Genomic DNA, 40,836 nt, shown 5'->3' with positions numbered 1-40,836 from the left:
TCCGTCATCGGAACCTCCTGTCATCAGATTGAGAAGGTCCCAATCGTCAGACAGGTGCGCCTATCCACCAAATCTACCGTTTCAGCCTGAGCTAATCACACGCCACAAGCGCCAATACCGCGAGAGCGGTTTCGTCCTCGTCCGCATAGCTGACATCCGTCGCAGACAGCTCCCGAAGATATCTTCGGGAGCTGCTTTTAGACATGGCGTCACGCCTACAATGCATTCGGCCCGACGCTGCCCCATTTATGGCAAAGGGCTGGCGTGTCTTGCGGCCCTTTCGTCTATTCTGCGGCGTCGGTCGTGTCCTTGCTGACGGACCGGTCCCCTGTCGGGCGGCTGTCGGTATTGTCCGGATTGGGCCCCTCGGGGGCGTCCCTTTCAGGTTCCGGCAGGGCGGGCGGTTCGGGATCGCGCTCGAGCAGCGGCATGCCGTCCTCGTCCCAGATCAGCTCGGGGTTCCTGACCTTGCGGGCCGCGCGGGTTCGGGCCAGTTCGGCGCGCAGGCGTTTGCCTTCCCTGGTCCAGCTGCCGGCACGCACCGCCAGCACGGTGCCATAGGCGCCGCGCACCATCCACACCCGCAGCGCCAGCATGGCGGGGGTAAAGACCAGGGTCAGGACAGTGGCGATGCCCAGGCCAAAGACCACCGCTGTGGCCAGCTGTTTCCACCACAGCGCGGTCGGGCTGTTGATCGAATAGCCACCGTTGAAGAAATCCAGGCTAAGGCCGAACATCATCGGGGCCAGACCCGCCATGGTGGTGATCGTGGTCAGCAGCACCGGACGGATGCGGGCCTCGGCGGTTCGGGTGATCGCCTCCAGCGAGGGCATGTAACGCGCATAATCCTGATAGGTGTCGATCAGCACGATATTGTTGTTCACGACGATGCCTGCCAGCGCCACGATCCCGGTGCCGGTCATGATGATCGAAAACGGCTGGCCCATGACCAGCATGCCGATCAGAACGCCTGCGGTAGACAGCACCACCGCAAGCAGCACCAATACCGAGTTGTAAAACGAGTTGAATTGCGCGAGCAGGATGATGAACATCAGAAACAGCGCCCCGACAAAGGCCTGACCCAGGAAGGCCATGCTTTCCGATTGTTCCTCGCGATCGCCGGTCCATTCGTAGTCCACTCCGACCGGGAGGACACCAGTTTGCAGCCATGCCTCAAGCGTGTCGATGCGCTCGTTGGCTGTCACCGGAACCTGGGTAAGGCGGCTGTCCTCGGCCATGCGGCGTTCGGCCTCTTCAGCCGATACGATCTCTTCTTCCCCGGTGTCGGAAACCAGCTTGACCAGCCCCTCTGTCACCCCCGCCTTCACGTCGTGGAAACGGGTCTGGCCGGTGCGGTCGATCTGGGCCAGCGACGGCACGGGTTTGCGGGTGACGAAGTTCGACAGCGGCACCAGCCCCTCGGCCGTGCGCAGTTTCAGCGTGTCGAGCGTCGACAGTACGCGGTCCTTTTCGGGCAGGCGCACGCGGATCTCGATTTCCTCGTCCGAGCTGTCCACCCGCATCGTGTCCAGCAGGAGCCCGGTGGTGACAAGCTGCACCATGCCGCCCACGGTCATGACGTCGGTGCCGTAGCGCCCGGCCATTTCGACGTCGACGTCGAGCTCCCAGTCGATGCCGGGCAGGGGCAGCGTGTTTTCGATACTGGTCAGGCCGGAGGTGCGGCGGAACTCGTCCTCGACCAGGCGGGTGGCCTCGCGCAGGGGGCCGAAGTCATCGGATTTCAGACGCAGGTGCACCGGTTTCGAAGAGGCCGGACCGCCCTCCAGCGCCAGCACCTCGTAACGCATGGCGGGGATTTCCGACAGGCGGCGTTTCAGTTCCTCGATCACATAGTCGCCGCCGTAGGCGGGATCGATCTGCGTGCGTTCGAAGGGGATCACGCCCAGCAATGGCGCGTCATAGGTCACACGCGGACGGTCGCGCCAGGGCACCAGTTCGATCTGCAACTGGCCGATCGTATCGCGCGGCGCGGTGGCCCCGCCGGTGTTCTGGTTCAGCCCGCCGTTGCCGGCGAAGGCAAAGACCGACCGGATCGCGGGCATGCCGTCGGCGACCTCTTCGGCCTGTTTCAGGATCGCGTCCTTTTCGGCCAGGCTCAGGTTGCCGCGCGCCAGAACGTAGATGATCGCCTGCTCGGGTTCGCTGTCGGTGAAGAACTCGACCCCTTTGTTGTTGGCGCCGTAATAGCCGAAGGTCGACACGACGAAGAACAGCACCGCGCCAATTGTTACAAGCGGCATCACCGGGTTGCCCGAGACGATGTAGATCACCCAGCCGAAGGGCGAACGGTGGTAGCCCGCACGGATGCGCCTGGGTTTGCGTTCGATCCTGGCCGCGTCCAGCGTCACGGTCAGGGCGATACAGCCAGCAAGGAACAGGAGCGCGCCGGGCAGAATGGCCAGGCTGCCCTCAAGCGGCACGCTGAACAGGTAGCCGGGGTTCAGCATCTGAAGCGCCGAGACATAGACAAGGGAGCCCGCCGGCAGCACCAGCGCCGCACGCAACAGCCAGGGCAGGGGGCGCAGGCTTTCCGCGAGGACGTGGAAAAGGCGGCTGATACGGCCCGAGACCCCCCCCATCACCGGCAGGTAGATCAGCGCCACCAGAAGCGACGAGGACAGCACGAAGATCAGCGTTCTGGGCAGCCAGCCCATGAATTCGCCCGGAATGCCCGGCCAGAACAGCATCGGCAGGAAAGCGCAGAGCGTCGTGGCGGTCGAGCTGACGATCGGCCAGAACATGCGCTTGGCTGCCATGGTGAAGGCGTGCATCGGGCCGACGCCTTCCTTCATCTTCTTGTCAGCGTATTCCACCACCACGATGGCGCCGTCGACCAGCATGCCCACGGCCAGGATCAGGCCGAACATGACGATGTTCGAAACGGTCACGCCAAGCGCCCCGAACAGGGCGAAGGTCAGCAGGAAGGAGGTCGGGATCGCGAAACCCACCAGCAGGGCTGAACGCACGCCAAGGCTTGCCAGCACCACGATCATCACCAGCGCGATGGCGGTGATGACCGAGCCCTCAAGCTGTTTGACCATGCTGTCGACGATGTAGCTCTGGTCGTTCGAGGTGCCGACACGCACCGCCTGCCGCAACTCTGCAGGCCATTCCTCGCGGGCGTCGGCCACGGTCTCGCGCACCAGGGCGGCGGTGTCGATCAGGTTGAACCCCTTGCGCTTGACCACCTGCAGGGCAACGGTGTTCTCGCCATTGAAACGGGCGGTGCCGGTGCGGTCCTCGAAGGTCAGGCGAATGCGCGCGAGATCGCCAAGGGTCACGACGCTGTCGCCGTTCACTTTCACGGGCAGGTTGTATATGTCGGTCACATCGTCGAAAGAGGCCGGGATCTTTACCGCATTTGCCCCCTGCTCGGTGCGCACCTCTCCAGCCGCGATCAACTGGTTGTTGTTCTGCACCACCGAGATCAACTCGCCCGCAGTGACGTTATAGGCTTCGAGTTTCAGGGGGTCGATCACCACCTCGAGCATCTCGTCGCGGTGCCCGGCCAGCTCCGCCTTCAGCACCGCGTCGATGCTTTCCAGCCGGTCCTGCAGGTCATTGGCCAGCCGTACCAGCGTGCGTTCGGGCACCGGGCCGGTGAGGTTGACGATGACAATCGGGAATTCCGAGAAATTGATCTCGGTCACAGTGTAACCGTCGGCCCCGGTGGGGAAATTCGCCTCGGCCGTGTTCATCGCGTCGCGCACGTCGGCGATCACGGCGGACTTGTCCCAGCCAAAGTCGAATTCCAGCAGCACGCCGGCGTAGTTTTCCGCCGCCGTACCGGTCATGCCGTCCAGCCCGTCCAGATCGGCGAGCTCGGTCTCCATCGTGCGCACCAGCAGGCGCTCGCTGTCCTGGGCCGAGATGCCGGGGAACTGCACGCTGACGAACAGGGCGGGGATATCGATATCCGGCTCGCCTTCTTTCGGCAGGCCGACATAGGCCACGATCCCGGCCGTTACGGACAGGATGATGAAGGCGACGACCATGCGGGCACGGTCGCCGGCCCAATCGACGATCCCTCTCATGCGTCGGGCTCCTGCCATGTCACCGACAGCGGCACGCCCGCGGATACGAAATCCTGTCCGCGCACGATAATGCCGACCTCGTCGGGCAAGCCGCCGACCCAGACGCCGTCCACCGTATCGCGCAGGAGCTCGACCGTGGCAAAGGCGGTGATGTCGCCGCCGTCTTTGGACTTTTCGACGATGCGCACGCCCAGGGCGCCCTCGTCATTCAGTGTCAGGGCCGATTGCGGAATCAGGTGAGCCACGCGGCCCTCGGCGGCGATTACGATCTCGGCGGTCTGGCCGTCGCGCAGGGCAAGCTCCGGGTTGGGTACTTCGACTTCAACCCGGAAGGTGCGGGTCAGCGGATCGGCCGAGCGCGACAGGAAGGTGACGCGGCCGACGACCTCCTGCCCATTGGCAAGGCGCGCGCCGGCCAGGACGCCCGGTTCGACCTTGTCCACGTCCAGCTCCGAGACGAAGCCCACCAGCTTCAGCGGGTCGAGCTGCACGATGGTGGCGCAAAGCGCGCCGGGCTGCATCAGGCTGCCCAATTCGGCGGTGTCGCTTTCCAGATGGCCCGCGAAGGGGGCGGTGACCTCCAGCCGCCCGATCTCGCGTGTGGCGGCGGCCACGGCGGCTTGCGCGGACTGGATCGCGGCCGCGCTGCTGGCCTCGCCGCTTTCGGCGGCCACCAGACCGGCGCGGGCGGCTTCGACGGCGGCCTTGGCACTGGCGACACGGGTTTCCGACGCAAAGCCGCCTGCCGACAGCTTGTCGGCGGCATTGAGGTTGATCAGCGCTTCATCAAGCCGCGCCTGCGCTTCAATGACCCGGGCGGCGTTCTGCGGCGCGGAGGCTTCGGCCTCTGCCAGGCGGGCGCGGGCTTCGGCCAACGATGCCTCGCGGGTGCCCGGGTCCAGACGGCACATGATCTGACCTGCCTCGACATAAGCCCCCTTGCGCAGCGGTTCGGAGATAACCAGGCCCGAGGTTTCGGCCATCAGTTCGACCTGACGCGCGGCCTCGGTGCGGCCGCGCAGCAGGACAGCGCTGTCGATCTCGCGCGCGGTGGATCGCAGGGCAATGACGGAGACGCCCGTGGCAGGGTTGGATGTTGACGCTACGTCAGCCGTTCCGGAGGTCTCTTCGGGCTCGGTTTCAGGGTCTCCGGCCGCGACCTGCGCCGTATCGCCGCCAGCGAAATCCAGGAGTTTGTCACGCTGGAATACCAGTAAAAACAAGGCAGTAACCACGGCCAGCGCGGTCAAAATGGGGACAATGCGCATGGTTCCTCCCGGGCGCAACTTGGAAACAAGTGTTTTGCACTCCGAAATAGGGCCTTGTGAAGCCCAGCACAAGTCGGGCGTCCGAATGTGCCGACAGGGGATGACAGCATTGCACCGGGCCTTGGCACCCCCGTTCAATCGGGGTAGAGAAGGGCAAACCATTTGGGAGTAACTCCGCGTGAGCAATCCGGAAAGTTTCATCAACGAAGTGACCGAAGAGGTCCGCCGCGACAAACTCTATGCCCTGATGCGCCGCTATGGCTGGATCGGAGTCGTGGCCGTGGTCGCGATTGTCGGGGGCGCTGCCTTCAATGAGTGGCGCAAGATCACGACCCGGACAGCGGCCGAGGCCCTGGGCGACGCCGTCCTTTCGGCTATTTCGGTCGAGGCCGCCGCAGCGCGCGCCGAAGCGATTGCCGGTGTCGCGGCCGAAGGGGACGCGGCGGCCGTTCTGAAGCTGTTGTCTGCGGCCGAGGCCGAAGGCGAGGCAGGCCGGCCCGTGTTGGAATCGGTGGCTGCGGATGCCAGCCTGTCGCGCATCTATCGCGACCTGGCCACTCTGAAACTGGTGCTGATGCCCGGGGCAGGGGATGCCGATGCGCGTATCGCCGTTCTGGAGCCGCTGGTCACGGCCGGCGCGCCCTATCGCCTTCTGGCCGAAGAACAGCTGGCGCTGGCCTATCTGGACAAGGGTGAAACGCAGGAAGCTCTGGACAGGTTGCAACAGATTTGGCTGGATGAGCAGGGTACTACCGCGCTGCGCCGTCGTGCCGGTGAGTTGATTGTAGCCCTCGGGGGCACGCCGGACGGAGCCTGACGGTCCGGCGGCGAAGAAAGAATTATAAGGGGGGCACGGGCCGTGAAGCTGAACGGAACAGTTGCGACGATCATTCTGCTGGGACTGCTGGTGGCCGGCTGCGGCGAAAGGGAAGAGATCCTGCAAGGCAAGCGCGAGGACCTGCGCAGCCCGAACCCCGGGGCGGTGGCCGAGGCAGCCGCCGAAGCGCCCGCAACCGAAGAGGATGGCGCCGGAGCGGACGAACCGGTCAATCAGGCCTTGCCGATCGAGCTGCCGACCCCGGTCAACCTCGCCAGTTGGACCCACATGGGCGGCAACGCCCGACATGCAGCCGGCCACCCGGTCCTGTCGGCCTCTCCGCGGGTGGTCTGGAGCGCCAATATCGGCGCCGGCAACAGCCGTCGAAACCGCATGACCTCCGAACCTGTGGTGCAGGACGGGCGCGTCTATACCCTGGACAGCCGCTCGACCGTGGCTGCGACTTCCGCCGAAACCGGCGCAATCCTCTGGCAGGCCACCCTGGCGCCATCGATCGAAGGGCGTGACGATGCCTCGGGGGGCGGATTGGCCATCGGCTCGGGCATCCTGGCCGTGACCACCGGGTTTGGCGAACTCAGCGCGCTGAACCCCGAGACCGGCGCCGTGCTGTGGCAACAGAAGCTGGAAGCCCCGGTGAGCGGCGCCCCGGCGGTCGCCGATGGCATGGTCTATGTCGGTGGGCGCGACAGCCGTGCCTGGGCGGTGGATGCGACCAATGGCCGGGTGAAATGGCAACTGTCGAATACCCCGGAACTCACCGGTTTTCTGGGCGCGGGCAGCCCGGTCCTGAGCGACCGTCTGGCGTTGTTCCCCTTTGCCTCGGGCGAGGTCATGGCCGCATTGCGCCAGTCCGGCGTGCGGGTCTGGACAAGCCTGGTCAGCGGCGAACGCCCCGGGCGCGCCTATACCGGCGTGCGCGATTTCTCGGGCAGTCCCGTGATCGTGGATAACGTGGTCTACGCGGGCACCTCCGCGGGTCGGCTGAGCGCGATGACGAGCGGAGGCGAGCGGATCTGGACCGCGCGCGAAGGTGCCGCCGATGCGGTCAGTGTGGCCGGTGACTCGGTTTTCGTCGTGTCGGATCAGGCGGAGCTTCTGCGGTTGGACGCAGAGACCGGCGAACGGATCTGGGGTGTGCCGCTGCCCTATTACACCAAGGAACGCATACGCCGTCGAAAGGCGATCTTTGCCAATTACGGCCCGGTTCTGGCCGGGGGGCGGCTCTGGGTCGGCTCGTCGGATGGCACCCTGCGCGGCTTCGATCCGGTTGATGGCAGCGAGGTGGCCCGTGTGGCGATCCCCGGCGGTGCGGCGTCGCGCCTTGCGGTGGTGAACGGCACGGCATACCTGCTTTCCGGCAAGGGGCAACTTCTGGCTTTGCGTTGACCTCAAACCCGTGTATGCGGGGCGCTTGATGTGACCCGGAGCCTGTCATGAGCTTTACTCTCGCCATCGTGGGGCGCCCGAATGTGGGCAAATCCACCCTGTTCAACCGCCTCGTGGGCAAACGCCTGGCCCTGGTCGACGACCAGCCGGGGGTGACGCGCGACCTGCGCGAAGGCGAGGCGAAGCTGGGCGACCTGCGTTTTACCGTGATCGATACGGCCGGGCTGGAGGAGGCGACGGACTAAAGCCTGCAGGGACGCATGCGCCGGCTGACCGAACGCGCGGTGGACATGGCTGATGCCTGCCTGTTCATGATGGACGCGCGGGCCGGCCTGTTGCCGGCCGACGAGGTCTTCGCCGACATCCTGCGCCGCAAGAATGCCCATGTGATCCTGGCTGCCAACAAATCCGAGGGCAAGGCGGGCGATGCTGGCTATTACGATGCCTATTCGCTGGGCCTGGGGGAACCGATCCGCCTGTCCGCCGAACATGGCGAGGGCCTGGGCGAGCTGATGACAGCCCTGGAACCCATCGCCGAGGAATTCGAAGCCCGCGCGGCCGAAACCGCACCCGAGACCGATGTTGATATTGTCGAGGGCGAGGATGGCGAGCTTGAAGAAGCCCGCGTGCCCACCGCCGAAAAGCCGCTCCAGGTGGCCGTGATCGGCCGTCCGAACGCCGGTAAGTCGACCCTGATCAACAAGCTGATCGGCGAAGACCGGCTGCTGACCGGGCCCGAGGCCGGGATCACCCGCGATTCGATCTCTCTGCGATTCGACTGGGGCGATGTGCCAACCCGGATCTTCGACACGGCGGGCATGCGCAAGAAGGCCAAGGTGCAGGAAAAGGTCGAGAAGCTTTCGGTTGCCGACGGTCTGCGCGCGGTCAAGTTTGCCGAGGTCGTGGTGGTGTTGCTGGACGCGGCCATTCCCTTTGAACAGCAGGACCTGCGTATCGCGGACCTGGCTGAACGCGAAGGGCGGGCCGTGGTGATCGCGGTGAACAAATGGGATGTCGAGCCTGAGAAACAGGCCAAGCTGGCGGGGCTGAAGGAGGCGTTCAACCGGCTTCTGCCACAGCTGCGCGGCGCGCCTCTGGTAACGATCTCGGCCAAGACGGGCAAGGGCATGGACCGGCTGCAGGCCGCTGTCATGCGGGCGCATGAGACCTGGAACCGCCGCGTCAGCACGGCACGCCTGAACCGCTGGCTGACCGAGATGCTGCAACAGCATCCGCCCCCCGCACCGGGCGGCCGCCGGATCAAGCTGCGTTATATGACCCAGGTCAAGACGCGCCCGCCCGCATTTGTCGTCATGTGTTCGCACCCGGACAAACTGCCTGACAGCTATTCGCGTTACCTGATCAACGGGCTGCGCGAGGATTTCGACATGCCCGGCACGCCCATTCGCCTGACCATGCGCGGTCAGGGCGACAAGAACCCCTACAAGAACCGCAAGAAATCCACGCCAAGCCGCCTGCGCAAGCACCTCGGCAAGGGCCGTGCGGACGAGAAGTGATGCTTATGAAAGGAGGCGGCCCCATTCGGATCCGCCTCTTTTCATCTTTCCAAAAATATCCTGGGGTTTGGGGGTGAAACCCCCAATCGCACCCCCCAAACGCTCCGTCAGTTCAGATAGGGCAACGGGTCGACCGACGTCGTGCCTTCGCGCACCTGGAAATGCAGGAAGGCGGGCGACCCCGCGCGCACTTCGGCCAGCTTGTCGCCGCGCTTGACCCGGTCTCCCTTTTCGACCGCGATACCGTCGATATTGGCATAGACCGTCAGCACGTTGTTCGGATGGCGCACGACCAGGATCGGCACCTGATCCGTGTCGCGGGTGATCGCGGCCACGGTGCCATTGGCGGCCGCGCGCACGGAGCTGCCAGCGCTGGCGGCGATGTCTATCCCGTCCGTGCGACCCTTTTCGAACGGGCGGGTGATGCGCCCGTCCACCGGCATGGCCATCCGCGCGGCAGAGGCGCTGGTCCGGCTCTCGCCCAGCTCCGGGCTGTCCGGCGCGGAGGTGTCGGCGGCGGCGGCCGGGCTTTCATCCGGCAGCGGCGCCGCGGCCGAGGGAGGCGTCGGTGTCGGGCTGCCTTCGCCGGGCTCGGTCACACGGGCCTCGCGCCTGGGGGCCTCGGAGACCGGCGGGATCAGCAGGTACTGGCCTTCGCGCACGGTCAGCGCCGCATCCAGGCCGTTCCAGTCTGCCAGGGCGCGGACCGAAACACCGTTGAGCCTGGCAATGGAATAGGCGGTCTCGCCACGGGCAACCTGATGACGTAACGGCTCCTCGCCGGTCGGACCGTCGTTGCGCCGCGCCGTGCCGTCGGTGCCGGCACGGTCGATTGCGTCGCCCGCCAGGGTGGTGATGTCGATCTCGTCCGCCGGGCGAATGACGCCGCTTGACGGTTCGGCCACGCGGCGGGGCAAGGCGACCAGCTCGCCATCGCGCAGCGGGGCATCGCCAGGCAGCCCGTTGAACCGGGCCAGTTCCGCGGCGGGCAGGCCGATGCGGCTGGCCAGGGTCGATACCGTGTCGCCACGGCGCGCCACCGCGACCTGGTAATTCGGGTATGAGATAATCCCGCGCCCATCGGGTTCGGGCCGCGGCGGGGTGGCGGCCCGCGCCGCGCTTGACGTGTCGAACCCGCCGCCAAACCGGCGCAGGTCCATGTCGAAATTCGTTTCGCAGGCGGTCAGCAGTATCAGGCTGCCGCCCATCAGAACGGTTTTCAGGGAAGGTTTCGGCAGGGTTGCCATTGCTCGGTCCTCATGATCTCGCCCCTTGTTATGGTGTTTTGCGGGGCTCTCGTACTTCGTAATATTGCCGGTTACTCCTGCCCCAACCCTTCCAGAAGGGGCACGAACCGCACCGGCAGCAGTTCTTCGTAGTCGTATCCCGTGTCGCGGCGCGTGACCTTGATGAGGCTCTGCACCGCGTCCGACTGACCCACCGGCACCACCATGATACCGCCAATGGCCAACTGGGCCAAGAGGGGGCCGGGCGGGTCTTCGGCCGCCGCAGTGACCATGATCTTGTCGAAAGGCGCCTGTTCCGGCAACCCGCGCGTGCCGTCCGAGGTCATCGCGGTGATATTGTGCAGGTCCAGGGCCTCGAAATGTTCGCGTGCCTCATGCACCAGGCGGCGGTGACGGTCCACCGTGTAGACCCGGCGCGCAAGTTTCGCGAGGATCGCGGCCTGGTAGCCCGAGCCGGTGCCGACCTCCAGCACCTTGTCGCGCGGCTGAATTTTCAGTGCCTGGGTCATGATCCCCACGACCGAGGGCTGGCTGATCGTCTGCCCGCAGGCGATCGGCAGCGGCATGTCCTCGTAGGCGCGTTCGGCGAAGAGACCCCTGATGAAGGGCGCGCGGTCGACCTCTTCCATTGCGCTCAGGACACGCGGGTCTGTGACCCCGTGCGAGCGCAGCGCAAAGAGAAACTGCATCTTGCGTTCCGCATCTGCCCCCGGATCACCATCGCGCGTGGTCATTCGAACAGATCCCCCAGCCTGGAGACAACGTCATGAGCGGTCAGATCCGCGCGCATCGGCGTGACCGAGGCGTAGCCGTCGAGGTTCGCGGTGGCATCCGTGTCCGGCGTGCAGGTGCCATGCTGCGGGCCGCCCTTGATCCAGAGGAACTTGCGCCCCGAGGGCGAGCTGTGCGGATCGACCGAAAAGAAGGTGCCCTCGCGCCGCCCCTGGGCCACCAGGCGCGTGCCCATGACCCTTGCGGCGGGAAGCGGCGGGAAATTCACGTTGTAAAACAGCCGGTAATCGGCGCCGTGGTCCCAGGGGGCCCGGTCCAGCAACCGGCGCACGATTGCCGCTCCATGCGTGGCGGCGGCCTCGAACGAGTTGTCCAGGGACAGGTTTTCGGGCCCGTAGTACTGCGAAAGCGCAACCGCCGGTACGTCCTGCAGCGCGGCCTCCATCGCGGCGCCGATCGTCCCGGAATAAAGCGTGTTTTCCGCCGCGTTATTGCCCCGGTTCACGCCCGAGATTACCAGGTCCGGGCGTTCCGGCATGACGTCATAGAGCGCGGCCAGAACACAGTCCGCCGGGCTGCCCTCGGCGGCGAAACGGCGCTCGCCCAGTTGGGCGACCATGAACGGATGGGTATAGCTGATACAGTGTGCGACGCCGGATTGCTCGAAGGCCGGGGCGACGGTCCAGATCTCACCGTCGGGGCCGGCGATCTCCTCGGCGATGGTCTGGGCGACCTTCAGCCCCGGGGCGTTGATGCCGTCGTCATTGGTGATGAGAATGCGCATGGGCCGACCCCGTTCTGTCTCTCTGCTCGTCTACCTCAATAGGCGAGCAGGGGGCGGGCGGCAAGCGTTGCGACAAGGGGGCAATGTGACCATTGGCCTCTGGGGATCGGGCGCCTTGGCGACCTGTGTGCGGCAGGGGCGTTTGCCGGCCTCAGATGAGCCCGGCTTCCTTCAGAATGCGCGCGGCCTCGGCGTCCGCGCTGGCCAGCTGGCCGCGGTCTTCGCCCGGGAAGAATCGGGTGCGCATGACGGTGGCCAGCGGCCTGGGCTCGGCCACGATGACACGCGGGCCGATCCTGGCGTTCTCGGCGGCCCAGCTCTTGACCATTGCGACCTGCGCAGCCTTGGTCGCGCCGTAGCCCGCAAAGAACTTCTCTCCGGCCTGGTCATCGGCAAAGAACAACGCTGTGGAGCCGTCGTCCATCAGCGCGTTGACCATCAGGATCAGGTTTCGGGTGGCCTCGACATTGGTGTTCCAGGCCTGGTTCCAGCCCTTGTCGTCCAGGTCCGTCGTCGGCATCAGCGCGGGGCCGTAGATCGCCGTGTGGGCCCAGATCGATACGCCGCCCCAGCGGTCGTGCACCGAGCGGCACAGATGCGCCATCGCCCCCTTGTCGGTCACGTCCATCGGGGCCAGGGTGGCTTGTCCGCCCGCCGCCTGGATCCGGTCGTCCAGCTCTTCAAGCGCGCCGGTGGTGCGGCCCACGGCGATGATGTGATGGGTCGGGGCCAGGGCCAGCGCAAGGGCGGCGCCCAGGCCGCGCGAGGCCCCGGTGATGAGGGCGGGTTTGCGGGTGTCGTCGGTCATGAGGCGGGTTTGGGGCAGAAGCGCCGGGGCGTCAAGCGCGAAGGTGCCGCGCCACGGCCGGGCGCGACTTGACCGTGCCCGCCGGGGGTGGTCCTGTGGCCCGCGAAAGGAGGTCCGATGCCCGGCCAAAAGATTGATGAACGCGCCTGCATGACCCGCCGCCCGCAGCTTGTCGCCGAACTGGCTTCGGGGCAAATGCCCACCGAGGACAGTTTTGCGCTGATCGAGCCGCGCCGCGAAACCCCGCAGGGGCCTGTGGGGCAGGTTCTTCTGTTCGCGGCACGCAACGTGACCTGGCATGCCCGCTCGGGGCGGCTGGACCTGCCTGACGGGAGCCTGGCGGCCAGCCTGTCGGGGCAGGGTGGCCGGCGCGACCGCCCCGGGCCGCGTCTGCGGCTGAAACGGGCGAGCCTTTGGCTTACGCCCGGAGCGCGGGCCAATTACGGCCATTTCCTGTTTGACGGGATGACCGGGCTGAATGTCCTTGAGGCGACTGGTATAGCGGAGCATTTTCAACCGTTTACCCCGCGTCTTTCACGCTGGCAGCGCGACCTTCTGACCCTAGGGGGGCTGCGGGCGGGGCCGGGTTTTCGGTCGGCGACGGTTGAGGTCGAGGAACTGGTCTGGCTGTCCTCCATGAACCACTACCTGCACCGCAATGACGGCCTGCTGCGTGACGTAGTGGCCCGGCTGCCGCGCGCCGAGGCACCCGGCGAGGAGGTTCTGTATCTCTCGCGGCGCGGCTTTACCGGTCGGATCATGACCAACGAACCGGCGCTGGAGCGGGCGCTGCAAGCGCGGGGAGTGCGCATCCTGCATCCGCAGCGCCTGTCGGTGGCCGAACAGGTGTCCGCGATGGCCCGGGCGCGCATGGTAATTGGACCGGCGGGTGCCGCGCTTGCCAACCTCGTGTTCCTGGCCCCCGGGGCCCGGGTGGTCGAACTGCGCCCGGAACCGGTGAACGGTCCGTGGATCGAGATCGCCTGTGCCAACCTGGGCCTGCGCCACCACCTGATCGACGCCCCCGAGACGCAGGATATGCGACTGTCCGGCCATCTGGCCCAATTGCCGCGCAGGCTGACCGGCCGCTACAACGTTGCCTATGAGGTGAATATCGTCGCGGTGTTGGACCGGCTTGGGTCCGGCTGAAGCGGAAAGGCTCAGCCCTCCGGCAGTTTCATCTCCTGCACCTGGCTGCCCTTGGCCAGCAACAGCCGCCCGACCTCGATCGCCTGGATCCTGCCGCCCTCCAGCCGATCCCCGACAGTCAGGCTTCGTACCCGCCCGCCGGCCATGCGCACCAGGGCACGCATCTGCCCCCGTGACCCCGCCGTGCCGATCAGGATCGCACGTGCATGGGGCAATGCGGATTTCTGCGTGGCTTCGTCCTGGACGATCTGTGGAGTTTCATTCGTGCTCATCCAAGGCTCCAATCCCGGTGCTGCAACGGTGCATCTGGGGATCGGGTGGGCGAAAGAAAAGCCGGGCGCGAGGGCCCGGCTGTCTTTGAGCGGATTTTCGCCGCATCGCAGCGTCAGATGGGTCTTTATTCCGCCGCCGCCATCTTGAAGCCCTTGTCCAGCATGTCGGACGGGGCCACCGGGTATTCACCCGAGAAACAGGCGTCGCAATATTGCGGGCATTTGGCGTCGCGGCCCTGGGCCTCGCCCACGGCGCGGTAGAGCCCGTCGAGCGAGATGAACTTGAGACTGTCGACCGCGAGGTGATCGCGCATCTCGTCCTCGGTCATGGTGGCGGCCAGCAGTTTCTCGCGCTGGGGCGTATCGACGCCGTAGAAACAGGGCCAGGCGGTGGGCGGGGAGGCGATGCGGAAATGCACCTCCCTGGCGCCCGCGTCCAGGATCATGTCCTTGATTTTGCGGCTGGTCGTGCCACGCACCACCGAGTCATCCACCAGAATCACCCGCTTGCCCTTGATCAGCGCGCGGTTCACGTTCAGCTTCAGGCGCACGCCCATGTTGCGAATATGCTCGGTCGGCTCGATGAAGGTACGGCCCATGTATTGGTTGCGGATGATGCCCATGGCGTAGGGAATGCCGCTTTCCTGGGAAAAACCGATGGCCGCCGGGGTGCCGCTGTCGGGTACCGGGCAGACCAGGTCGGCATCGACCGGGTTTTCACGAGCCAGTTCCACGCCGATCTGGCGGCGGGTTTCATAGACGCTGCGCCCGCCGATGATCGAGTCGGGGCGCGAGAAATAGACATGTTCGAAGATGCAGAAGCGTGACGGGGTGGGGCGGAACGGGTGGTGGCTTTCGACCCCCTTGTCGGTGATCACGACCATTTCACCCGGTTCGATCTCGCGCACGTATTTCGCGCCGATGATGTCCAGCCCGCAGGTTTCGGACGACAGCACCCAGCCTTCGCCGAGCTGGCCCAGCACCAGCGGGCGTACGCCCAGCGGGTCGCGCACACCGATCAGCTTGGTTCGGGTCATGGCGACGACAGAAAAAGCCCCTTCGACCCGGCGCAAGGCGTCTTCCATGCGTTCGGGGATATTGCGTTGCAGCGAGCGCGCCATCAGGTGGATGATGCATTCGCTGTCCGAGGAGGATTGGAAAATCGAGCCGCGCTCGATCAGCTCCTTGCGCAGGGCTTCGGCGTTGGTGATGTTGCCGTTGTGGGCAATCGCCGCGCCGCCCATCGAGAACTCGCCGAAGAAGGGTTGTACATCGCGGATGGCGGCGCCCTTGGACCCGGCGGTGGAATAGCGCACGTGGCCGATGGCCAGAGGCCCCGGCAGGGTCTTCATCAGGCTTTCAGAGGTGAAATTGTCGCGCACGTAGCCGAATCGGCGGGCGTGGTTGAACCCGGCCTCGGGATCATGGGCGACGATCCCGCCGGCCTCCTGGCCGCGGTGTTGCAACGCGTGCAACCCGAGGGCCACGAAGTTTGCGGCATCGGCCAGGCCGATAACGCCGAAAACGCCGCACTCCTCTTTCAGTTTGTCATCATCGAAAGGGTGCGCGGGGGGCATGGCAGGCAGCATGGGCAGCGGCTCCGAATCCGTGGTCGTGGATGCCCCCCTCTTAGAGGGTCGCGGCCCGGCTGTCACCAATCATCGGCGTGAATGTGAAGGCTTTGTGACACGACAGGCGGACGCCAGCGCAGGAAGTCGCGACCACGCGCCTGTCCCCGGGGCAGACTGGCTGCCCCGGCTCCGTGCAGGGTTCAGGACGGGCGTTCGCACACCTTGGCCCGATGGGTGCCCGGGCCGCGCTGTCAATTGCGTCCCGGAACGCCCTGAAGCGGTTCGGGGCAAGGGGGGATGCTCAGTATTCGCAGGTGGCAACCAGGGTGTTGAAGCGCTCGACGATCCAGCCCGGAGCATCGGCGGGGATCTGGTCGTTGATCCTGTCCTGCATCCGCGAAAAGACTTCGGCAGAGCGGCTGTTGTCGACCACGTCGATCGTGTCGGCAATCACCACGCGATCATAGATCACCAGGGCAATCGCCACCAGAAGCACACCGCGCAGCACCCCGAAGACAAAGCCCAATCCCTGGTCGAGCCCGCCAAGCGCCGAACGCTGGATGACCGAGGAAAACAGCGGGGTGAACAGCGAAACCACGACCAGCGACAGGGCGAAAACGCCCGCAAAGGCCACCAGCAGGGTCAATTCGCAACTGTCGGCGAAGAATTCGTTGACCACCGGGATTTCCCTGACCAGAGGCGCTGCGGCCGGGGCAAAGATGTAGGCCAGCACGGCCGCGGCGATCCAGCCGGCGATCGACATGCCCTCGCGCACGAACCCGCGCGAATAGGCCAGGACGGCCGAGATCAGGATGACACCGGCTACGACGCCGTCGATAATCGTGAACGCTTCCATGTATCTTTCCCTCGGGCCTCTCCCGTTGCGGACCGGGTCAACCAGCCCCGAAAATCTCGCCTACGAAACCAGCTAAATCCGGCATTTTTTGGACCGTCAGGCCCGGTTTGTCCCCGATCTTGCTGCGCGCGGGCGCCATGGCAGAGGAGAAACCAAGTTTTTGCGCCTCTTTCAAGCGGTTTTCCGTCTGGCCAACCGGACGTAGCGCGCCGGACAGGCTTATTTCCCCGAAAACAACCGTGTCCTTGGGCAGGGCCGCGTCCTCGCGCGCCGACAGAAGGGCGGCGGCGACGGCCAGGTCCGCGGCAGGTTCCGAGATCTTCAGCCCCCCGGCCACGTTCAGGTAAACGTCGAGCCCGGTAAAGGGGATGCCGCAGCGCGCTTCCAGCACAGCCAGGATCATCGCCAGGCGTCCGCTGTCCCAGCCCAGCACCGACCGGCGTGGCTGGCTGTGGGGCGAGGGGGCGACCAGTGCCTGCAGTTCGACCAGCACGGGGCGCGTCCCCTCGATGCCCGCAAAGACCACCGACCCGGGGGCTGGTTCCTCGCGGTCTGAAAGGAACAGGGCCGAGGGGTTGGCGACTTCGGACAGACCCCGGCCGGTCATTTCGAACACGCCGATCTCGTCAGCCGGGCCGAAACGGTTCTTGACCGCGCGCAGGATGCGGAACTGATGGCCGCGCTCGCCTTCGAAATAGAGCACCGTGTCCACCATGTGTTCGACCACGCGGGGACCGGCGATCTGGCCGTCCTTTGTGACATGGCCCACCATGATCACCGCAATGCCCTTGCGCTTGGCGAAGGTGGTCAGTTCATGGGCGGCGGAGCGCACCTGGCTCACGCTACCGGGGGCCGAGTCCACATTGTCCGCCCACATGGTCTGGATCGAATCGATGATCACCAGGTCGGGGTTCTCGGCCTCCAACGTGGTCAGGATGTCGCGCAGGTTGGTCTCGCAGGCCAGTTGCACCGGTGCCTGTTGCAGGCCCAGTCGCTGCGCGCGCATGCGCACCTGAGCGGTGGCTTCCTCGCCGGAGATGTAGAACGTTTTCAACCCCTTGTGGGCAAATTGCGCGGCGGCTTGCAGCAGAAGCGTCGATTTGCCGATGCCCGGATCGCCGCCCACCAGGACGGCGGAAGACGGCACCAGCCCGCCACCCAGAACCCGGTCCAGCTCATCCACGCCCGCCATGGTGCGGGGCGGCGGGGTTTCTTCGGTGGCCAGGTCCGTCAGCGCCAATCTCGATCCGCGCTTGTTGCCCAGGGATTTCGACGAGGGACCGGCGGATAGAGGCGCCTCCTCGATGATGGAATTCCATTCGCCACAGGCGTCGCAGCGCCCGGACCACTTGGAATGGGAGGCGCCACAGGCGCTGCAGGTGAAGGAATTGCTTTTTGCCATGAGGGCGTTTGTGCCCTACGTGCGCCTTGCGGTCAAATGGCTCAGTACCAGCGAGACAAGAATGCAGCCGGTAAAGACATAAAGCCCCCAGGCGGTCTCGATCCGGGCCATGCCCACGCCCTTTGCGATGACGATATAAAGCGCGATCAGAAAGACATCCGCCATCGCCAGCTTTCCCAGCCAGTTCAGCACCGGCAGCACCTTGCGGCGCATCAGCCCGAACTGGATCAAGGCCACGCCCAGCACTTTCAGGATCGGTGCGAAAATGGCGAAGAATGTAACCAGCAGCGCCAGCAGAACATCCGTGTCCCACAGCGCCTGCAGGCCCGAGATCACACTGATTTCCTCAAGGCCGAACAGCGGCAGGTTGATGCCCGCCCGCATGAGCGGCGCGGCCCAGGAGATGGGGAAGGCGATCAGCAGGGCGAGGTTGAGGTAGCGGATCAGGGACATGGGATTTCCATAGCAGAAGCGTCACGGGTTGTCTGGGGCGGGCCTTGGCCCACTGCAAACGGAAGCTGCGTGCCTACCGCACCGCTTCAATCGGTCCTTCCGCCCTTCCGTGGATGAACTGGTCCACGTAAGGGTCTGGGCTTGCGTCCATTTCCGCCACTGGACCTGTCCACTGAATGATCCCGTCATGTAACATCGCCACCTTGTCGGCAATCGCGCGCACGCTGGACATGTCGTGGGTAATGGTCATCGCTGTGGCACCCATTTCAACCACGATCTCGCGGATGAGTTCGTTGATCACGCCCGCCATGATCGGGTCGAGGCCCGTGGTGGGCTCGTCGAAGAAGATGATCTCGGGTTCGGCGGCGATGGCGCGGGCCAGGCCCACGCGTTTCTGCATGCCGCCCGACAACTCGGCCGGATAAAGGTCCGCCACGTCCGGTTTCAGGCCGACACGGCGCAGTTTTTCGATCGCGATCTCGCGGGCCTCAAGCTTCGGACGCGCAAGCGAGCCGCGCAGCAGGCGGAAGGCGACGTTCTGCCAGACCGGCAGGCTGTCAAACAGCGCCGCGCCCTGAAACAGCATGCCGAAACGCGCGAGAAAGGCGTCACGCTCGGCGCGGGCCACGTCCTGGCCGTCCAGAAGGATCGTGCCTGCATCCGGTGTCATCAGCCCCAGGATGCATTTCAGAAGCACGGATTTGCCCGTGCCCGAGCCACCGATCACCACCATGCTCTCGCCCTTGGGGATGGTCAGGTTCACCCCGTGCAGGACCGTCTTGGGGCCAAAGTGCTTATGGACGTCGTTGAGCTCGATCATGAGGTGAAGAACAGGTTGGTGAGCAGGAAGTTGGCGGCGAGGATCAGAACGGCGGCGGCAGCGACCGAGGTCTTGGTGGCCCGGCCCACCCCCTGCGCGCCGCGGCCCGACTGCATGCCGTGGTAGCAGCCCATCACCGTGGCAATACCGCCGAAGGCTGCGCCCTTCACGAGGGACGAGACGACGTCGGCCATTTCAAGAAAGTCCCAGGTGTTCTTGATATAGGTGCCCGGGGCAAAGCCCAGCTGCCCTGTTCCGACGAGGAAACCGCCCCAGATGCCGATGACATCGCCGACGCCGACCAGAACGGGCACGGTGATCAGGCCCGCCAGCACACGCGGCGCGGTCAGGTATTTCATCGGGTGGGTCGAGAGGGTGACGAGGGCGTCGATCTGCTCGGTCACTTTCATCGTGGCGATCTCGGCGGCGATGGAGGAGGTCACGCGGGCGGCGACCATCAGGCCGACCAGCACCGGGCCCAGCTCGCGCACCATGCCGATGGCGACGATCTGGGGCACCACGGCCTCGGCCGAGAAACGCTGACCACCGGCGTAGATCTGAAGCGCCAGGGCACCGCCGGTAAAGATCGCGGTCAGCCCCACCACCGGCAGCGAGAACCAGCCGATATTCATCAGCGCGTTCAGAAATTCGCGCGGGTAGAAGGGCGGGCGCAGGATGTGGCTGAGCGCGTCGAGCGCGAACAGCGTCACCCGCCCGACCGAGGCGAGCGCGGCCAGAACCCAGCGACCAAGCGCCGCAAGAGGGGCGGTCAGGATCATTGGCGGCCCCGTGCATAGCGGCGGGTGTAACGGGCGCCAAGCTGGGTCAGTATCTCGTAGCCGATGGTGCCGGCCACATCCGCCAGGTCATCCACGCTCTGGTGCGGGCCGAGGATGCTGAGCGCCTTGGGCGTTTCGGTCAGGTGGGTGACGTCCACGCCGATCAGGTCCATAGAAACGCGCCCGACGATCGGGCAGGGCTCGTCGCCGTGAAACAGCACCGCCTGGTTCGAGATATGGCGCTGCAGCCCATCTGCGTAACCGCCCGAGACGGTCGCGATGCGGGTTGGGCGCTCGGCCTCCCAGGTGTTGGAATATCCCACGGTTTCACCCGGGGCGAGGTCGCGGATCTGCACCACGGGCAGGTCGAGGAAGGCGACCATCTCGGCCTCCTCGAAAGGTTGCCCGCCGTAAAGACCAATGCCAGGGCGGGTCAGGTCGAAATGATAGTCAGGGCCCAGCAGGATGCCCCCCGTGGCGGCCAGCGAGCGGGGTACGTCAATCCCGTCGGTCATCTCGTGAAAGGCGGCGAGTTGCCGGGCGTTCATGCCCTGGTCGGGCTCATCCGCGCAGGCGAGGTGGCTCATCACCAGGGTCGGACCCTGCGCCAGCGCTATGGGGGCAATGGCGGCCCATTCGCCGGGTTCCATGCCCAGACGGTTCATCCCGGTGTCGAGCTGGATGCCGAACGGGTGGCCCGGCAGGGCCTCCAAATGGCGGGTAAGCTGGTCCATCGAATTCAGCATGGGCACAAGGTTCAGGTCATGGATCATGTCCGTGTCGCCGGACATGTGACCGGAAAAGACGCTGATTTCCGGCCCCGGTCCAAGCGCTTCGCGCAGGGCGGAGCCTTCCTCGGCGGCGGCCACGAAAAAGCGCCGTGCACCGGCGGCAGCAAGGGCCCGGCCGACCTTGGCCACGCCCAGCCCGTAGGCATCGGCTTTCACCACGGCGGCGGTCTGGACCGTCTCGCCACTCATACCGTCCAGCGCGCGCCAGTTGGCGGCGATGGCATCGAGGTCAATCGTCAAACGTCCTGTGCTCATGCAGGGGTTTTTGACAGGGCTGTGGCCAAGGTCAAGGGGCGAGCCGTTTTCTTCGAAGAGTGAGGCGCAAAAAAGCCGCCCTGCTCGGGGATCGACCCCAGTACACGCCGTATTTTGCGAAAACTCCGATGCGCTCACAGCATGGTCGTCTCGATCCGGCTGGAGGCCTCCAGTGTCTTGTGCACCGGGCATTTGTCGGCGATTTCCAACAGTTTCGCCCGTTGATCGGCATCCAGCGGGCCGGTTATCTCGATTTCGCGCCGGAAGGTGTCGATCTTTTCGGACGTGCCGGTCGAGGCGTCCTGGGCGTGGACCTTGTCATGGGTCACGTCCACGCGGATGCCTGTCACAGGCCAACCCTTGCGCCGCGCATACATGCGCATCGTCATCGACGTGCAGGCGCCAAGGCCCGAAGCCAGGAAGCCATAGGGGGACATGCCCCGGTTGGTGCCGCCATAGGCCAGCGGTTCATCGGCCAGCGCGTGATGTGACGGGCCCGAGGTCACGTCCTGCAGAAAGCCGTCCGGGTCCGCCTCGACCACGCGCACAACGCCTTCGGGTGCGCCAACCGGCGGCGCCGGAGGCGTGAGTGTCAGGTAGCGCTGCGCCCAGGCCGCGATCACGTCGGCGGCGTATTCCGCATCCGCGCCGCGCGACAGCAGGTGATCGGCATCGTCCAGGGTGACGAAGCTTTTGGGATGTTTGGCGGCGATGAAGATCTGCTGTGCGTTTTCGATCCCGACCACCTTGTCGCGCGGCGCGTGCAGCACCAGAAGGGCCGCGCCAAGGGAGCGGATGGCCGATTGCAGGCTGGCCTCGGCGATGTCGTCCAGGAATCCCCTGCCGATGCGCACCGGACGTCCGCCCAGGTTGACCTCGGCCACACCGTCGCGGGCGATCCTGTCGACCGTGTCCTTGAAGTTGTGCACCACGTGGTCGGGCGCTGCCGGGGCACCGATTGTGACCACCGCCCCGGCCCCGATCTCGGGCGCGGCCTTCAGCACGGCGGCCCCGCCCAGGCTGTGGCCAATCAGCAGGCTCGGCTTCATGCCGCGGGCGGTCAGGGCCAGGGCGGCGCGGGTCAGGTCGGTGACGTTCGAGGTGAACGAGGTGTTCTCGAACTCGCCGCCCGAATGGCCCAGACCGGTGAAATCGAAACGCAGGACCGCGATCCCGGCGGCGGTCAGCCGGGCCGCGATGCGGCGGGCGGCGAGGATGTCCTTGCCGCAGGTGAAACAGTGGGCAAACAGCGCGGTCGCCAGGTGCGGGCCGTCCGGCAAATCCAGCCGCGCCGCCAGTTCGGCGCCGTCATGGCCGGGGAAGGTGAATTTCTCGGTCCTCATGGAGGCCTCCATATCCGTGTTGGCCTCCAGTTAGGGATGCGGGGGTTTCACACACAAGGCCACGTGCCCGTGTTTCACGCAAGGGTGAAGGCAAGGTGAACAGGTGCGTGACAAGGTCCGGGCCCGCAAGGGGGCGGGCCCGGCCTAAGTGGCGCCTATTGCTGGATGCTCTCCAGGTAATAAACCAGGGACAGAATCCGACCGCGTACCTTCCAGACGCTGCTCAGGTCGCCCTCCATGGTGTCCGGCAGATCAGCGGTGAACCGATCACCCCACACAGGCATCTCGGAGCCATGCGCCATGACGCCTGAACGCCCGTCAACCATGTGAACCACTTCCAGGAACGGGAATTTCCCGTCATTGCGTTGGGCTATGGTGGTCAGGTCCGGGATTGCGACCGACATGAACTCGGCCACTTGCCCCCCTCCCATGGCATCCGTGCCATGGCAACTGGCACAATAGGTCATGAACTCGCGTTTCCCGGGTTCATCCGCCGAAGCGCTGCTGCTGGCAAAAGCCACCAGCGCCGCCGCAACACCCATCGTTCGCAGAATGGTCGTCAACATGACATTTCCTCCCATACGTTCGCGCGGTGCCGGTCATCGGCTATGGGCGGGTCGGGTTTCGACCCAAGTTATTATACCATTGGTGGGGGAGAGATGCCTTGATTCAGCGCAACCGTGCCACGCGCGGAAACGCGGCACGGTCCTTGCGTGAGCGGTTTTCTTCAGGCGTTGCCCATCAGCACCGGATCGAACGGATAGGTGGTCAGGTTCTCGAACCCGTCCTCCGTCACCAGCACCTGATCCTCGAGCTTGATCGAGAAGGCGCCGCCGTCCTCGCCGACCAGAGCTTCGACGCAGAGTACCATGCCCGGCTCCAGCGCATAGTCATAGGCGCCGTCCACATGCTTGTCGGGATAGGCCACCAGGGGCCATTCATCGCACAGGCCCACGCCATGCATCAGGCAGCCGTATTTCTGGTTCCAGAACTTGTCGTCCAGCCGGTGCGAGTTCGCCACCAGCTCGGGGATGGTCACGCCGGGTTTCAGCATCTCCATATTGGTCATGATGTGCTCATGCGCGTGCTGCATGGCGTAGATCATTGAATTGGTGGGTTTTTCGTCACCGATCCACCAGGTGCGCGAAATGTCCACGCAAATGCCATAGGCTCCGATCAGATCGGTATCGAAGGCAATGATCTCGTTTGGCTGGGTGATGCGCGGCCCGCATTCCTGAAACCACGGGTTGGTGCGCTGGCCCGAGGTTAGTAGCCGCGTTTCGATCCATTCGCCGCCCCGCTTGATGTTCTCGGCATGCAGCACCGCCCAGATGTCATCCTCGGAGGTCTGGCCGCGCGGCACCATATCGCGGGCAAAGCGTTCCATTTCGGCCACCGACAACTCGCAGGCGTGGCTGGCGCAGCGCATCGCCAGAATCTCGTCCGGCCCCTTCACGGCGCGGGATTTTTCGGTGACTTCCTCGCCTTCCATGATCTCGAAACCCTGGGCTTCGAGGGCGCGCAGACCGTGCAGCATGATCTTGTCCACGGCCAGGCGCTTGTTGGCGCCGGCATGTTCCTCGATCAGTAGGCGCACCTCGTTCGAGAACACATCAGCGGCCACGTCGATCTTGTCGCCCCGGTCGAAATAGAACAGGTCGGCGCCGGAGCGCTGTTCGCGCACCAAGGGGTTGAAGGTGCTGAGGAAGGGCGAGTTCTTGTAGTCCCAGATCACCATGTAGCCATCCGCGCAGAGCAGCACCGCGCGGAACGGGTTGTGGGTGTTCCACAACTGCATGTTGGTCGAGTCGGTGGCGTAACGGATGTTCAGCGGGTCGAACATCAACAGCCCGCCATAGCCACGATCGGCGATATGTTGCGTCAGCCGTTTCCAGCGGTGCCGGCGCATGCGGTCGAGGTTGGGCAGCTCCAGCCCCGCCGCCTCCCATTCGCGAAAGGCCAGCTGGGTCGGGCCGATTTCGATCCGGTTGTTGTCATTGGGTGTGCCGTCGCCCAGATGATCGCCCCGGGTCGGGTCGATCTTGCGAATGTCGCGGTAGTGCTGATCCATGGCTGTCCTCCCTAGCTGGCAATGACGCTAGGGCGCGGCGGGGGGCTTGCTTTCCCGTTTGCGCCGCCTCAATGTCGGGAACGGACCGGCGAGGGAAACAAGGCGAGATGGCCGAAATCTGTCAAAAAGCGCTGCCCGTGAAACCGTGGCGTGAGGAACGGACCCGCCGGTTGCCGGGGATCAGCCCGGTTGCGCCGGGCGAATGGTTGGTGGTCGATGACGCCTATGCGGCGCAGATAGCCCATAAGGCGCGGCTGGTGGCAGCGCAGGGTGACAAGGTGTTGCGTCTGGAGCCAAGCGCACGCCCGGCCGCCGGGGAACTGCTGGAGCGTATCCTTGATGAACTGGGGGCGATCCCGGGTTTTGCCGTGGGTGCCCGAAAGGTGCGCTGTCCGGACGGGCGGGTGGTGACAGTGGATCGAAACCACCCGCTGGAGACCTGTTCGAAACTGGTGCAGGAGGATCTGATCCTTCTGCAAAAGCCCGAGGGTGCCGATGAACATGTCCTGACCGGCGCGCTGCTGGGATTTCCGGCCAGTTGGATGCTGGCGGAGAAGTACCTCAAGCCGCTGACCATGATCCACACGCCGGTGCCGGAATACGCGGGCGATATTGCCCGGCGGGTCCAGCGGCTGTTCGACGGGATCCAGCCGGACCGACCGATGTGGCGGGCAAACTTCCTGACCTATGGCGATCCGGAGCTGCACCAGCCGCGTACGGAAGCGGACAAGCGGCCCGTACATGGGGATGGGCTGCGCTGGATGCGGGTGGAGCGTCAGTGCCTGTTGCGGCTGCCGAGGACGCGGGCGGTGGTGTTCTCGATCCATACATTCGTGGTGCCCTGGGCGCGGCTGGATAGCGAGGATCGGGATCTGTTGCAGGAGTTGTGCGCCTGATCTCAGGCGGCGGCCGGGCCGAAATCTGCGCCGATATTCCGGTCTGTCGTCGGGCGCAGGCCCTCGCTGGGCTCTGGGCGGATATGCAGCAGATCCTGCGCGGCAGGGATCAGGTCGACCCGGTTTCTTTCGGGCGCATGGGCCAAACGGTAGCTGTGTCCTGCGTGGTGGAAGCTTTGCGCCCGGACCAGTTCCGGGCTCTGGCGGGCGGCGGCCAGGAAGGCAAACGCTGCGCTGCGCACAACCTCTCGCGGCAGGGCACCCAGGCGGGCGTGCAGGTCCTGGCCGATCCAGATCGGCGCGCCATCGAAGGCAAGCGAGGGCACACGGCGCGGGCCGGTCAACTCGTCGCGCGCCGAGACGAACAGGGTCAACGGCTCCGCATCGGATGCCAGCGCGTCGAGCGCGGCGCGCTGCATCAGAAGGCCAGTTGGCGTCCAGAGAATGGCCAAGGGGGGATGGTGCCGGACCAGGGCCTGGCTTGCCATGAGTGCCAGGCGCAGGGCCTTGCGGCGGGTTGCGGCCTGCCCGTCGGGCAGATCCACCGTCAGTGTCAGATGTGCGCCGTGACCGCTGATGATGCCCATGAGGGCCGCGCGGTTGCTGGGCGTGGAGTCCGGCGCAATGGTCCCGCAAAAGGCCTCGCCCCCCAGCGGGCCGTCCTGGGCCGCGAGCCGCAGGTCAAGGGCAGGCGCCGCGTCCGCCGACACGCAGTCCTTCCGCAGGTCCGCCTCGAGCGCCGTGACGCGGGCCGGGGGCAGGGTGGGAAAAAGATGGGTGACGACAAGCGCGGACATGACGCGGCCCTTCTGTTCAGGCGAACACAGGGGTCGGGACGAAGCGCCCGTTCTGCCAGTGGCGGATGTGCCTGACCCGGCCCACGGCCTCGCGCGGAGCCAGGGCGTTGTGCGACAGCCCGTCGGCGCGGAAGGATTTCACCAGCCGCTCTTCGGCCATCTGCGCCTGCAGCCGGAACAACGGGGTCTGACGGATGTTCGTATAGGTACTCACTGTTACGGCCTCCTACGAAATTCGGTTCTGTGTCCCCAACAGTCGCACGGGTTTGCGGTGCGGTTGGGGAGGCAGTGGGGCAGGATTGTGCCGAAATTGGTGGTTTCCGGAGTTCGGGAGCAGCCGCACAACTGCGTGCAAGACGGGCATCCCCGTTTGAGCTTGCCGCGCCGCACGCGGCTCCCAACCCAAAAGGGCGCCCCGAAGGACGCCCTTTCAAATACCGTGATCAGAGGATCAGCAGCTGTAGTACAGCTGGTATTCCACCGGGTGGGGGGTGTGCTCGTAGGCGTAGACCTCTTCCCACTTCAGCTCCAGGAAGCCTTCGATCTGGTCCTTGGTAAACACGTCACCGGCCAGCAGGAAGTCGTTGTCTTCTTCCAGCGCTTCCAGGGCTTCACGCAGCGAGGCGCAGACGGTCGGGATGCCTTCCAGCTCTTCGGCCGGCAGGTCGTACAGGTTCTTGTCCTGCGCGGGGCCCGGATCGATCTTGTTCTTGATGCCGTCGAGCCCGGCCATCAACAGCGCCGCGAAGCACAGGTAGGGGTTCGCCGAGGGATCGGGGAAGCGGGCTTCCACACGCTTGGCCTTCGGGCTTTCGGTCCACGGGATACGCACGCAGCCCGAACGGTTGCGGGCCGAGTAGGCGCGCAGCACGGGCGCTTCGAAACCCGGGATCAGACGCTTGTAGGAGTTGGTCGACGGGTTGGTGAAGGCGTTCAGGGTCTTGGCATGTTTCAGGACGCCGCCGATGAAGTACAGGGCCTCCTGGCTCAGGTCGGCGTATTTGTCGCCGGCGAAGAGCGGCTTGCCGTCTTTCCAGATCGACATGTTCACGTGCATGCCGGTGCCGTTGTCGCCCGCGATCGGCTTCGGCATGAAGGTTGCCGATTTGCCATAGGCGTGGGCCACGTTGTGGATCACGTATTTGTATTTCTGCAGCTCGTCGGCCTGTTTGGTCAGGCTGTCGAAGATCAGGCCCAGCTCGTGCTGACAGGACGCCACCTCGTGGTGGTGCTTGTCGGTCTTCATGCCGATCTGCTTCATCGTGGTCAGCATTTCCGAACGCAGGTCCTGCGCATCGTCGATCGGGTTGACCGGGAAGTAGCCGCCCTTGACGCCGGGACGGTGGCCGGTGTTGCCCATCTCGTATTCGCTGTCGGTGTTCCAGGAGGCGTCGACCGCATCCACTTCGAAGGACACCTTGTTCATGGTGTTCGAGAAACGCACGTCGTCGAACAGGAAAAACTCGGCTTCCGGACCCATGTAGGCGACGTCACCGATGCCCGAGGACTTCAGGTAGGCTTCGGCCTTCTGGGCGGTGCCACGCGGGTCACGCTCGTAGTGCTCGCCGGTGTCGGGTTCGGCGATTGAACAGTGCAGGCAGAGGGTTTTCTCGGCGTAGAAGGGGTCGATGTAGGCCGAGGCGGCATCGGGCATCAGTTTCATGTCGGACGCTTCGATCGACTTCCAGCCGGCGATCGACGAGCCGTCGAACATGAAGCCTTCTTCCAGAAAATCTTCGTCGACCAGGTCCACGTCTACGGTCACGTGCTGCAGCTTGCCACGCACATCGGTGAAACGGATGTCGACATAGGAGACGTCTTCATCCTTGATCATTTTCAGGAGGTCTTGGTTGTTCATCTGAAACTGTTCCTCTGGGTTGGAATTCGGATTCTGTTACAGCGCGTCCTCACCGGATTCACCGGTGCGGATGCGAATGGCCTGTTCGACGGAGGATACGAAGATCTTGCCGTCACCGATCTTGTCGGTCTTGGCCGCGTCCACGATTGCCTCGATCGCCGCGTCGGTCTGGTCGGCGGGCAGCACGATCTCGATTTTCACCTTGGGCAGGAAGTCCACGACATATTCGGCGCCGCGGTAGAGTTCGGTATGGCCCTTCTGGCGGCCGAAGCCCTTGACCTCGATCACCGACAGGCCCTGCACGCCAATGTCCTGCAGCGCTTCCTTGACTTCATCCAGCTTGAACGGCTTGATGATTGCCTCGATCTTTTTCATGTCGTCTCCCCCCGCAAAAGGTTTGGTGGATTCTGCGTCTAAACTGAAAGACCACTTTCACGCGGGCGCCACAATTGGCTAGGCTGAGCGCAGGTTGACGCAGGGCCTGATTTGCGGGCGTTTGCACAAAAAATAGGCAGATTGCCCCATGTGTGGGCGGTTTGTGAATTTCCTGTCGATTTCGGAGGCAGAATTCATGGCAGAACTCCTTACCGCCGCCCAAATGCGCGCCATCGAACAGGCGGCGATCGAGTCGGGCGACGTGACCGGGCTGGAGCTGATGGAACGCGCCGGGCGTGGTGTGGTCAAGGCCATCTATGACGAGTGGCCGGAACTGGCAGAGGGAGCTGGGGGGGCAGCCCCCCAGACCTCAGGCAAAGCTGGGGGGGCAGCCCCCCAGACCTCAGGCAAAGCTGGGGGGCCAGCCCCCCAGACCCCCCGGGATATTTCCGGAAAGATGAAAAGAAGGGCCGTGGTGCTCTGCGGGCCGGGCAACAACGGTGGCGACGGGTTCGTGGTGGCACGGTTGTTGAAGGAGCGGGGTTGGGAGGTGGAGGTGTTTCTTTATGGCGATGCCGAGAAGCTGCCGCCGGACGCGCGGGTGAACCATGAGCGGTGGTTGGGGATGGGGAGCTGTAATGATTGGGACGGAGCGCCCGGGGCGATCGAGCGTTCCCCTGACCTTGTTATTGACGCCGTGTTTGGCACGGGGCTGACGCGCCCGCTCGGCGTCGACGTACAGAACATCCTGGCGGCCCTTTCCGGGCAGGTCGTGGTTTCCGTTGATCTGCCCAGCGGCACGGATGCGGATTCCGGGCGCCTGCTGATATCGCCCGGAGCGCGTCCTGAGCGACTGGCTCCTGCGATGTCTGTTGTATTTCACAGAGAGAAGATCGGGTGCCGCCTTGCGGACGGAGCAGGTCAGTCGGGCAAGGTGATCGTGGCGGACATTGGCCTTGGGGACAGCGGCCATCCGCCAGGTGATCTGGTCAGGTTGCGAAATGCGCCGATTGGGCTTGGAAAGCGGGGTCGCCAGCATAAGTTCTCCCACGGCCATGGCCTGATCCTTTCCGGTGGGGTCGGCAAAGGCGGGGCAGGACGGCTGGCCGCGCGCGGGGCGTTGCGCATTGGGGCGGGGCTGGTGACGGTGGGGCCGACGCCGGGGGCATTGCAGGAAAGCGCGGCGCGGTTGGATGCGGTGATGCTGGCGCCGATCAAGGACGCGGACACGCTGCGCGTGGTGTTGCAGGACGAGCGGGTCAATGCGCTGTGTCTCGGGCCGGGGCTGGGGATTGACCGCGCGCGGGAGTTGGTGCCGGTGGCGCTGGAGGCGAGACGTGCGACGGTTCTGGATGCCGATGCTCTGACGGCGTTTGCGGAGCGACCGCAGGTTTTTTTCGACATGCTGCATGGGAACTGCGTGTTGACGCCTCACGCAGGGGAGTTTGCCCGGCTGTTCCCCGATCTTGCCGGGAGGCTGAACGCGGAACCGACCAGAGGCCCGGCCTATTCCAAGGTGGATGCCACCCGCGAGGCCGCCGCGCGGGCGGGATGCGTGGTGCTGTTCAAGGGGGCCGATACGGTGATCGCCGCGCCGGACGGGCGCTGTGCAATCAACTCTGCCGCTTACGACCGCGCCGCGCCGTGGTTGGCGACGGCCGGAGCAGGGGACGTGCTGGCAGGGTTTATCACGGGGCTGCAGGCGCGCGGATTGGGGCCGATGACAGCCGCGGAAACAGGCGCCTGGCTCCATGTCGAATGCGCCCTGGAGTTTGGCCCCGGGCTGATCGCCGAGGACCTGCCGGAGCAGCTGCCAAGGGTGTTTCGCAAACTCGGGCTCTGAAGCGTTTCGCGCCAGACCCGGGATGTGGTCTGGCGCGACTTGCGTGGCGCCGTTTGGAATGAGGGGGAGGGACGAGCCCTGTGGCGCCACTTATGGAAATCGAAATGCTTCAGGCGGCACGCGCCGTGGTCAGCTCCAGACCGTCAGCGTAGATGATGTGTTCAGCGTCGAAGCAGAGACGGTACAGAAGGGTCTGTTCCACCGCATCGCGCAGGACGCCGGCCAGGTGGCGGGCCGCAATCAGACTGGTGCGTTCGCCCCGGATCATCACCGGCTGGTTCGTGCTGACGCGCAGCTCGCGCTCGGGCCGGTTCCTGCCGAAGGCCCCTGCGGCGATGGTTGTCGTGTCGGCGAAATGCTGCGTCACGCCACGCAGAGTCTGGGCGCCTTTGTCACGGGTGATCACCCGGTCGCCTCCGCGGAGGTTTTCGACAGGCACCTCACCGCGCAGGGTCAGCACGATCGTTCCCGGCGCAAGACCGGTGCGGGCGGTGGTTTCGGGCGCGGTGGATCGCGTCGTTCCCGCCTGGATTGTGGGCGTCATCATGGTCATGGCAGCATCACTCCTTCGGTCCCTTGTGAAGAAGTTATGCCGGATTGTGGCGCAAATGAGGCGCGGATGGGACAAGTTAGCGACCGGTTGCCGCCTGCCGGTCCGGCCGAGCGCGCCGTTTCAGGCCTTTGAGCGGGGTCGACGTCATGTCGAGCCCGCCCGCGCGGATCAGGTGCTTTTCGTCGAAATGAAGCTGGAAGAGCATGGTCTGTCCGCCACAGGTTTCGCGCCGCAAATACGCGCCGTCCAGCAACCGTGCGGCGGGCACCAGCAGGCGGGTACGCCCAAACATTGCCCTGGCCCGCCAATCGCACAGCAGCAACGGCTGCTCAGCCGCGATCCAGTAATCTGGGTCGCCGGCGGCCGGATTCAGCGCGCGGGGGGAAACCCGGACCAGATCGTTGCGATACACAGGCCGCGCGGTAAGCGCACGCAGCCGGACCATGCCGCGATCCGGGGTGACGATCCGGTCGCCGGCATGCAGAAATTCCACCGGCAGTTCGCCATCCAGGGTCGTGACGGGGGCGCCGGACGCGAGGCCGGACATGAAGATATGACGGGGCGGGCGGGTCCTGTGCCCACCTGTCAGCCCCCGGTTTTGCTGTACCATGGGTGCCTGTTCTTTCTGACTGCTCTTTTTTTGGCGACAATAGCCGAAGATAGGGTTAAGCGTCACGCCTTTTCGCCGCTTTTTCCTCTCGCATCCCCCACCCGACTTTGCTAGAAGGGCGCGAAATTCAGGCGGCTCTGAACGGGCTGCCTGTCGGTTTTCGCGGGTGTGGCGGAATTGGTAGACGCACCAGATTTAGGTTCTGGCGCCGCGAGGCGTGGGGGTTCGAGTCCCTTCACCCGCACCAGAGAAGAGAAAAGGACGAAACAATGCAGGTCACTGAGACCCTGAATGAAGGCTTGAAACGTGGCTACAAGATCGTGGTTCCGGCCACCGATCTGGACACCAAGGTCAACGAAAAGCTGGAAGAGGCCCGGCCCGAAGTCGAACTGAAGGGCTTCCGCAAGGGCAAGGTGCCGATGGCCCTGCTGAAGAAGCAATTCGGTCCGCGCCTGATGGGCGAAGCCATGCAGGAAGCCGTCGACGGCGCCATGGCCGAGCATTTCGAGGCAACGGGCGACCGTCCCGCCCTGCAGCCCAACGTCACCATGACCAACCAGGAAGACTGGAAGGAAGGCGACGACGTCGAGGTCGAGATGACCTACGAAGCCCTGCCGGAAATCCCGGATGTGGACCTGAAGGGCATCAAGCTGGAAAAGCTGGTCGTGAAAGCCGCCGAAGCCGACGTGGACGAAGCCCTGGCCAACCTGGCGGAAACCGCGCAGGACTTCGACGATCGCCGCAAAGGCTCGAAAGCCAAGGACGGTGATCAGGTCGTGATCGACTTCCTGGGCAAGATCGACGGCGAAGCCTTCGACGGCGGCGCGGCGGACGACTTCCCGCTGGTGCTGGGCTCGGGCAGCTTCATCCCCGGTTTCGAAGAGCAGCTGGTCGGTGCCAAGGCTGACGAAGAGGTCGAGGTGAAAGTCTCGTTCCCCGAGGATTACCAGGCCGAAAACCTGGCCGGCAAGGAAGCCGTGTTCGAATGCACGGTGAAAGCCGTCAAGGCGCCGAAAGCGGCCGAGATCAACGACGAACTGGCCACCAAGTTCGGCGCGGAAGACCTGGGTGCGCTGAAAACCCAGATCGGCGAGCGTCTGGAAGCCGAATACAACGGTGCCGCCCGCGCGGTGATGAAACGGGCCCTGCTGGACGAGCTGGACAAGGCCGTGTCCTTCGACCTGCCGCCGTCGCTGCTGGACGCCGAGGCCAAGCAGATCGCCCACCAGCTGTGGCACGAGGAAAACCCCGAGGTTGAAGGCCACGACCACGGCGAGGTCGAGCCGACCGAGGAGCACAACTCCCTGGCTGCCCGCCGCGTGCGCCTGGGCCTGCTGCTGGCCGAGCTGGGTCAGAAGAACGAGATCGAGGTTTCGGATGCCGAGTTCACCCAGGCGATCATGAACCAGGCGCGCCAGTACCCCGGTCAGGAGCGTCAGTTCTTCGAATTCGTGCAGCAGAACCCGCAGATGCGCCAGCAGATCCAGGCGCCGCTGTTCGAGGACAAGGTCGTGGACTACGTGTTCGAGCTGGCGGAGGTGGCCGAGAAGGAAGTCTCGAAGGACGACCTGCAGAAAGCTGTCGAGGCGCTGGACGACGAATAAGTCGCGGCCCTCTGGGATCCGCTGACAAGGAAAGGGCCGCCCGGTTGGGCGGCCCTTTTCGGTTGTCGGGGCAGGCGGCGCGGGCCGGCTTCAGCGGTAGAAGGTTTCCAGCGTCAGGGTCGCGTCGCAGACCGAGCCGTCATGAGTGCCGACCCAGATGTCCATCCAGCCGTTCGACGGGCGCGTCAATGTGATCTTGGCATCGTAATTGCCGTTGTCGTCATCGTCGTAATACCAATTCGCCGCGCCGGTATTGATCAGCAGGATGCTGTCGCATTGGCTGCGCACGGAGAAAGAGATCGAATAGCGTTGCATGCCGGACAGGCGAATCGAGAAATCCGGCGCCTCGGTCACATAGCCGCGGCCACGGTCGGATCCGAAGCGAATGCCGCAACCGGTAATCGAGCGGTTTCCGCCCGCCTGCAGGCTGACCGATTGCGGGTTGTAGAGGTCGGCGCCGTTTAGCTCGTAGGTGTCACCGTACAGGTTGTAGTTCGGGCAGGCGCTCGCGGCTCCGGCAATCATCGCCAACCCGATGCTCAAAATGGCTGAACGAATAATCATAATCGGTTCCCTCCTTATATTCCTTATATTTCATTCAAACCTAGACCCTGCACGGAGCCTCACAAAGGAAGAAAACAAAAAAACCGCGCCCCGAGGGGCGCGGTGTGTTCTTGCAGCATTTCGAAGAGGTTACTCTTCGTCTGCGGTCTCTTCGGCCGGGGCTTCGTCGCCAGCCACAAGGTCGTCGTCTTCCGAGGCGGCCGAGCCGATGTCGTCGAACAGTTCGGCGATCTCGAATTCGGCTTCGGCTTCGGCTTCGGCGGCCAGTTCCTGGATCGATTTGCCCGAGGCTTGCAGCTCGGCTTCCTCGTCCGAACGGGCCACGTTCAGCTGGATGGTCACTTCGACTTCCGGGTGCAGCTTGACGGCGACGTCATGCAGGCCCAGATCCTTGATCGGGGAGATCAGGGCGACCTGTTTCTTGTCCAGCGAGAAGCCGGCTTCGGTGGCGACATCAGCGGCGTCACGCGGCGTGACCGAACCGTAGAGGGCGCCGGCATCCGAGGCCGAACGAATCACGATGAACTGCTGACCACCGAGCTTCTCGGACAGAGCCTCGGCTTCTTTTTTGGTCTCCAGGTTGCGGGCTTCCAGCTGGGCTTTCTGGGCCTCGAAGGACGCCACGTTGGCGTCCGACGCGGTCAGGGCCTTGCCTTGCGGCAGCAGGAAGTTGCGGGCGTAACCGGGCTTGACGTCGACGACGTCGCCCATCTGGCCCAGCTTGGCCACGCGTTCGAGCAGGATAACTTGCATTGTGCTTTCTCCTTACTTCACGGCGTAGGGCAGCAGCGCCAGGAAACGGGCACGCTTGATGGCGCGGGCCAGTTCACGCTGTTTCTTGGCGGACACGGCGGTGATGCGCGAGGGCACGATCTTGCCACGCTCCGAGATGTAGCGCTGCAGCAGGCGGGTGTCCTTGTAGTCGATCTTGGGCGCGTTCTCACCGGAGAACGGGCAGACCTTGCGACGGCGGAAAAACGGTTTGCTTGCCATTGTTTAGGTCTCCTTCGACTTAGCGGTCACGGCCACGGCGGTCGCCGCGCTCGTCACGTTTCTGCATTTGGATCGAGGGGCCTTCGGCGTGATCGTCCACCTTGATCGTCAGAACGCGCATGACGTCGTCATGCAGGCGCATCAGGCGTTCCATTTCCTGCACGGCACCCGAGGGGGCGTCCGACTTCAGGAAGGCGTAGTGCCCCTTGCGGTTCTTGTTGATCTTGTAGGCCATCGTCTTGACACCCCAATACTCGCTGTCCACGAGCTTGCCGCCGTTGTCCGACAGCACGGTGCCAAAATGTTCGATGAGGTTCTCGGCCTGGGTGTTCGACAGGTCCTGGCGCGAGATGAAGACATGCTCATACAAAGGCATGTTTGCTCCACTTCTGTTTTCAAGCGCGCTTCAAAGGATGGGGCCAGCTGTGTCCTTCCACGGCCCACCCACGAGAGGCAACGCAAATCACGGTTTGCGAAAGGACGCGCCCTTATACACGCAGGGGGGGCGATTACAAGGGAGGATTGCAGGAGAGAAGGTCGCGAATTCGCGGACGCGTCGAATCCGGGGGGCATGGAAAGATCGCAGCCTTGCCTTATTTGTGCCGCCTTTGCTCATGAAACCTTAACCAAGTGGGGCGAAAGAAACAGAGGATGGCGCGATGACCGCACAGCTTGGAACCTTCCAGCAGGGCGTGACGCGTGTGAGTGATGTGGCCCGGGGGCCGCGCGTATTGCAGACCCACTGGGGTTACACAGTGATCGAGAGCGACCGGGCGCGAGCCCGGGGCATGGCCCTGGAAAGGGGGGGGAAGCTCCTGGGGGCTGTCTGTATGCTGACCGCATTCGGGTTTTGGGTTCTTCCGGGCACCGTCGTCGGGAACGACACCCTGACAATGAAGCTGGCGTTGAGCGTCAGCCTTCTGTTTTCGGGACTCCTGCTGATCTGGAGCGCGAGATCGGGGTACAACAACGAGGTCCAGATCGACCTGGCCCGCAAGGAAATGCGGATCGGTCTGCGCAACATCGCAGGTGACTATCAGGTGAGCGCCGCGCTTGACTTCGCGCAAATCGGTTCGGTTTACCTGATGCGATCGAAGAAACCGGGCGAACCTGCCCGGCTGTTTCTGCGGGTCGGCAACTCCGATCGGGCGGTGGAAGTGGCCGACGGCAGGGTCGAGATGCTGGAACCGCTGCGCGAGCGGCTGGCGCATGATATCTCTCATGCAATACGTGGGGAAATGTTGCGCAAGAAGCTGCGTCGCAGACCGGACGGAGAGATCAGACAGGCCGAATTCGCCTGACGTCTTTTGTAATGCTGGATTTGAAACCGTGCCCTGTGGCGCGGTTTCGTTGGTTTTGGGAAGGGATTCGCCAAGCGGCAATTGCACCCGGCCCGCCCGCGCGCTATCCCGGTGCAACAGAGCGAGACAGCGAACGATAAGGAGGCCCCATGAGCCGCGCATTCGTATTCCCGGGGCAGGGCGCCCAATCGATCGGTATGGGCAAGGCCCTGGCCGAGGCCTATCCGGCTGCAAAGGCCGTGTTCGACGAGGTGGACGAGGCCCTGGGCGAGAAGCTTTCCACCCTGATCTGGGAAGGGGAGCAGGATGAGCTGACCCTGACCCAGAACGCCCAACCCGCGCTGATGGCCACCTCGCTGGCGGCAATGCGCGCGCTGGAAGCCGAAGGGGTCGAGATCACTGCGGCCAGCTACGTGGCCGGCCATTCGCTGGGTGAATATTCGGCGCTGGCCGCCGCCGGTGCCCTGTCGGTCGCGGACACTGCCCGCCTGCTGCGCACCCGCGGCGAGGCGATGCAGAAGGCCGTGCCTGTGGGCGTCGGCGCGATGGCCGCGCTGCTGGGGCTGGATTTCGAGACCGCGGCCGAAGTGGCCGCCGAAGCTGCCTATGACCAGGTCTGCCAGGCCGCCAACGACAATGACCCGGCACAGGTGGTCGTGTCCGGCCACAAGGAGGCGGTGGAACGCGCGATCGAGATCGCCAAGGACAAGGGCGCGCGCCGCGCGGTTCTGCTTCCGGTCAGCGCTCCGTTCCATTGCGCGCTGATGAAGCCCGCTGCCGAGGCGATGGCCGAGGCCCTGTCCCATGTCGAGTTGAACACGCCGAAAGTGCCCCTGGTGCCAAATGTGCTGGCCCATGCGGAAACCGATCCGACGCTGCTGCGCTCGCTGCTGGTCGATCAGGTGACAGGGTCCGTGCGCTGGCGTGAAAGCGTGGCCTGGATGGCGGATCAGGGCGTGACCGAGATCTGGGAGATCGGCGCGGGCAAAGCGCTGTCGGGCATGATCCGCCGTATCGCGAAACAAGTGACCTGCCGCGCGGTGGGCACACCGGAAGATGTCAAAGCCGCCGTGGACGCGCTGAACGGCTGAGCGGGTCAAAGAATTCTCGAAAATTCTTGCCAATTCTTTACGAAGAGAATTGCGCCTGCCGAAGGATAAGGAAGGACTTATAAATGTTTGATCTGACTGGAAAGAACGCGCTGATAACCGGCGCCTCGGGCGGCATCGGTGGCGCCATTGCCAAGGCGCTGCACGGCGCGGGCGCGACCGTGGCCCTGTCGGGCACGCGGGTCGAGCCGCTGGAGGCTTTGGCCGGTGAACTTGGCGAGCGTGCCCATGTGCTGCCCTGCAACCTGTCCGATGGCGCCGCTGTCGACGCCCTGCCAAAAGAGGCCGCCGCCGCGATGGGGGCGGTCGATATCCTGGTCAACAACGCGGGCATTACCCGCGATCAGCTTTTCATGCGCATGTCCGACGAGGACTGGGCCAGTGTGCTGGAGGTGAACCTGACCTCGACCATGCGCCTGTGCCGCGGCGTGATGCGCGGCATGATGAAGTCGCGCTGGGGCCGTATCGTCAACATCAGCTCGGTCGTGGGCGCCACCGGCAATCCGGGCCAGGCGAACTATGCCGCGTCCAAGGCCGGCATGGTCGGCATGTCGAAATCCATCGCCTATGAGGTCGCCAGCCGCGGCATCACCGTGAACTGTGTCGCCCCCGGTTTCATCGCTACCGCGATGACCGACAAGCTGACCGAGGATCAGAAGGACAAGATCAACGTGCAGATCCCGGCGGGGCGCATGGGTTCGGCCGAGGAAATTGCCGCCTCGGTCCTCTATCTGTCCAGCGACCAGGCGGGCTATACCACCGGCACCACGCTGCATGTGAACGGCGGCATGGCAATGATCTGAGCGATGATCTGATCGCCATCAGCCCCTTGCGGGTTGAAAGCGTTTGCCTAAATGCAACGATATGCTATAGGCGGCGCAGGTTTTGCCCCGGCGCGTTTGTGGCGCGGGGGTATCTCGGCTTAACGCGCGGGAAACTGAGCGGCTCGACAGGGCCAGACGAAAAGAGGCCAAGAGCCTGATAACTGTGAGGAAATAACATGAGCGACGTCGCAGATCGCGTGAAGAAAATCGTTGTTGAGCACCTGGGTGTGGAAGAGGACAAGGTTACGGAATCGGCCTCGTTCATCGACGACCTGGGCGCCGACAGCCTCGACACCGTCGAACTGGTGATGGCTTTCGAAGAAGAGTTCGGCATCGAGATTCCGGACGACGCCGCCGAGACCATCCAGACCTTCGGCGATGCGGTCAAGTTCATCTCGCAAGCCGCCTGATCGCTTTCGATACGACTTACGGAAAACGGCGTCCTGCGGGGCGCCGTTTTCATTTGCACCTGTTCCAAGGTGCTTCGCTATTTGGGACAGATTTCCAGAGCGGACTCCGTTAGGATTGGGCGTTTTCAGAAAGAAGGAACGAAAGATGGGTCAGGCTGCTGAAATCGTGATTGAAACCGTTCAACCCGGTGAGGTCGAAGAATGGTTGGAAACCGGTGAAGTCCTGCTTGTTGATGTGCGTGAAACCAAGGAGTACGAGGTCGAACATATCGCTGGCGCGCTACTTTTGCCCTTGTCGAGCTTTGATCCGGAGTTCTTCCCCGAAATCGGAGATAAGCGACTGGTCTTGCATTGCGCGGTAGGAAAGCGCTCGGAAGCGGCAGCGAAGATGCTGGTCAAGGAGGGCCACAAGGACGTACGGCACATGGAAGGCGGAATGAAAGCCTGGAAAGCGGCTGGTTTGCCCATCGAAGTGCAAATTGAACCGCCTGCGAAGGAGGAAGCCCCCAGGTTCCTTTGCCCGACACCGGGCGAGGTGCTGCGCGCCGAGTTCATGGAGCCATTGGGCGTCGATCTGGCCCGTCTGTCCTTGCGGCTCGGTATCCCGCCTGCGCGCGTGCGACAGGTGCTGGAGGGTGAGGTTGCGGTGGATGTGGAGTTGTCGATGCGACTTGCGCGCTATTTCTCGACGGCATCGGATTTCTGGGTTCACCTGCAATTGGAACACGATCTGGAGCGTGCACGTCATGCTATCGGTGACAAGATTCGCACTGAAGTGAAGCCGCGCAACCTGCAAGTAAGCTGAGAGCGGTCAACCGCCCACCTTCAAGGTCTTTCACTCTTGCCCCTGCCCCCCGGGCCAAGGTATCAAACGCGGAGTGTTTGAGAACCTTGGAAAGGGCAGCAGCATGCGTCGAGTGGTCATCACGGGTCTGGGCATGGTCTCTCCGCTGGCAAGCGGGGTCGAGGAAACCTGGGAGCGTATCCTGGCGGGCAAGTCGGGCGCTGGCCCGATTACCAAGTTCGATGCGTCGGACGTTACCACCAAATACGCCTGCGAAGTGCCCTATGGCGACGGGTCGGACGGGACATTCAATCCCGATGACTTCATGGCCCCCAAGGAAGCGCGCAAGGTGGATGAATTCATCCTGTTCGGCATGGCCGCCGCACAGATGGCGGTGGAAGACAGCGGCTGGATGCCCGAGGACGAAGAGGATCTTCTGCGCACCGGCGTGATGATCGGCTCGGGTATCGGGGGTCTGAATTCGATAGCCAACACCGCGGTTCTGATCAAGGAACGTGGCCCCCGCCGGGTGTCTCCCTTCTTCATTCCAGGTGCGCTGATCAACCTGATCTCGGGCCAGGTGTCGATCAAATACGGGTTCAAGGGTCCGAACCACGCGGTTGTAACCGCCTGTTCGACTGGCGCCCATGCGATCGGGGATGCTAGCCGCCTGATTCAGTATGGTGATGCGGATGTCATGGTGGCCGGCGGCGCCGAAGCCGCGATTTGCGAGATCGGAATCGCGGGCTTCAACGCCTGCAAGGCGCTGTCGACCAAGCGCAGCGATGCGCCGGAAACCGCCAGCCGCCCCTATGACGACGATCGCGACGGTTTCGTCATGGGCGAAGGCGCCGGCGTCGTGGTGCTGGAGGAATACGAACACGCCAAGGCGCGCGGCGCGAAGATCTATGCCGAGGTGCTGGGCTATGGCCTGTCGGGCGATGCCTATCACATCACCGCCCCGGCCGAAGATGGCGACGGCGGCTACCGCGCTATGCAGGCAGCTTTGAAACACGCGGGGCTGGAGCCGAGCGCGGTGGATTATATCAACGCGCACGGCACCTCGACCATGGCCGACACGGTCGAGCTGGGGGCGGTCGAACGTCTGCTGGGTGACGCCGCGGAAAAGGCCACCATGTCCTCGACCAAGTCGTCGATCGGGCACCTGCTGGGGGCTGCCGGCGCGGTCGAAGCGGTGTTCTGCACACTCGCCATCCGCGACCAGGTCGCGCCGCCGACCATCAACCTGGACAACCCGGCGATCGAGCCGAAACTGTCGCTGGCCGCCAACGCCAAGGAAGAGCGTGAGATCAATGTCACCCTGTCCAACAGCTTCGGCTTCGGCGGCACGAACGCCTGTCTGGTGCTGGGCAAGGTCACGGACTGATGTGGCGCAATATCGCGTCCAACGCGCTGACGCTTTTCGTCGTGATCCTGATCGCGGCAGGGGCGGTTGTGGCCTGGGGCAAGAAGCAATACCGCACCCAGGGGCCGCTGGAGGCGGCGATCTGCCTGCGGGTTGCGGGCGGGTCCAGTTTCGCGCGTGTGAGCCGCGAGCTGGTCGCGCAAGGTGCGATCACCAACGGGTCGATCTTCCGCGTCGGGGTCGATTACAGCGGGAAGGCGAGCCAGCTGAAAGCGGGCGCGTTCCTGGTGCCGGAAGGTGCCTCGATGGAAGAGATCGTGGACATTGTTACCCGAGGCGGGGCATCGACCTGCGGCACCGAGGTGGTCTATCGCATCGGCATCCTGTCGCGCGCAGTCCAGGTGCGCGAGCTGGATCCGGCCACGCAGCGCTTCGTCACAAAGGCCGAATTCGCGCCGGAAAACGAGGCACCGGCGGATTACCTCCGTGTGCGGGAGCAGGGCGATACACGTTACCGTATTGCTCTGGCCGAGGGCGCAACCAGCTGGCAGA

At 64.5% G+C, this 40,836-nt stretch carries 40 protein-coding genes, 1 tRNA gene and 1 pseudogene (1 of these 42 only partly in view); 15 read left to right on the top strand and 27 right to left on the bottom strand.

Features of this window, described 5'->3' with window-relative positions:
• Nucleotides 1–284: 284 nt before the first annotated feature.
• Together Q1V43_RS09145 and Q1V43_RS09140 are read right to left on the bottom strand one after the other, a co-directional pair.
• On the bottom strand, nt 285–4,055 hold the full coding sequence (locus tag Q1V43_RS09145; protein ID WP_300516814.1) for an efflux RND transporter permease subunit: 3,771 nt from the start codon (nt 4,053–4,055) through the stop codon (nt 285–287).
• Complete coding sequence (locus Q1V43_RS09140) at nt 4,052–5,323, bottom strand: efflux RND transporter periplasmic adaptor subunit (RefSeq protein ID WP_300516811.1); 1,272 nt, start codon at nt 5,321–5,323, stop codon at nt 4,052–4,054. The genes Q1V43_RS09145 and Q1V43_RS09140 overlap by 4 nt, the downstream gene beginning before the upstream one ends.
• A 178-nt stretch (nt 5,324–5,501) precedes the next feature.
• Between Q1V43_RS09140 and Q1V43_RS09135 the strand changes: the two genes are divergently transcribed.
• From Q1V43_RS09135 to der, 3 genes and pseudogenes are all read left to right on the top strand, one after another.
• On the top strand, nt 5,502–6,140 hold the full coding sequence (locus tag Q1V43_RS09135) for a hypothetical protein (RefSeq protein WP_300516808.1): 639 nt from the start codon (nt 5,502–5,504) through the stop codon (nt 6,138–6,140).
• A gap of 42 nt (nt 6,141–6,182) precedes the next feature.
• Nucleotides 6,183–7,547 carry a PQQ-like beta-propeller repeat protein gene (locus tag Q1V43_RS09130; RefSeq protein ID WP_300516805.1) on the top strand — a complete coding sequence of 455 codons (1,365 nt, stop codon included), beginning with the start codon at nt 6,183–6,185 and terminating at the stop codon, nt 7,545–7,547.
• Nucleotides 7,548–7,594: 47 nt separating this feature from the next.
• Nucleotides 7,595–9,064: pseudogene (der, locus tag Q1V43_RS09125) on the top strand (ribosome biogenesis GTPase Der).
• Between the two features lie 107 nt (nt 9,065–9,171).
• On the opposite strand, the gene Q1V43_RS09120 reads toward der, so the two are convergent.
• The 4 genes from Q1V43_RS09120 to Q1V43_RS09105 form a co-directional block, all read right to left on the bottom strand.
• Nucleotides 9,172–10,311 carry a peptidoglycan DD-metalloendopeptidase family protein gene (locus tag Q1V43_RS09120; protein ID WP_300516802.1) on the bottom strand — a complete coding sequence of 380 codons (1,140 nt, stop codon included), beginning with the start codon at nt 10,309–10,311 and terminating at the stop codon, nt 9,172–9,174.
• Nucleotides 10,312–10,382: 71 nt separating this feature from the next.
• A complete protein-coding gene (locus Q1V43_RS09115) occupies nt 10,383–11,045 on the bottom strand; it encodes a protein-L-isoaspartate(D-aspartate) O-methyltransferase (protein WP_300516800.1) in 663 nt (220 codons plus the stop codon).
• A complete protein-coding gene (gene surE, locus Q1V43_RS09110) occupies nt 11,042–11,827 on the bottom strand; it encodes a 5'/3'-nucleotidase SurE (protein WP_300516798.1) in 786 nt (261 codons plus the stop codon). Before surE ends, Q1V43_RS09115 begins: the two co-directional genes overlap by 4 nt.
• Nucleotides 11,828–11,978: 151 nt before the next feature.
• Complete coding sequence (locus Q1V43_RS09105; protein WP_300516795.1) at nt 11,979–12,635, bottom strand: SDR family oxidoreductase; 657 nt, start codon at nt 12,633–12,635, stop codon at nt 11,979–11,981.
• A gap of 117 nt (nt 12,636–12,752) precedes the next feature.
• On the opposite strand from Q1V43_RS09105, the gene Q1V43_RS09100 reads away from it, so the two are divergent.
• Entirely contained in the window at nt 12,753–13,784 is a 1,032-nt protein-coding gene (locus tag Q1V43_RS09100) for a glycosyltransferase 61 family protein (RefSeq protein WP_300516792.1), read from the top strand.
• Between the two features lie 11 nt (nt 13,785–13,795).
• Here the strand turns inward: Q1V43_RS09100 and Q1V43_RS09095 are convergent, their stop codons facing one another.
• The 11 genes from Q1V43_RS09095 to dddP form a co-directional block, all read right to left on the bottom strand.
• A complete protein-coding gene (locus Q1V43_RS09095) occupies nt 13,796–14,056 on the bottom strand; it encodes a hypothetical protein (RefSeq protein WP_300516789.1) in 261 nt (86 codons plus the stop codon).
• Between the two features lie 125 nt (nt 14,057–14,181).
• Nucleotides 14,182–15,633 (bottom strand): amidophosphoribosyltransferase, encoded by a 1,452-nt coding sequence (gene purF, locus Q1V43_RS09090; RefSeq protein WP_300516823.1) that lies wholly within the window; start codon nt 15,631–15,633, stop codon nt 14,182–14,184.
• Nucleotides 15,634–15,928: 295 nt separating this feature from the next.
• Nucleotides 15,929–16,483: a CvpA family protein gene (locus Q1V43_RS09085; RefSeq protein ID WP_300516786.1), complete on the bottom strand. Its 555-nt coding sequence runs from the start codon at nt 16,481–16,483 to the stop codon at nt 15,929–15,931.
• 37 nt (nt 16,484–16,520) lie between these two features.
• The gene (gene radA / locus Q1V43_RS09080) at nt 16,521–17,885 is read right to left on the bottom strand and encodes a DNA repair protein RadA (protein ID WP_300516783.1); all 1,365 of its coding nucleotides are present in this window, start codon (nt 17,883–17,885) and stop codon (nt 16,521–16,523) included.
• Between the two features lie 15 nt (nt 17,886–17,900).
• The gene (locus Q1V43_RS09075) at nt 17,901–18,338 is read right to left on the bottom strand and encodes a paraquat-inducible protein A (RefSeq protein WP_300516781.1); all 438 of its coding nucleotides are present in this window, start codon (nt 18,336–18,338) and stop codon (nt 17,901–17,903) included.
• 73 nt (nt 18,339–18,411) lie between these two features.
• Nucleotides 18,412–19,158 carry an ABC transporter ATP-binding protein gene (locus Q1V43_RS09070; RefSeq protein ID WP_300516779.1) on the bottom strand — a complete coding sequence of 249 codons (747 nt, stop codon included), beginning with the start codon at nt 19,156–19,158 and terminating at the stop codon, nt 18,412–18,414.
• Nucleotides 19,155–19,937 (bottom strand): ABC transporter permease, encoded by a 783-nt coding sequence (locus tag Q1V43_RS09065; RefSeq protein ID WP_300516777.1) that lies wholly within the window; start codon nt 19,935–19,937, stop codon nt 19,155–19,157. The genes Q1V43_RS09070 and Q1V43_RS09065 overlap by 4 nt, the downstream gene beginning before the upstream one ends.
• Entirely contained in the window at nt 19,934–20,983 is a 1,050-nt protein-coding gene (gene alr / locus Q1V43_RS09060) for an alanine racemase (RefSeq protein ID WP_300516774.1), read from the bottom strand. Before alr ends, Q1V43_RS09065 begins: the two co-directional genes overlap by 4 nt.
• Nucleotides 20,984–21,117: 134 nt before the next feature.
• The gene (locus tag Q1V43_RS09055) at nt 21,118–22,326 is read right to left on the bottom strand and encodes a bifunctional alpha/beta hydrolase/OsmC family protein (RefSeq protein WP_300516771.1); all 1,209 of its coding nucleotides are present in this window, start codon (nt 22,324–22,326) and stop codon (nt 21,118–21,120) included.
• Nucleotides 22,327–22,481: 155 nt separating this feature from the next.
• A complete protein-coding gene (locus Q1V43_RS09050; protein ID WP_300516768.1) occupies nt 22,482–22,892 on the bottom strand; it encodes a cytochrome c in 411 nt (136 codons plus the stop codon).
• 161 nt (nt 22,893–23,053) lie between these two features.
• Entirely contained in the window at nt 23,054–24,397 is a 1,344-nt protein-coding gene (gene dddP / locus Q1V43_RS09045) for a dimethylsulfonioproprionate lyase DddP (RefSeq protein WP_300516766.1), read from the bottom strand.
• 107 nt (nt 24,398–24,504) lie between these two features.
• Here dddP and Q1V43_RS09040 point away from each other — a divergent pair, with 107 nt between their 5' ends.
• The gene (locus tag Q1V43_RS09040; RefSeq protein ID WP_300516764.1) at nt 24,505–25,293 is read left to right on the top strand and encodes a DUF3445 domain-containing protein; all 789 of its coding nucleotides are present in this window, start codon (nt 24,505–24,507) and stop codon (nt 25,291–25,293) included.
• A 2-nt stretch (nt 25,294–25,295) separates the two neighbouring features.
• Here Q1V43_RS09040 and Q1V43_RS09035 read toward each other — a convergent pair whose 3' ends face one another.
• From Q1V43_RS09035 to Q1V43_RS09020, 4 genes are all read right to left on the bottom strand, one after another.
• On the bottom strand, nt 25,296–26,090 hold the full coding sequence (locus Q1V43_RS09035) for a hypothetical protein (protein ID WP_300516761.1): 795 nt from the start codon (nt 26,088–26,090) through the stop codon (nt 25,296–25,298).
• A gap of 16 nt (nt 26,091–26,106) precedes the next feature.
• Entirely contained in the window at nt 26,107–26,304 is a 198-nt protein-coding gene (locus Q1V43_RS09030) for a hypothetical protein (protein ID WP_300516759.1), read from the bottom strand.
• 237 nt (nt 26,305–26,541) lie between these two features.
• Nucleotides 26,542–27,948: a type I glutamate--ammonia ligase gene (gene glnA, locus Q1V43_RS09025; protein ID WP_300516757.1), complete on the bottom strand. Its 1,407-nt coding sequence runs from the start codon at nt 27,946–27,948 to the stop codon at nt 26,542–26,544.
• 36 nt (nt 27,949–27,984) lie between these two features.
• The gene (locus Q1V43_RS09020; RefSeq protein WP_300516755.1) at nt 27,985–28,323 is read right to left on the bottom strand and encodes a P-II family nitrogen regulator; all 339 of its coding nucleotides are present in this window, start codon (nt 28,321–28,323) and stop codon (nt 27,985–27,987) included.
• A gap of 196 nt (nt 28,324–28,519) precedes the next feature.
• Here Q1V43_RS09020 and Q1V43_RS09015 point away from each other — a divergent pair, with 196 nt between their 5' ends.
• Nucleotides 28,520–30,166, top strand: a complete 1,647-nt coding sequence (locus Q1V43_RS09015) for an NAD(P)H-hydrate dehydratase (protein ID WP_300516752.1) — start codon at nt 28,520–28,522, stop codon at nt 30,164–30,166.
• Between the two features lie 109 nt (nt 30,167–30,275).
• Here Q1V43_RS09015 and Q1V43_RS09010 read toward each other — a convergent pair whose 3' ends face one another.
• Nucleotides 30,276–30,719 carry a Hint domain-containing protein gene (locus Q1V43_RS09010; protein WP_300516749.1) on the bottom strand — a complete coding sequence of 148 codons (444 nt, stop codon included), beginning with the start codon at nt 30,717–30,719 and terminating at the stop codon, nt 30,276–30,278.
• 76 nt (nt 30,720–30,795) lie between these two features.
• A complete protein-coding gene (locus Q1V43_RS09005; protein ID WP_300516746.1) occupies nt 30,796–31,266 on the bottom strand; it encodes a Hint domain-containing protein in 471 nt (156 codons plus the stop codon).
• Nucleotides 31,267–31,491: 225 nt separating this feature from the next.
• Between Q1V43_RS09005 and Q1V43_RS09000 the strand changes: the two genes are divergently transcribed.
• Nucleotides 31,492–31,576: transfer RNA gene (locus Q1V43_RS09000), tRNA-Leu, on the top strand.
• 22 nt (nt 31,577–31,598) lie between these two features.
• The gene (gene tig, locus Q1V43_RS08995) at nt 31,599–32,933 is read left to right on the top strand and encodes a trigger factor (RefSeq protein WP_300516744.1); all 1,335 of its coding nucleotides are present in this window, start codon (nt 31,599–31,601) and stop codon (nt 32,931–32,933) included.
• Nucleotides 32,934–33,023: 90 nt separating this feature from the next.
• Here tig and Q1V43_RS08990 read toward each other — a convergent pair whose 3' ends face one another.
• The 4 genes from Q1V43_RS08990 to rpsF all read right to left on the bottom strand — a co-directional run bounded on the left by Q1V43_RS08990 (nt 33,024) and on the right by rpsF (nt 34,866).
• Nucleotides 33,024–33,497 (bottom strand): hypothetical protein, encoded by a 474-nt coding sequence (locus Q1V43_RS08990; RefSeq protein WP_300516741.1) that lies wholly within the window; start codon nt 33,495–33,497, stop codon nt 33,024–33,026.
• 129 nt (nt 33,498–33,626) lie between these two features.
• A complete protein-coding gene (gene rplI, locus Q1V43_RS08985) occupies nt 33,627–34,250 on the bottom strand; it encodes a 50S ribosomal protein L9 (protein WP_300516737.1) in 624 nt (207 codons plus the stop codon).
• A 12-nt stretch (nt 34,251–34,262) separates the two neighbouring features.
• Complete coding sequence (gene rpsR / locus Q1V43_RS08980; protein ID WP_242106406.1) at nt 34,263–34,490, bottom strand: 30S ribosomal protein S18; 228 nt, start codon at nt 34,488–34,490, stop codon at nt 34,263–34,265.
• 19 nt (nt 34,491–34,509) lie between these two features.
• On the bottom strand, nt 34,510–34,866 hold the full coding sequence (rpsF, locus tag Q1V43_RS08975) for a 30S ribosomal protein S6 (protein ID WP_300516730.1): 357 nt from the start codon (nt 34,864–34,866) through the stop codon (nt 34,510–34,512).
• Nucleotides 34,867–35,149: 283 nt separating this feature from the next.
• On the opposite strand from rpsF, the gene Q1V43_RS08970 reads away from it, so the two are divergent.
• The 7 genes from Q1V43_RS08970 to mltG all read left to right on the top strand — a co-directional run.
• A complete protein-coding gene (locus Q1V43_RS08970) occupies nt 35,150–35,791 on the top strand; it encodes a hypothetical protein (RefSeq protein WP_300516727.1) in 642 nt (213 codons plus the stop codon).
• A 149-nt stretch (nt 35,792–35,940) separates the two neighbouring features.
• Nucleotides 35,941–36,882 (top strand): ACP S-malonyltransferase, encoded by a 942-nt coding sequence (fabD, locus tag Q1V43_RS08965; protein WP_300516724.1) that lies wholly within the window; start codon nt 35,941–35,943, stop codon nt 36,880–36,882.
• Between the two features lie 83 nt (nt 36,883–36,965).
• On the top strand, nt 36,966–37,703 hold the full coding sequence (fabG, locus tag Q1V43_RS08960) for a 3-oxoacyl-[acyl-carrier-protein] reductase (RefSeq protein ID WP_300516722.1): 738 nt from the start codon (nt 36,966–36,968) through the stop codon (nt 37,701–37,703).
• 197 nt (nt 37,704–37,900) lie between these two features.
• Nucleotides 37,901–38,134, top strand: a complete 234-nt coding sequence (locus Q1V43_RS08955) for an acyl carrier protein (protein ID WP_300516720.1) — start codon at nt 37,901–37,903, stop codon at nt 38,132–38,134.
• A 145-nt stretch (nt 38,135–38,279) separates the two neighbouring features.
• Nucleotides 38,280–38,939, top strand: coding sequence for a HigA family addiction module antitoxin (locus Q1V43_RS08950; protein ID WP_300516718.1), 660 nt, complete (start codon nt 38,280–38,282; stop codon nt 38,937–38,939).
• A 103-nt stretch (nt 38,940–39,042) separates the two neighbouring features.
• Nucleotides 39,043–40,305 carry a beta-ketoacyl-ACP synthase II gene (gene fabF / locus Q1V43_RS08945; protein WP_300516716.1) on the top strand — a complete coding sequence of 421 codons (1,263 nt, stop codon included), beginning with the start codon at nt 39,043–39,045 and terminating at the stop codon, nt 40,303–40,305.
• Nucleotides 40,305–40,836: the 5' portion of an endolytic transglycosylase MltG gene (gene mltG, locus Q1V43_RS08940; protein WP_300516714.1), read on the top strand. It continues 620 nt past the right edge of the window; only the first 532 of its 1,152 coding nucleotides appear in the window; its start codon is at nt 40,305–40,307; the stop codon falls past the right edge of the window. Before fabF ends, mltG begins: the two co-directional genes overlap by 1 nt.

The organism is Aliiroseovarius sp., assembly GCF_030148435.1.
Taxonomy (GTDB): domain Bacteria; phylum Pseudomonadota; class Alphaproteobacteria; order Rhodobacterales; family Rhodobacteraceae; genus JASBTN01.
The sequence above is the reverse complement of the archived record's forward strand: the minus strand, read 5'-3'. Positions and strand labels throughout refer to the sequence as shown.

Bases quoted from the DNA above. Each gene is read 5' to 3' on its own strand.
- Q1V43_RS09145 (WP_300516814.1), bottom strand. From the start codon at position 4,055: ATGAGAGGGATCGTCGATTGGGCCGGCGACCGTGCCCGCATGGTCGTC.
- Q1V43_RS09140 (WP_300516811.1), bottom strand. From the start codon at position 5,323: ATGCGCATTGTCCCCATTTTGACCGCGCTGGCCGTGGTTACTGCCTTG.
- Q1V43_RS09120 (WP_300516802.1), bottom strand. From the start codon at position 10,311: ATGGCAACCCTGCCGAAACCTTCCCTGAAAACCGTTCTGATGGGCGGC.
- Q1V43_RS09115 (WP_300516800.1), bottom strand. From the start codon at position 11,045: ATGACCACGCGCGATGGTGATCCGGGGGCAGATGCGGAACGCAAGATG.
- surE (WP_300516798.1), bottom strand. From the start codon at position 11,827: ATGCGCATTCTCATCACCAATGACGACGGCATCAACGCCCCGGGGCTG.
- Q1V43_RS09105 (WP_300516795.1), bottom strand. From the start codon at position 12,635: ATGACCGACGACACCCGCAAACCCGCCCTCATCACCGGGGCCTCGCGC.
- Q1V43_RS09100 (WP_300516792.1), top strand. From the start codon at position 12,753: ATGCCCGGCCAAAAGATTGATGAACGCGCCTGCATGACCCGCCGCCCG.
- Q1V43_RS09095 (WP_300516789.1), bottom strand. From the start codon at position 14,056: ATGAGCACGAATGAAACTCCACAGATCGTCCAGGACGAAGCCACGCAG.
- purF (WP_300516823.1), bottom strand. From the start codon at position 15,633: ATGCCCCCCGCGCACCCTTTCGATGATGACAAACTGAAAGAGGAGTGC.
- Q1V43_RS09085 (WP_300516786.1), bottom strand. From the start codon at position 16,483: ATGGAAGCGTTCACGATTATCGACGGCGTCGTAGCCGGTGTCATCCTG.
- radA (WP_300516783.1), bottom strand. From the start codon at position 17,885: ATGGCAAAAAGCAATTCCTTCACCTGCAGCGCCTGTGGCGCCTCCCAT.
- Q1V43_RS09075 (WP_300516781.1), bottom strand. From the start codon at position 18,338: ATGTCCCTGATCCGCTACCTCAACCTCGCCCTGCTGATCGCCTTCCCC.
- Q1V43_RS09070 (WP_300516779.1), bottom strand. From the start codon at position 19,158: ATGATCGAGCTCAACGACGTCCATAAGCACTTTGGCCCCAAGACGGTC.
- Q1V43_RS09065 (WP_300516777.1), bottom strand. From the start codon at position 19,937: ATGATCCTGACCGCCCCTCTTGCGGCGCTTGGTCGCTGGGTTCTGGCC.
- alr (WP_300516774.1), bottom strand. From the start codon at position 20,983: ATGAGCACAGGACGTTTGACGATTGACCTCGATGCCATCGCCGCCAAC.
- Q1V43_RS09055 (WP_300516771.1), bottom strand. From the start codon at position 22,326: ATGAGGACCGAGAAATTCACCTTCCCCGGCCATGACGGCGCCGAACTG.
- Q1V43_RS09050 (WP_300516768.1), bottom strand. From the start codon at position 22,892: ATGTTGACGACCATTCTGCGAACGATGGGTGTTGCGGCGGCGCTGGTG.
- dddP (WP_300516766.1), bottom strand. From the start codon at position 24,397: ATGGATCAGCACTACCGCGACATTCGCAAGATCGACCCGACCCGGGGC.
- Q1V43_RS09040 (WP_300516764.1), top strand. From the start codon at position 24,505: ATGGCCGAAATCTGTCAAAAAGCGCTGCCCGTGAAACCGTGGCGTGAG.
- Q1V43_RS09035 (WP_300516761.1), bottom strand. From the start codon at position 26,090: ATGTCCGCGCTTGTCGTCACCCATCTTTTTCCCACCCTGCCCCCGGCC.
- glnA (WP_300516757.1), bottom strand. From the start codon at position 27,948: ATGAACAACCAAGACCTCCTGAAAATGATCAAGGATGAAGACGTCTCC.
- Q1V43_RS09020 (WP_300516755.1), bottom strand. From the start codon at position 28,323: ATGAAAAAGATCGAGGCAATCATCAAGCCGTTCAAGCTGGATGAAGTC.
- Q1V43_RS09015 (WP_300516752.1), top strand. From the start codon at position 28,520: ATGGCAGAACTCCTTACCGCCGCCCAAATGCGCGCCATCGAACAGGCG.
- Q1V43_RS09010 (WP_300516749.1), bottom strand. From the start codon at position 30,719: ATGACCATGATGACGCCCACAATCCAGGCGGGAACGACGCGATCCACC.
- Q1V43_RS09005 (WP_300516746.1), bottom strand. From the start codon at position 31,266: ATGTCCGGCCTCGCGTCCGGCGCCCCCGTCACGACCCTGGATGGCGAA.
- tig (WP_300516744.1), top strand. From the start codon at position 31,599: ATGCAGGTCACTGAGACCCTGAATGAAGGCTTGAAACGTGGCTACAAG.
- Q1V43_RS08990 (WP_300516741.1), bottom strand. From the start codon at position 33,497: ATGATTATTCGTTCAGCCATTTTGAGCATCGGGTTGGCGATGATTGCC.
- rplI (WP_300516737.1), bottom strand. From the start codon at position 34,250: ATGCAAGTTATCCTGCTCGAACGCGTGGCCAAGCTGGGCCAGATGGGC.
- rpsR (WP_242106406.1), bottom strand. From the start codon at position 34,490: ATGGCAAGCAAACCGTTTTTCCGCCGTCGCAAGGTCTGCCCGTTCTCC.
- rpsF (WP_300516730.1), bottom strand. From the start codon at position 34,866: ATGCCTTTGTATGAGCATGTCTTCATCTCGCGCCAGGACCTGTCGAAC.
- Q1V43_RS08970 (WP_300516727.1), top strand. From the start codon at position 35,150: ATGACCGCACAGCTTGGAACCTTCCAGCAGGGCGTGACGCGTGTGAGT.
- fabD (WP_300516724.1), top strand. From the start codon at position 35,941: ATGAGCCGCGCATTCGTATTCCCGGGGCAGGGCGCCCAATCGATCGGT.
- fabG (WP_300516722.1), top strand. From the start codon at position 36,966: ATGTTTGATCTGACTGGAAAGAACGCGCTGATAACCGGCGCCTCGGGC.
- Q1V43_RS08955 (WP_300516720.1), top strand. From the start codon at position 37,901: ATGAGCGACGTCGCAGATCGCGTGAAGAAAATCGTTGTTGAGCACCTG.
- Q1V43_RS08950 (WP_300516718.1), top strand. From the start codon at position 38,280: ATGGGTCAGGCTGCTGAAATCGTGATTGAAACCGTTCAACCCGGTGAG.
- fabF (WP_300516716.1), top strand. From the start codon at position 39,043: ATGCGTCGAGTGGTCATCACGGGTCTGGGCATGGTCTCTCCGCTGGCA.